The 57151-nt window shown below is 69.5% G+C and carries 52 protein-coding genes and 1 pseudogene (1 of these 53 running past the window's edge); 23 read left to right on the forward strand and 30 right to left on the reverse strand.

What is annotated here, in order from left to right; genetic code table 11:
* Positions 1–488: the 3' portion of a bifunctional acetate--CoA ligase family protein/GNAT family N-acetyltransferase gene (locus FK531_RS17245; protein WP_246098253.1), read on the forward strand. The gene continues 2182 nt to the left of window position 1, outside the view; the window shows 488 of its 2670 coding nt (coding positions 2183–2670); its start codon lies off the left edge, out of view; its stop codon occupies positions 486–488.
* Between the two features lie 135 nt (positions 489–623).
* Here the strand turns inward: FK531_RS17245 and FK531_RS17250 are convergent, their stop codons facing one another.
* The 3 genes from FK531_RS17250 to FK531_RS17260 form a co-directional block, all read right to left on the reverse strand.
* Positions 624–1595 carry a sigma-70 family RNA polymerase sigma factor gene (locus FK531_RS17250; protein ID WP_142101520.1) on the reverse strand — a complete coding sequence of 324 codons (972 nt, stop codon included), beginning with the start codon at positions 1593–1595 and terminating at the stop codon, positions 624–626.
* A 158-nt stretch (positions 1596–1753) separates the two neighbouring features.
* Complete coding sequence (locus FK531_RS17255) at positions 1754–3247, reverse strand: DUF7782 domain-containing protein (protein WP_142101522.1); 1494 nt, start codon at positions 3245–3247, stop codon at positions 1754–1756.
* Between the two features lie 27 nt (positions 3248–3274).
* Positions 3275–3637, reverse strand: coding sequence for a DUF3099 domain-containing protein (locus FK531_RS17260; RefSeq protein ID WP_142101523.1), 363 nt, complete (start codon positions 3635–3637; stop codon positions 3275–3277).
* A gap of 80 nt (positions 3638–3717) precedes the next feature.
* On the opposite strand from FK531_RS17260, the gene FK531_RS17265 reads away from it, so the two are divergent.
* Complete coding sequence (locus FK531_RS17265) at positions 3718–3954, forward strand: DUF3039 domain-containing protein (RefSeq protein WP_142101526.1); 237 nt, start codon at positions 3718–3720, stop codon at positions 3952–3954.
* Here FK531_RS17265 and FK531_RS17270 read toward each other — a convergent pair.
* Positions 3927–5021 carry a YihY/virulence factor BrkB family protein gene (locus tag FK531_RS17270; RefSeq protein ID WP_435531067.1) on the reverse strand — a complete coding sequence of 365 codons (1095 nt, stop codon included), beginning with the start codon at positions 5019–5021 and terminating at the stop codon, positions 3927–3929. The genes FK531_RS17265 and FK531_RS17270 overlap by 28 nt on opposite strands.
* A gap of 404 nt (positions 5022–5425) precedes the next feature.
* Between FK531_RS17270 and FK531_RS17275 the strand changes: the two genes are divergently transcribed.
* Entirely contained in the window at positions 5426–7147 is a 1722-nt protein-coding gene (locus FK531_RS17275) for a DEAD/DEAH box helicase (RefSeq protein ID WP_142101530.1), read from the forward strand.
* A gap of 101 nt (positions 7148–7248) precedes the next feature.
* Here the strand turns inward: FK531_RS17275 and FK531_RS17280 are convergent, their stop codons facing one another.
* Positions 7249–7449, reverse strand: a complete 201-nt coding sequence (locus tag FK531_RS17280) for a DUF7455 domain-containing protein (RefSeq protein ID WP_142101532.1) — start codon at positions 7447–7449, stop codon at positions 7249–7251.
* Between the two features lie 227 nt (positions 7450–7676).
* On the opposite strand from FK531_RS17280, the gene FK531_RS17285 reads away from it, so the two are divergent.
* The 3 genes from FK531_RS17285 to FK531_RS17295 are packed head-to-tail and all read left to right on the forward strand — an operon-like array spanning position 7677 to position 9705.
* A complete protein-coding gene (locus FK531_RS17285; RefSeq protein WP_142101958.1) occupies positions 7677–8027 on the forward strand; it encodes a DUF952 domain-containing protein in 351 nt (116 codons plus the stop codon).
* Positions 8024–8506, forward strand: a complete 483-nt coding sequence (locus tag FK531_RS17290) for a cation:proton antiporter regulatory subunit (RefSeq protein WP_142101534.1) — start codon at positions 8024–8026, stop codon at positions 8504–8506. The genes FK531_RS17285 and FK531_RS17290 overlap by 4 nt, the downstream gene beginning before the upstream one ends.
* Positions 8503–9705 carry a cation:proton antiporter gene (locus tag FK531_RS17295; protein WP_142101536.1) on the forward strand — a complete coding sequence of 401 codons (1203 nt, stop codon included), beginning with the start codon at positions 8503–8505 and terminating at the stop codon, positions 9703–9705. The genes FK531_RS17290 and FK531_RS17295 overlap by 4 nt, the downstream gene beginning before the upstream one ends.
* A gap of 104 nt (positions 9706–9809) precedes the next feature.
* Here FK531_RS17295 and FK531_RS17300 read toward each other — a convergent pair whose 3' ends face one another.
* Entirely contained in the window at positions 9810–11192 is a 1383-nt protein-coding gene (locus FK531_RS17300; RefSeq protein ID WP_142101538.1) for an RNA polymerase sigma factor, read from the reverse strand.
* A 120-nt stretch (positions 11193–11312) separates the two neighbouring features.
* Positions 11313–12122 (reverse strand): polyphosphate--glucose phosphotransferase, encoded by an 810-nt coding sequence (gene ppgK, locus FK531_RS17305; protein WP_142101540.1) that lies wholly within the window; start codon positions 12120–12122, stop codon positions 11313–11315.
* A 60-nt stretch (positions 12123–12182) separates the two neighbouring features.
* On the opposite strand from ppgK, the gene FK531_RS17310 reads away from it, so the two are divergent.
* Positions 12183–13115, forward strand: coding sequence for an inositol monophosphatase family protein (locus FK531_RS17310; RefSeq protein ID WP_435531060.1), 933 nt, complete (start codon positions 12183–12185; stop codon positions 13113–13115).
* 8 nt (positions 13116–13123) lie between these two features.
* On the opposite strand, the gene cei is transcribed toward FK531_RS17310, so the two are convergent.
* Positions 13124–13816, reverse strand: coding sequence for an envelope integrity protein Cei (gene cei, locus FK531_RS17315; protein ID WP_142101542.1), 693 nt, complete (start codon positions 13814–13816; stop codon positions 13124–13126).
* A 452-nt stretch (positions 13817–14268) separates the two neighbouring features.
* On the opposite strand from cei, the gene FK531_RS17320 reads away from it, so the two are divergent.
* On the forward strand, positions 14269–14571 hold the full coding sequence (locus tag FK531_RS17320) for a DUF4193 domain-containing protein (RefSeq protein ID WP_050066107.1): 303 nt from the start codon (positions 14269–14271) through the stop codon (positions 14569–14571).
* A gap of 168 nt (positions 14572–14739) precedes the next feature.
* Here the strand turns inward: FK531_RS17320 and FK531_RS17325 are convergent, their stop codons facing one another.
* A complete protein-coding gene (locus tag FK531_RS17325; protein ID WP_246098232.1) occupies positions 14740–15249 on the reverse strand; it encodes a DUF3093 domain-containing protein in 510 nt (169 codons plus the stop codon).
* Between the two features lie 24 nt (positions 15250–15273).
* Between FK531_RS17325 and dut the strand changes: the two genes are divergently transcribed.
* Positions 15274–15765: a dUTP diphosphatase gene (gene dut / locus FK531_RS17330; RefSeq protein ID WP_142101546.1), complete on the forward strand. Its 492-nt coding sequence runs from the start codon at positions 15274–15276 to the stop codon at positions 15763–15765.
* Positions 15765–16625, forward strand: coding sequence for a DUF3710 domain-containing protein (locus tag FK531_RS17335; protein WP_246098255.1), 861 nt, complete (start codon positions 15765–15767; stop codon positions 16623–16625). Before dut ends, FK531_RS17335 begins: the two co-directional genes overlap by 1 nt.
* Here the strand turns inward: FK531_RS17335 and FK531_RS17340 are convergent.
* Entirely contained in the window at positions 16622–17329 is a 708-nt protein-coding gene (locus FK531_RS17340; protein WP_142101550.1) for an alpha/beta fold hydrolase, read from the reverse strand. The genes FK531_RS17335 and FK531_RS17340 overlap by 4 nt on opposite strands.
* A gap of 137 nt (positions 17330–17466) precedes the next feature.
* Between FK531_RS17340 and FK531_RS17345 the strand changes: the two genes are divergently transcribed.
* Both FK531_RS17345 and FK531_RS17350 read left to right on the forward strand, forming a co-directional pair.
* The gene (locus FK531_RS17345) at positions 17467–17844 is read left to right on the forward strand and encodes an OB-fold nucleic acid binding domain-containing protein (protein ID WP_142101551.1); all 378 of its coding nucleotides are present in this window, start codon (positions 17467–17469) and stop codon (positions 17842–17844) included.
* A 52-nt stretch (positions 17845–17896) separates the two neighbouring features.
* Positions 17897–18616: a DUF3159 domain-containing protein gene (locus tag FK531_RS17350; protein WP_142101553.1), complete on the forward strand. Its 720-nt coding sequence runs from the start codon at positions 17897–17899 to the stop codon at positions 18614–18616.
* A gap of 196 nt (positions 18617–18812) precedes the next feature.
* Here FK531_RS17350 and FK531_RS17355 read toward each other — a convergent pair whose 3' ends face one another.
* Positions 18813–19397 (reverse strand): TetR family transcriptional regulator, encoded by a 585-nt coding sequence (locus tag FK531_RS17355; protein WP_142101554.1) that lies wholly within the window; start codon positions 19395–19397, stop codon positions 18813–18815.
* A complete protein-coding gene (locus FK531_RS17360) occupies positions 19381–20997 on the reverse strand; it encodes an MFS transporter (RefSeq protein ID WP_142101556.1) in 1617 nt (538 codons plus the stop codon). Before FK531_RS17360 ends, FK531_RS17355 begins: the two co-directional genes overlap by 17 nt.
* A 93-nt stretch (positions 20998–21090) precedes the next feature.
* Between FK531_RS17360 and FK531_RS17365 the strand changes: the two genes are divergently transcribed.
* Complete coding sequence (locus FK531_RS17365; RefSeq protein WP_142101558.1) at positions 21091–22053, forward strand: pirin family protein; 963 nt, start codon at positions 21091–21093, stop codon at positions 22051–22053.
* Between the two features lie 11 nt (positions 22054–22064).
* Here the strand turns inward: FK531_RS17365 and FK531_RS17370 are convergent, their stop codons facing one another.
* The gene (locus tag FK531_RS17370) at positions 22065–22727 is read right to left on the reverse strand and encodes a potassium channel family protein (protein ID WP_142101560.1); all 663 of its coding nucleotides are present in this window, start codon (positions 22725–22727) and stop codon (positions 22065–22067) included.
* 46 nt (positions 22728–22773) lie between these two features.
* Positions 22774–23439, reverse strand: coding sequence for a potassium channel family protein (locus FK531_RS17375; RefSeq protein ID WP_142101562.1), 666 nt, complete (start codon positions 23437–23439; stop codon positions 22774–22776).
* A 199-nt stretch (positions 23440–23638) separates the two neighbouring features.
* On the opposite strand from FK531_RS17375, the gene FK531_RS17380 reads away from it, so the two are divergent.
* From FK531_RS17380 to FK531_RS17395, 4 genes are all read left to right on the forward strand, one after another.
* Positions 23639–25651 (forward strand): APC family permease, encoded by a 2013-nt coding sequence (locus FK531_RS17380; RefSeq protein ID WP_142101564.1) that lies wholly within the window; start codon positions 23639–23641, stop codon positions 25649–25651.
* Positions 25648–26931, forward strand: coding sequence for a class I SAM-dependent RNA methyltransferase (locus FK531_RS17385; protein ID WP_142101566.1), 1284 nt, complete (start codon positions 25648–25650; stop codon positions 26929–26931). Before FK531_RS17380 ends, FK531_RS17385 begins: the two co-directional genes overlap by 4 nt.
* 121 nt (positions 26932–27052) lie before the next feature.
* Positions 27053–27544 (forward strand): MarR family winged helix-turn-helix transcriptional regulator, encoded by a 492-nt coding sequence (locus tag FK531_RS17390; RefSeq protein WP_142101568.1) that lies wholly within the window; start codon positions 27053–27055, stop codon positions 27542–27544.
* Positions 27541–29127 carry an MDR family MFS transporter gene (locus tag FK531_RS17395; RefSeq protein WP_435531061.1) on the forward strand — a complete coding sequence of 529 codons (1587 nt, stop codon included), beginning with the start codon at positions 27541–27543 and terminating at the stop codon, positions 29125–29127. The genes FK531_RS17390 and FK531_RS17395 overlap by 4 nt, the downstream gene beginning before the upstream one ends.
* 64 nt (positions 29128–29191) lie before the next feature.
* On the opposite strand, the gene FK531_RS17400 is transcribed toward FK531_RS17395, so the two are convergent.
* The 4 genes from FK531_RS17400 to glsA all read right to left on the reverse strand — a co-directional run bounded on the left by FK531_RS17400 (position 29192) and on the right by glsA (position 33558).
* Positions 29192–29818, reverse strand: coding sequence for an SIMPL domain-containing protein (locus FK531_RS17400; RefSeq protein WP_142101570.1), 627 nt, complete (start codon positions 29816–29818; stop codon positions 29192–29194).
* An 11-nt stretch (positions 29819–29829) separates the two neighbouring features.
* Positions 29830–30666: an ABC transporter permease gene (locus FK531_RS17405; protein ID WP_142101572.1), complete on the reverse strand. Its 837-nt coding sequence runs from the start codon at positions 30664–30666 to the stop codon at positions 29830–29832.
* A complete protein-coding gene (locus FK531_RS17410) occupies positions 30663–31658 on the reverse strand; it encodes an ATP-binding cassette domain-containing protein (protein WP_142101574.1) in 996 nt (331 codons plus the stop codon). The genes FK531_RS17405 and FK531_RS17410 overlap by 4 nt, the downstream gene beginning before the upstream one ends.
* 61 nt (positions 31659–31719) lie before the next feature.
* Positions 31720–33558, reverse strand: coding sequence for a glutaminase A (glsA, locus tag FK531_RS17415; protein WP_142101576.1), 1839 nt, complete (start codon positions 33556–33558; stop codon positions 31720–31722).
* A 195-nt stretch (positions 33559–33753) separates the two neighbouring features.
* Between glsA and dxs the strand changes: the two genes are divergently transcribed.
* Entirely contained in the window at positions 33754–35676 is a 1923-nt protein-coding gene (gene dxs, locus FK531_RS17420) for a 1-deoxy-D-xylulose-5-phosphate synthase (protein WP_142101578.1), read from the forward strand.
* Positions 35677–35727: 51 nt separating this feature from the next.
* Here dxs and FK531_RS17425 read toward each other — a convergent pair whose 3' ends face one another.
* The 4 genes from FK531_RS17425 to FK531_RS17440 form a co-directional block, all read right to left on the reverse strand.
* Positions 35728–37173 carry a sugar porter family MFS transporter gene (locus FK531_RS17425; protein WP_142101580.1) on the reverse strand — a complete coding sequence of 482 codons (1446 nt, stop codon included), beginning with the start codon at positions 37171–37173 and terminating at the stop codon, positions 35728–35730.
* 267 nt (positions 37174–37440) lie between these two features.
* Complete coding sequence (locus FK531_RS17430; protein ID WP_142101582.1) at positions 37441–38508, reverse strand: alpha/beta hydrolase; 1068 nt, start codon at positions 38506–38508, stop codon at positions 37441–37443.
* A 256-nt stretch (positions 38509–38764) separates the two neighbouring features.
* Positions 38765–40870, reverse strand: coding sequence for a 3-hydroxyacyl-CoA dehydrogenase NAD-binding domain-containing protein (locus tag FK531_RS17435; RefSeq protein ID WP_142101584.1), 2106 nt, complete (start codon positions 40868–40870; stop codon positions 38765–38767).
* Entirely contained in the window at positions 40870–42090 is a 1221-nt protein-coding gene (locus FK531_RS17440) for a thiolase family protein (protein WP_142101586.1), read from the reverse strand. Before FK531_RS17440 ends, FK531_RS17435 begins: the two co-directional genes overlap by 1 nt.
* A 228-nt stretch (positions 42091–42318) precedes the next feature.
* On the opposite strand from FK531_RS17440, the gene FK531_RS17445 reads away from it, so the two are divergent.
* Entirely contained in the window at positions 42319–43080 is a 762-nt protein-coding gene (locus tag FK531_RS17445) for an SGNH/GDSL hydrolase family protein (protein ID WP_142101588.1), read from the forward strand.
* An 83-nt stretch (positions 43081–43163) separates the two neighbouring features.
* Here the strand turns inward: FK531_RS17445 and FK531_RS17450 are convergent, their stop codons facing one another.
* From FK531_RS17450 to FK531_RS17460, 3 genes are all read right to left on the reverse strand, one after another.
* Entirely contained in the window at positions 43164–44459 is a 1296-nt protein-coding gene (locus FK531_RS17450; RefSeq protein ID WP_181763004.1) for a DUF1254 domain-containing protein, read from the reverse strand.
* 303 nt (positions 44460–44762) lie between these two features.
* Positions 44763–46661, reverse strand: a complete 1899-nt coding sequence (locus FK531_RS17455) for an HNH endonuclease signature motif containing protein (RefSeq protein ID WP_142101593.1) — start codon at positions 46659–46661, stop codon at positions 44763–44765.
* Between the two features lie 106 nt (positions 46662–46767).
* Positions 46768–47532, reverse strand: coding sequence for an oxygenase MpaB family protein (locus FK531_RS17460; protein ID WP_142101964.1), 765 nt, complete (start codon positions 47530–47532; stop codon positions 46768–46770).
* A gap of 248 nt (positions 47533–47780) precedes the next feature.
* Between FK531_RS17460 and FK531_RS17465 the strand changes: the two genes are divergently transcribed.
* Positions 47781–48419, forward strand: a complete 639-nt coding sequence (locus FK531_RS17465) for a TetR/AcrR family transcriptional regulator (RefSeq protein WP_142101595.1) — start codon at positions 47781–47783, stop codon at positions 48417–48419.
* A 19-nt stretch (positions 48420–48438) separates the two neighbouring features.
* Here the strand turns inward: FK531_RS17465 and FK531_RS17470 are convergent, their stop codons facing one another.
* Positions 48439–49692 (reverse strand): ribonuclease D, encoded by a 1254-nt coding sequence (locus FK531_RS17470; protein WP_142101597.1) that lies wholly within the window; start codon positions 49690–49692, stop codon positions 48439–48441.
* A gap of 172 nt (positions 49693–49864) precedes the next feature.
* Here FK531_RS17470 and FK531_RS17475 point away from each other — a divergent pair, with 172 nt between their 5' ends.
* A complete protein-coding gene (locus tag FK531_RS17475; RefSeq protein WP_246098234.1) occupies positions 49865–50791 on the forward strand; it encodes an alpha/beta fold hydrolase in 927 nt (308 codons plus the stop codon).
* Here FK531_RS17475 and FK531_RS17480 read toward each other — a convergent pair.
* A complete protein-coding gene (locus tag FK531_RS17480; protein ID WP_142101599.1) occupies positions 50736–52160 on the reverse strand; it encodes a WS/DGAT/MGAT family O-acyltransferase in 1425 nt (474 codons plus the stop codon). The genes FK531_RS17475 and FK531_RS17480 overlap by 56 nt on opposite strands.
* A gap of 110 nt (positions 52161–52270) precedes the next feature.
* On the opposite strand from FK531_RS17480, the gene FK531_RS17485 reads away from it, so the two are divergent.
* Positions 52271–53479 (forward strand): alpha/beta hydrolase, encoded by a 1209-nt coding sequence (locus FK531_RS17485; protein ID WP_246098235.1) that lies wholly within the window; start codon positions 52271–52273, stop codon positions 53477–53479.
* Here the strand turns inward: FK531_RS17485 and FK531_RS17490 are convergent.
* On the reverse strand, positions 53460–54035 hold the full coding sequence (locus FK531_RS17490) for a DUF3000 domain-containing protein (RefSeq protein ID WP_181763019.1): 576 nt from the start codon (positions 54033–54035) through the stop codon (positions 53460–53462). The two genes, FK531_RS17485 and FK531_RS17490, sit on opposite strands and share 20 nt — an antisense overlap.
* A 126-nt stretch (positions 54036–54161) precedes the next feature.
* Here FK531_RS17490 and FK531_RS17495 point away from each other — a divergent pair.
* A pseudogene (locus tag FK531_RS17495) lies at positions 54162–54861 on the forward strand (hypothetical protein).
* Positions 54862–54914: 53 nt separating this feature from the next.
* Here the strand turns inward: FK531_RS17495 and FK531_RS17500 are convergent.
* Positions 54915–56561: a chloride channel protein gene (locus FK531_RS17500; protein ID WP_246098236.1), complete on the reverse strand. Its 1647-nt coding sequence runs from the start codon at positions 56559–56561 to the stop codon at positions 54915–54917.
* The gene (locus FK531_RS17505) at positions 56558–57046 is read right to left on the reverse strand and encodes a MarR family winged helix-turn-helix transcriptional regulator (protein ID WP_246098237.1); all 489 of its coding nucleotides are present in this window, start codon (positions 57044–57046) and stop codon (positions 56558–56560) included. Before FK531_RS17505 ends, FK531_RS17500 begins: the two co-directional genes overlap by 4 nt.
* Positions 57047–57151: the final 105 nt, after the last annotated feature.

Below are 57151 nucleotides of genomic sequence, written 5' to 3' on the forward strand. Positions count from 1 at the left end.
GGCTCGACATCTACACCCCGGACGCGGTGCGCGCCGCCTACCGCGACCTCGCCGCCGCGTCCGGTGAGCCGTTGCTGCACGTGCAACGGATGGCGACCAAGGGAATCGGCTGCGTGATCGGTGTGCAGGACGACCCGTCGTTCGGCTCGCTGGTCTCGTTCGGTCTCGCCGGCGTCATCTCGGGTCTGCTCGGCGACCGCGCCTACCGCGTCCTGCCGGTGACCGAGGCCGAGGCCGCCGAGCTGATCGAGGCGCCCAAGGCGGCCCCGCTGCTGTCGGGCTACCGGAGCGCCCCGGTGGTGGACAAGGCCGCGCTGGTGGAGTTGGTGCAGCGGATCTCCGCGCTCGGCGACGATCTGCCGGAGGTCCGGGAACTGGTGTGCGAGCCGGTGCTCGCCAGTGCGGACGGCGCGAGGGTCACCGACTCACGAGTCCGGATCGGCCCCGAGTGGAGCCGAGCGGACTTCGGTCCCCGCCGGTTGCGGTAGCGGCGCACAGGGAACGTAGTCGCGCCGGTCGATCCGGCTCCTGAGGGGGGAGGAGCCTGGTGGATCGACCGGCGCGCTGGGTGGACTGCGGACAGGGGGAGTGACCGTCAGCCCACCGGTTCGGGGGGACGAGGGTCAGCTGGCGTAGGAACGCAGGCGGTCGGCCCGCTCGCCCTGACGCAGCTTGCCCATCACCTCACGCTCGATCTGGCGGACTCGTTCGCGGGAGAGGCCGAAGATCTTGCCGATCTGGTCGAGCGTGCGGGGCTGGCCGTCGTCGAGTCCGTAGCGCAACCGGATGACCTGCTGCTCGCGCTCGTCGAGCGTGGACAGCACGCTGCGGATGTCGCTGTGCAGCAGACCGGCGATGACCGCGCTCTCCGCGGACGTGGCCTCGGAGTCCTCGATGAAGTCGCCGAGCGGTGCCTCCTCGTCACTGCCGACCGGCATGTCCAGGCTCACCGGGTCGCGGCTGTGGTCGAGCAGGTCCGCGATCTTCGCGACCGGAATTCCCGACTCGCTCGAGAGTTCGTCGTCGGTGGCCTCGCGGCCGAGTTGCTGATGCAGCTCGCGCTTGATCCGTGCCAACTTGTTGACCTGCTCGACCAGGTGGACGGGCAGCCGGATGGTGCGCGACTGATCGGCCATGCCGCGGGTGATCGCCTGACGAATCCACCAGGTGGCGTAGGTCGAGAACTTGAAGCCCTTGGCGTAGTCGAACTTCTCCATCGCGCGGATCAGGCCCAGGTTGCCCTCCTGGATCAGGTCCAGCAACGGCATGCCGCGGCCGGTGTAGCGCTTGGCGAGCGACACCACCAGCCGCAGGTTGGCCTCGAGCAGGTGGCTGCGTGCCGACTGGCCCTCGCGCACGATCGTCGCCAGGTCCCGCTTCTTCGCTGCGGTCAGCCGCTTGCCGGTCTCGAGCACGTGCGTCGCATACAGGCCCGCTTCGATCCGCCTCGCGAGCTCGACCTCCTCCGCGGCGGTCAGCAGCGCGGTGCGGCCGATCCCGTTCAGGTAGACGCGAACCAGGTCCGCAGCCGGGCTCTGGGCGTCCAGGTCCTCGGCGGTGGGACGTGCTCGGTGGGTCGTGGTGGGGCTCGTCATGACCTGCCTCCTCATCGGTGGTGTCTCATATGGCTCAACGCCACACCACCGGCCAAAGTTCCCGGGCGACCTGCGTCACAACGCGTCTGACCTGCGTGTTTGCGAAACCGGTCCTGAGAAGTTACTGAGAAGACACCGAGCCGGGAACGGGGCCGTGACTACCCGGCGGGCGCGAGGTCCGCAGGCAGCACCAGCCCGTGCCGAACCAGGGAGTGCACCAGGGGCACGGAAGCCTCGACGAGCTGCTCGGCGCCCTCACCGTGGGCGGCCGCGAGCAGCTCGACCAGCTCGTTCAACACCAGACCGTCGGCGCGCATTCCGCCGAGCAGCGCCGCGGCAAGGTCGTCCACCTCGTGCTGCCAGGCGGGCCCGTCGCCGCGGTGCACCCGCGCGACCACCTGACGCCAGCCCTCGTCGCCCGGTAGGTAGACCCGCTCCAGCGCGGTCGACGGCGCCACGAGGAAACGGCTCTCGAGCACGTCGCGCTCGCGCAGCCACGCGACCCGGTCGAAGTAGCCGAGCGCCTCGTCGCCGAGCGGGTCGCTGTAGCCGTGCCGCAGGTCCTCGGCCAGCACGTCGCTGGCTTCGTCGGTGCGACGCAGGTAGACGAAGCCGAATCCGATGCCCTCGACGTCGTTGTCCGCGAAGTGCGCCAACCACGCCTCGGCCTGCGCGGCGGTCGCCGGATCGCGGGGGTCGAGTCCGGCGTCGCGCATCCAGGTGCCCACGTACAACGCGGGATCGGCGACGTCGCGCTGCACGATCCACGCGTCCACCCCGTGCGCGGGCAGCCACGACGCCACGCGGGAGCGCCAGTCCTCCCCGTCGACGTGCAACCAGGACGCCAGCATCGAGGCGGTGCCGCCCGGCTCGAGGTGGTCGATCGCCCGGGAGATCATCAGCTCGCTGGCGCCGTCGAGATCGAGGCCCGAATCGCGGTAGGTGTGCTCGACCCGTGCCCGGCCGACCACGAACGGGGGATTGGCGACCACCCGGTCGAAGCGGCGACCGGCGACAGGCTCGAACCACGACCCGGCGAGCAGGTCGACGTCCACCTCGTTGAGCGCGAACGTCGCCGCCGACAACTCGAGGGCGCGCAGGTTGATGTCGGTGGCGGTGACGGAGCGTGCGTACCCGGTCGCATGCAGGGCCTGGATTCCGCAGCCGGTACCGATGTCGAGCACCGACCCGGTCGCGGCGGTCGGCGTCCCGCGCAGCAGCGACAGCGAGGCGTGACCCACTCCGAGCACATGGTCGGGGCTCGTGGTCCGCGGTCGCATGCTGGCGTCGAGGTCGGAGAGCACCCAGTGGTTGCCCCCGCCCAGGTCCATCGGCCGCAGGTCCAGCGCGGCCCGCACCAGGGCGCCGTCGCGTTCGAGCAGGCCGGCGGCCACTGCCTGGTCGAGGTTCACCGGTGCGAGGGCGGACGCGACGTCGGTCGCGGCGCAGTCGTCGCCCAGCAGGAACAGTCGGGCCAGCAGTCCCAGTTCGCCCGCGTCGCGGGTGGCGCGACGAACCGGCACCGGCTCGCCACGGCCCAGGGCCGCGTGCGCGTCGTCGCCGAGCGCGTCGAGCAGGGCGTCGGCGGTGTACTCGGTTCGGTGCAGGGCCTCGCGCAGCGGGCCGCAGAGGGAGAGCAGTTCGCGGTTCACGCGGACAGTCTTGCAGGCGGGAAGGATTCAGCCCTCGATCGTGTGCTGCCCGGGTGATTCGATGGCGGGCCGCGGCGGCGGCTTGTGGTCGTAGCGTCGGGGCTCGTCCGGCCGGCGCGGCGGACGGTCGTTCGCGACCAGGACCGCGATCCACGGCAGCGGGATCGACGCACCGATGATCGCGAGGCTGATCAGTGCGTTGTGCCATTCGCCGTAGGCGATGGCGGCGAGCACGAGGGCGGGGATGCGGATCGCCATCAGGATCGTGTACTTGCGGATCCGGACGCGCTGCTGCTCCTCGAAGGACTGCGCCGCGTCGGTGATGAGAATCGGGTTCCGGGACGCGTCGTCAGACTCGTCCGCGTGATGGAATCCGGAACCTGGTGCCATATCTCTACCCTCCCACTTGTGTTCGCCGAATGCACTACCGGGTCTCGCCGGACCGGCCCGGAATGCGTCATCATGGACGGGTGAGCACTCAGACCAAGGAACGTCCCGACACCACCACCGACGAGTCGACCGACGACGACGCCCCGAAGTTCTTCCACTACGTGAAGAAGAACAAGATCGCCGAGAGCGCTGTCATGGGCACGCACGTCGTGGCCCTGTGCGGCGAGGTGTTCCCCGTGACCAAGTCCGCCAAGCCGGGCTCGCCGGTGTGCCCCGACTGCAAGAAGATCTACGAGGGGTTGCGTCCCGGCGAGTGAGCCGGCGCGGGGACCGGCGGTGACGGCACCGCCGCGTCGGCGCCCGTCTCCAGCACGTTCGCCGCAGCCTCGTCGGCTTCCGGTGCCTCGTGCCGACCCCGTTCGGGTCCTGCGATACGGATCGGCGCGGACGCCAGCTTGCGGGTGAGGTTCGTCACCGTGCCGATCGGCGCGGTGACGGGCGCCGCGGTCGCGGCCTGCGCGGCCAGCCATTCCCGCATCTGCTCGATCCGAGTGGCGCGGGCGGGCCAGAACTCCTGGATCGTCGCGTTGAACTGGGCGCCCAGAACCACCGCGAAGCCGAGGAAGAACGTGAACAGCAGGAACGCGATCGGGGTGGCCAACGCCCCGTACGTGTAGCCGGTCCCGGTCACCCAGGTCAGGTACCGGCGCAGGATCGCGCTCGCCGCCATGAAGAAGACGCCCGCGAGGAGCGACCCGCACAGCAGTCGGTGCCACGGCAGCGACTTGGGCAGGGCGACTTTGTAGAGCGTGGTCAACCCGACGATCAGCAGCAGTCCCACCGCCGGGTAGTAGAACGTGTCGACCGCCTGCGAACCCACGGCATGCCAGGACTCCGGCAACACCCGGCCGATGAGGGTCGGTCCCAGCGCGACGAGGGGCAGCACGAACACCGACACGACCAGGAACATCACGTAGAGCAGCAGTGCGAAGATCCGCTGCCAGACGGGATGGCGGGCGTCCTTCTGCCCGTGCGCCTCGACGATCGAGTCGACGAAGGTCGAGATCGCCGACGACCCCGCCCACAGCGACAGCAGGAAGCCCGCCGAGATGATCTCCGGCCTGCCGCGGCCGAGCACGTCGTTGACGGTCGGCTGAATGATCTGGTCGACGACGTTCTCGCTGAACGCGCTGCGACTGAACGTGATGATCTTCGACTCGATGATGTTCACCGTGTCCGGTCCGAACCAGCCGCCGACGTAGCCGATCGACCCGAGAAGTCCGAGCAGCAGTGGGGGAAGCGAGAGTGTCTGCCAGAACGCGGCAGTCGCGGCCTTGCCGAAGATCGAGTCGCCCCACGCCTTGGTCGCGGTGCGCGCGATCACCCGCCACGCCGTGTGCAGGGGACGGAATCCCCGCTCGCTCTCCGGCGCGGCTGGACAGGTGTCGCCGGCCTGCCCCTCGGGCGAAGCCTCGGGTTCACAGACAGACTCCTCGGGCGTTTCGCCCGCGTGCTGCCCCCGGATCGGCTCACTCATGATGGTTCCAGCATTCCTGACTGCCCGCGCGTCGGCACAACCGTGGTGTCCGTGTCGGCGAAATTGTGGCCCGGGCGACGCTGCGACACCGCTCACCGACGGGTCGTCGGATGCGGAGAAGGTCGGTCGGCCGCGTTAGGCTCGTCGACGGAGCGGAGCCAGTGGAGTGACCGGCACTTCGAGTGTCGGACGCCAGCCGGACCGGACATCATCGGGCCACGACTGCGGTCGAGTAAGGAGCGGAAGCGACAGTGCTCACGGGTAATTCCGAACAGACCACCCCCGCACCCGTCGCCACCCTCCGAGCGTGGCAGCGCCGCGCCCTCGCGAAGTACCTGGCCACCAAGCCGCGTGATTTCCTCGCGGTGGCCACCCCGGGTGCAGGTAAGACCACGTTCGCGCTGCGGGTCGCCGCGGAACTGCTCGGCGACCGCACGATCGACCAGGTGACGGTGGTTGCGCCGACCGAGCACCTCAAACACCAGTGGGCCGCGTCCGCCGCCCGCATCGGCATCGCGCTCGACTCGAACTTCTCGAACTCGACCGGCCAGACCTCCGCCGACTATCACGGCGTGGTCGTCACGTACGCCCAGGTGGCGTCGCATCCGGCCCGGCACCGGGTGCGCACCGAGAACCGGCGCACGTTGGTGATCCTCGACGAGATCCACCACGGTGGTGACGCCAAGAGCTGGGGCGACGCGATCCGGGAGGCCTACGACCCGGCGACCCGCAGGCTGGCGCTGACCGGAACCCCGTTCCGCAGCGACGACAGCGCCATCCCGTTCGTGCAGTACGAGCCCGACCGCGAGGGCCTGATGCGGTCGAAGGCCGACCACGCCTACGGCTACTCCGACGCGCTGGCCGACGGCGTGGTGCGGCCGGTGGTGTTCCTGGCGTACTCCGGTGAGGCGCGCTGGCGGACCAGCGCGGGCGAGGAGTTCAGCGCACGCCTCGGCGAACCGCTCAACGCCGAGCAGACCGCGCGGGCCTGGCGCACCGCGCTCGATCCGGGCGGCGACTGGATCCCCGCCGTGTTGGCCGCCGCGAACACCCGGCTCGCCCAGCTGCGCGCCGGCGGGATGCCGGACGCCGGCGGCCTGGTCATCGCGACCGACCAGACAGTGGCCCGGGCCTACGCGAAGATCCTCGAGACCATCACCGGGCGTCCGCCGACGGTCGTGCTGTCCGACGACCCGTCCGCCTCGAAGCGGATCGCCGAGTTCAGTGCGAACACCGACCCGTGGATGGTCGCGGTGCGGATGGTGTCCGAGGGCGTCGACGTCCCGCGCCTGGCGGTCGGGGTGTACGCGACCAGTGCGTCGACCCCGCTGTACTTCGCGCAGGCGATCGGCCGATTCGTGCGGTCGCGCGCGAAGGGCGAGACGGCCAGCGTCTTCGTGCCGTCGGTGCCGGTGCTGCTGGACCTCGCCAGCCAGCTCGAGGTGCAGCGCGACCACGTGCTCGGCAAGCCGCACCGGGAGAAGGACGGCCTCGACGACGAACTGCTCGTCGACGCGAACAAGCAGAAGGACGAGCCCGGCGAGGAGGAGAAGGCGTTCACCTCGCTCGGCGCCGACGCCGAGTTGGACCAGGTCATCTACGACGGTTCCTCGTTCGGCACCGCGACCTTCGCCGGCAGCGACGAGGAGGCCGACTACCTGGGCCTGCCGGGACTGCTCGACGCCGACCAGATGCGGGCGCTGCTGCGCGAGCGGCAGTCCAGCCAGCTCGAGAAGCAGGCCCCGCCGCCGGTGGCCGCGCCGGCCGCCGTCGCGGACCGGGTCGCCTCGGCCACCAAGCTCGCGGAACTGCGTAAGGAACTCAACGGGCTGGTCGCGATGACCCATCACCGCACCGGCAAGCCGCACGGCTGGATCCACGGCGAGCTGAGGCGGGTGTGCGGGGGACCGCCGACCGCCATCGCGACGGTCGACCAGCTCACCGAGCGGATCGCCACGCTGCGGCGGTGGTAGACGCGGACGGTGGTAGACGCGAGAGAGCCCGCACCGGAACGGTGCGGGCTCTCTCGTTGCTGTGGGGACCCGGTGGCCGGGTGCCCGGTACTGCTGACGGCCTAGATCGTCGCCTCGTCGATGGCGCCGGAAACGATGGTGGCGTTCATCGAACGGAGTCGATCCTCATGCTCGTTGGCGTGGTGCTGGCAGAAGAGGAGTTCTCCACCAGAGGTGAGCACCGCGCGCACGCGGGCTCCGGCACCGCACCGGTCGCACCGGTCGGCAGCGGTCAACGGGGGGCTGGTCAGTGTTCCGGGCATGACTCCTCCGTACTGGCTTCCGGTGTGACCCGGAGGCCTGGGGCCTGGTCCGCCGCGTCGGAATGGCGCGGTGGATTCACTCTGTCAGACGTTTGGCGTTCGAAGGTTGTTCCCGTCGGCGTTTCTTTGTGGTTTCACTAACAACGAACACGCGGAATCGAGTGGCGCAGGTCACAGTGGTGGCGTCGGGATAGTCTGCGCGGGTGAGCGATCCGATCCTGGTGCACATGTGCACGGCCGCGCAGTGGGAACGCGCGCAGTCGGCAGGCAGGCGTGTGCCCGAGACCTTCGAGGCCGACGGCTTCGTCCACCTGTCGACCACCGAGCAGGTGCACCTGCCGGCGAATCGACTGTTCGCCGGGCGCACCGACCTGGTCCTGCTGTACCTGGATGCCGACCGGCTGGGCTCGGAGCTGCGCTGGGAACCGGGCGTCCCCGGCGACCCGGACTCGATGCTCTTCCCGCACCTGTACGGCCCGCTGCCCGCGGCGTCGGTCACGGCCGTCCACGACTACCGGCCCGACGGGAACGGCGTGTTCGCCCGGCCGGAGGCGCACGGCGCTACCGTTGAGACATGAACGTGGAAGTGACTCCTCTTCCCGGTATCGGCATCCGCAAGGATTTCGAGCTGACCACCGGGCGACGCGTCGGCGTGGTCACGCATCGTGACGGCGGCACCGACCTCATCGTGTCGAAGAAGGACGACCCCGACGCCTGTATGGCCTCGATCCCGCTGACCGACGAGGAGGCGGCGGTGCTCGGGAACCTGCTCGGCGCACCGCAGCTGGTCGCGCAGTTGCGTGAGGAACACCGGGACCTGCCCGGTATCAACACCCGGCAGCTGCCGATCACCGAGGAGTCGCCGTTCGACGGCCGCACCCTCGGCGAGACGGCGCTGCGCACCCGCACCGGGGTGTCGGTGGTGGCGGTGATGCGCGCGGGCCACGTGTACCCTTCGCCGACACCGGATTTCAACCTCACCGAGGGTGACCTGCTGGTCGCCGTCGGTACCTCGGACGGGCTCGACGGCGCGACGAAAATACTCCATCACGGATGAGTAGTACCGCGCTCGCTCTGATCCAGCTCGGCGCGGTCTTCTTCACGCTCGGGATCCTGGGCCGCCTCGCCGGTCGGGTCGGTATGTCGCCGATCCCGCTGTACCTCATCGGTGGGCTCTGTTTCGGCGAGGGCGGTTTCTTCAAGCTCGGCGACATCGGCGAGTTCGGGCACCTGGCCAGCGAGATCGGCGTGGTGTTGCTGTTGTTGCTACTGGGCCTCGAGTACACCGCCTCCGAGTTGGTCACCGGGATGCGGAAGTCGTGGATGGGCGGTGTCCTCGACATCGTGCTCAACGCGACACCGGGCGCGGTGGTGGCGTTGGTGTTGGGGTGGGGTCCGATCGGGGCCCTCGCCCTCGGGGGCGTGACCTACATTTCCTCGTCCGGAATCGTCGCGAAGGTCCTCGGCGACCTGGGCCGGCTCGGCAACCGGGAAACCCCGGTGGTGCTCTCGATCCTGGTGTTCGAGGACCTCACCATGGCCGTCTACCTGCCCATCCTGACGGCACTGCTCGCCGGGGTCGGGTTCGTCGGCGGGCTGAAGGCCCTCGCGATCTCGCTGTGCGTGGTTGCCGCGGTGTTGGTGGTCGCGCTGCGGTACGGGCATTACGTCTCCGCGATTGTCGACAGCAAGGACCGGGAGGTGTTCCTGCTCAAGCTGCTCGGCGCCGCGCTGCTGGTGGCCGGCATCGCCTCGGCGCTGCAGGTGTCGGCGGCGGTGGGCGCCTTTCTGCTCGGTATCGCGATCTCCGGTTCGACCGCCCGCAACGCGGCCAAGGTGCTCGAGCCGCTGCGTGACCTGTTCGCGGCGATGTTCTTCGTGGTGTTCGGGCTCAACACGGACCCGACCACCATCCCGCCGGTACTGGGCTGGGCGGTGCTGCTGGCGGTCGTGACGACCGTGACGAAGCTGCTGACGGGGGTGTGGGCGGCTCGGCGGCAGGGTGTCGCCCGGATTGGTCAGGCGAGGGCGGGCGCCGCGCTGGTGGCGCGCGGGGAGTTCTCCATCGTCATCGCCGGCCTCGCCGTGTCGGCCGGAGCGGTCGAGGGGGAACTGGCCGCGCTGGCGACGGCCTACGTGCTGTTGATGGCGATACTCGGGCCGGTCGCGGCGCGGGTGGTCGAGCCGGTCGCTCGACTGGCTCTGCGGCTGGTTCCCCCGGCCGGCGGGCAGTCGCCGGTGCGGGCGCAGGAGTAGTCCGACCACGCGACGACGCTCCACACAACGGCGCCCCACTAACGCGACGATGCCCCGCCACCGGTAGCGGTGACGGGGCATCGGGGTCGGGGAGAACCGGGCGATTAGTCCAGGTAGTCCCGCAGCACCTGCGAGCGCGACGGGTGCCGCAGCTTCGACATGGTCTTCGACTCGATCTGGCGGATGCGCTCACGCGTGACGCCGTAGACCTGGCCGATCTCGTCTAAGGTGCGCGGCTGGCCGTCGGTGAGGCCGAAGCGCAGGCGGACCACGCCCGCTTCACGCTCGGAGAGCGTCTCGAGCACCGACTGCAACTGGTCCTGCAGCAGCGTGAAGCTCACCGCGTCGACGGCCACGACCGCCTCGGAGTCCTCGATGAAGTCACCGAGCTGGCTGTCGCCCTCGTCGCCGATGGTCTGGTCCAGCGAGATCGGCTCACGCGCGTACTGCTGGATCTCCAGCACCTTCTCGGGCGTGATGTCCATCTCCTTGGCGAGCTCCTCCGGAGTGGGCTCGCGGCCCAGGTCCTGGAGCAGTTCGCGCTGGATGCGGCCGAGCTTGTTGATGACCTCGACCATGTGCACCGGGATGCGGATGGTGCGGGCCTGGTCGGCCATGGCGCGGGTGATGGCCTGACGGATCCACCAGGTGGCGTACGTGGAGAACTTGTAGCCCTTGGTGTAGTCGAACTTCTCGACCGCGCGGATCAGGCCGAGGTTGCCCTCCTGGATGAGGTCGAGGAAGGCCATACCGCGGCCGGTGTAGCGCTTGGCCAGCGAGACCACCAGGCGCAGGTTGGCTTCGAGGAGGTGGTTCTTCGCCCGGTTGCCGTCGCGGCAGATCCAGTTCATGTCGCGGCGCTGCGCGACCGGGAGCTTCTCGCCCTTCTCGGCGTGCTCGGCCATCAGCTGCGTGGCGTACAGGCCCGCCTCGATGCGCTTGGCGAGTTCGACCTCCTCCTCGGCGTTGAGGAGGGCGACCTTGCCGATCTGCTTGAGGTACGCGCGGACGGAGTCGGCGGAGGCGGTGAGTTCGGCGTCCTTGCGGGCCTGGCGCAGCGCCTCGGACTCCTCCTCGTCCCACACGAAGTCGCCGGAGGCCTTGTCCTTCTCGGACGGCTCCTCGGCCGTGGTCTCCTCTTCGTCTTCACCGACGGCGACGACCTCGACGACCTCGTCGGTGAGATCGCCCTCGGGGACCTCGAGGTCCGCCATGTCGGCTTCGTCGACACCCTCGTCCATCACGTCCGGGTCGCCGGCCTTGCCGGCAGCCTTCTTCGCCGGGGCCTTCTTCACCGCGGCCTTCTTGGCGGGTGCCTTCTTGGCGGCGGCCTTCTTGGCAGGTGCCTTCTTGGCGGCAGCCTTCTTCGCGGGTGCCTTCTTGGCCGCGGCCTTCTTCGCGGGGGCGGTGCCGGTGGTCGCCGCGGCTGCAGCGGACGCCGATTCGGTGCTCGGTTCGGCGGTCTGACTTGTTTCGGTGGCGGCCACGTACGCCCTTTCGTGACGGAATCGTGCGGCGTCACGCCAGAGAAGTTTCCGGCGGAGAGGTCAGTTGAGTTTGGCCGGCTTGGACGTCGGCCTCACCATTGTAACTATCGTCGTGAGTGGTTATGTCCCGATGCTGGTCTCCGCGGCGAGTGCGGCGCCCACGATGCCCGCCGTGTTCAGCAACGATGCCGCCACGACCGGTGTCCGGTTGGTCAGGTGGGGGATCCATTTCTCGGCCTTGCGGCTGATTCCACCGCCGGCGACGAACAGGTCCGGCCACAGCAGGTCCTCGATCCGGGTGAGCACCCGGGACACCTCCTTCGACCACGCCTTGTACGACTGGTCGTGGCGTTCCTTCGCCGCGGACGACGCGCGGTGCTCGGCTTCCTTGCCGTCGACCTCCATGTGCCCGAACTCGGTGTTCGGCAGCAGCACCCCGTGGTTGAGGATCGCGGACCCGATGCCGGTACCGAAGGTCAGCAGCACCACGACGCCGTCGACGTCCTTGCCCGCCCCGTACCGGTCCTCCGCGATGCCCGCGGCGTCCGCGTCGTTGAGAACAGTGACGGGGCGGCCGCCGAGCGCGCCTGCGAACAGGGCGCGGGCGTCCGTGTCGATCCACGACTTGTCGATGTTGGCGGCGGTCCGGGCCACCCCGGCGGTCACCACCGCGGGCAGGGTGACGCCGACGGAGCCCTCCCAGGCCGCCGCGGCCACGATCTCCCGGACGGTCGCTGCGACGGCCTCCGGAGTCGACGGCTGCGGAGTCTCGATCTTGATCCGTTCGCCGATCAGCTGACCGGTCTCGAGGTCGACGACGCCGCCCTTGATGCCGCTGCCGCCGACGTCGACGCCGAAGCCCCGACGCGTCGAGCCGGAAGCCGCCGTGACCGCACTCGCCGATGACTGTTCAATCGTCGATTCCGCCATGCTCGTCACGATAGTGGCTGGGGGCGCTGCAGGCCGCGAACTTGTCAGGCACCATGGGGCGTGCCGCTTTTCGAGAACCATCCCGCCCTCAGCGACCTCGTCGACCCCGGCCCGGGCGTATCGGCGGACGATCCGCGCATCCTGCGGGCGGTGGCCGTCCGCGTCGCCGTCGCAGCGGCCCGGCACGTGGCCGGCCGTCGGCCCGAGGTCTTCGCCGCGGTCGGCGACTCGGTCCCGGACGGCGCGGCGGCCGGCGGGGCGGTCGCGACGAAGTCCACCCCGACCGATCCGGTGACCGTGGTGGACACCGAGACCGAGGACCTGATCCGGGACCTGCTCGGACAGTCGCGTCCCGACGACACCATCCTCGGCGAGGAGGGCGGTGGCGACGCGGGCGCGGCCGCCGGAGTGCGATGGATCGTCGATCCGATCGACGGCACCGTGAACTTTCTCTACGGGGTGCCCGCGTTCGCCGTCTCGGTGGCCGCCCAGGTCGACGGGGTGTCGGTAGCGGGTGCCGTGGTGGACGTCGCCGCGGCAGCGGTGTACTCGGCGGCACGGGGCCATGGCGCAATGCTGCACGAGGCGGGTGGGGAAGCACACCGGCTGCGTTGCAACACGGTCTCCGAGGTCTCGATGTCGTTGTTGGCCACCGGTTTCGGGTACAGCCGTGACCGCAGGTCGCGGCAGGGCGAGCTGATCGCCGGTGTGCTGCCGCGGGTGCGCGACATCCGGCGGATCGGGTCGGCCGCACTGGACCTGTGCATGGTCGCCTCGGGCCGCGTCGACGCGCACTTCGAGCACGGGCTCAGCCCGTGGGACTGGGCCGCCGGTTCGCTGATCGCGGCCGAGGCGGGCGCGGTGCTGCGGCTGCCGAGCCCGGACACGATGAGCGCGGCGGGCGCGGTGGTGGTCGCGGCGGCGCCGGGCATCGCGAAGGAACTCGACGCGATGTTCACCGAGCTGGGCGTGCTCGAGCCGATCCCCGACTGACGCGTTCCTCAGCAGCGAGCGGTCCGGGCCGCCTTGAGCAGGCTGATGTCGACCGGGGCGCCGCTGCCCGCACTGCCGGGTGCGGTGTTCTTGAGGGAGGCCAGCACCTCTTCGGCGTCGGTGTTGGGCCGCAGGTCGCTGAAGTAGGTGCCGAGGGCGAAGTCGACGGTGTCGTCGGTGCGTCCGTCCTGGATCAGTTCGGCGCACGGAGCGATGAGCCACACGGAGCTGGCCGCGGCGAGACCGTTGGCCCCGAACCGGATCTGGCCCTGGCACTGCATGTTCTGGTCGACGTAGACGGGGTCGTTGCCTGCCTGGACGTCGGGCGGCGACGCGAACCCGAAGTCGCGCAGCTGGGAGGCCACGTGCACGGCCTGGCCGCGTTCGCCGTTCGCGTTGAACACCCGGACCTTGGTCGCGGCGAGCGGGGCGGGCTCGACGTCGACCAGTTTGCTCGACGAGACCGGGCTGCCCAGCGGCTGCAGTGCGGGTGCGTTCGGGTCGACCGGCTTGGAGGTGGACGGCGCGTTGCAGTCGACCGGGGCCGACAGCTCGTCGGGCTTGGTCAGGACCTGGAACCAGACGACGGCGCCGAGCACCGCGAGCACACAGATCAACGCGACGACCGGCAGGGTGCGCCGGTGTGGGAACGGCCGACCCTTGTCGTCGGTGGAGCGACCCTCGGTGATCAGTGAAACCACGATTCGTCCTGACCTCTCGGTGTTCGGGATGGTCTGCGGGAGCAGATGCGCCCAGCGTAGAGAAGGACAGCCTAGAGACTGTGTGGTTGGACTCAGTCGGGGGATCGGCGCGTCGCGCGCTCGAACGCGGAAAATGGGGCCGACCGGCCCGGAATGTCTCGGTTGGCGCCGATGTTTGTGACGATTGTCAGACGGTTTTCGGGCCAAGGCGAATTCGACAGCGACATTTGCGCCGAGGTCGGCTATTGTCTGGCGGCCCCATCGTGACAGAACGGGTGAGCCGGAGGAGTCCAGGTTGCGGAGAATGTGGCATGGATCATATTTACCGTCGCTAACTTTCGGGCACTATTTCGCGTTCTGACACGTTGTGAAGCCACACGGCTGATGGGCGGCGCGCCCACTCGGGCGTGGGGACGGGGACAGTTGACGAGAGAGGACGAGGGGAAGACGAGATGGCAACCGACTACGACGCACCGAGGCGTTCGGAATCCGATGAGGTGTCGGAGGATTCGCTGGAGGAGTTGAAGGCGCGCCGCAACGAGGCGCAGTCCGCGGTCGTCGACGTTGACGAGTCGGATACCGCGGAGTCCTTCGAGCTGCCCGGTGCCGACCTGTCCGGCGAGGAACTGTCGGTGCGGGTCGTGCCGAAGCAGGCCGACGAGTTCACGTGCTCGAGCTGCTTCCTGGTGCATCACAGGAGCAGGCTCGCGAGCGACGCCAACGGCGTGATGATCTGTATGGACTGCGCCGCCTGACGGTAGCGACGACGAAACTCGAATCGCGGCTCGAACGGTTCACGGCCGGGTCCACCGGGGTCCGACCCGGCCGAACTGCGGCCGCGGCCCGGTGACCGGCCGTCCGTGATGCCAAGTGCCCGGCCTGTACGCAGGCCGGGCACTTGGCGTCACGCGTGCTCCCGGCGGCTACTTCTTTCCGAGTGCGGCGGCGAGTTCGGTCGGCCGACGGGTGCTGACCAGCCAGTACGGCGTCGGATCGTCAGGGTCGTCGAGCACGATCAGCACCATCGGCTTGATCCAGGTGCGGTGCTCGACGTACGCGGCGGGGTCGAGTTGGCGACCGAGCGCCGCCGACTTCGCGGTCCCGGGGACGATCGCGACCCGCGAGATCGCATCGAGGGGCAGGTGGGCGCGGCCGGCCCGCAGCTCGCCCGGCGCGCCACCGACACCGGCGAAGACCTCCACCCGCACTCGGCTGAGCCACACCAGTGCCCAGACGGGGAAGGGCAGCAGCAGTACGAACGGCAGCCACTTGATCAGGCTGCGTACGCCCATGTTGACCTCGACGGCGATCAGGACCGCGACGACGAAGCCGGCGGCCCACCACCACAGTGGCACCCACAGTCGCTCGGAGTAGCTCGGAGCAGCGGCGACGCGGTCGGTGCGCAGGGATGCAGGTTGGGGGTTCTCGGACACGCATCCAGAGTAGTCTCGGTGCACGTGAGCGATCTTCCTGCCATCGAGCTGCTGCGCCTCGATCCCGAGATACCGGTCCCGCAACGTGCCCACGAATCGGATGCGGGCGTGGACCTGTGTTCCACCGTGGACGTGACCATCGAGCCGGGCGAGCGGGTGCTCGTCGGGACGGGGATCGCCGTTGCGCTCCCGGTCGGCACGGTCGGCCTGATCCACCCGCGGTCCGGGCTCGCGGCCAAGTCGGGACTGTCGGTGGTGAACACCCCGGGCACGATCGACGCCGGATACCGCGGCGAGATCAAGGTCTGCCTGATCAATCACGACCTACGTACCCCGATCGACATCCGGCGCGGGGACCGCATCGCGCAGCTCCTGGTTCAGCGGATCGAACTGGTCTCGTTCGTCGAGGTCGAGTCGCTCGACGACACCAGCAGAGGTACCGGAGGCCACGGTTCCAGCGGTGGTCATGCGATCCTGCACGCAGTGTCGGCACTGCCCGAGGAAGAGGCGCAATGATTTTCGGACGTAAGAACAAGGACGAAGCGGCGGCCGACCACGAGCCGGACCGTTTCGAGGACCTGCGCGGCGACGCACCCGAGCCCGACGCGGACTCCGAGCGTGTCGAGGAGTTCGAGGTCACCGAGGAGCGGGGTCCCTACGACGCGAGCGAGTTCGACCCCGCGGACCTCGAGCAGGAGGCCGCCGCGCGGCTGGACCTCGGATCGGTGCTGGTCCCGCTTCCCGAGGGTGGGCAGATCCAGGTCGAGATGTCGCCGGACGGCAGTCCGCAGGCGGTCCACCTGGTCACCGAGCACGGCCGGATCACGGTGGCCGCGTACGCCGCACCGAAGTCCCCGGGCCAGTGGCGCGAGGTCGCCGGCGACCTCGCCGAGTCGCTGCGCACGGACAACGCCGGGGTCAGCGTCGAGAGCGGACCGTGGGGTCGCGAACTGCACGCGGTCACGCCCAACGCGGACCTGCGCTTCATCGGCATCGACGGCTACCGCTGGATGATTCGGTGCGTCGCCGCCGGTCCGACGGGGACCGCCGGCGTCGACTCGCCGCTCGCCGAGACCGCCCGCGAGGTACTGCGCGAGACCATCGTCAATCGCGGCGACGAGCCGAACCCGGTCCGCACCCCGCTGCCGGTCGTGCTCCCGCAGGTGCTGGCCGAGCAGCTGATCGCGGCCCAGCAGCAGCAGATGCAGGCCCAGCAGCAGCAGATGGAGTCCCAGCAGTTGCAGGCGCAGCAGCAGGCCGTCGCCGAGCAGCAGGCGGTCGTGACCGAGGCCGTGCTCGACCAGAGCGAACCGCCGGCGTCGCCGGAGGAGCGTCCAGGCGGGTCCGGCTCGGCGATGCAGCAGCTCGGTCGCTAGCGCGGCGCGCGCACCAGGGCGGCCAGGCAGCCGCGCCCGAGCGCTGCGGGATCGGCACCCACCTCGTCGAGGGTGACCGTCTCGAGCGCCGCGTGCGGCAGCAGGGCCGCCCACTGCGTGCCCACCGCCAGCGGATGGACCGGATCGTCGGTCGCCGCACAGATTCCCACCGGGACGGTGGTACCCGCCATCTCGTCCTCGTCGAGTCCGCGGTACCCCGCCGCCTCGTCCAGCGCCTGCGGCAGGTGCGGCCACTGAGAGCGCCAGGACCGTTCCAGTTCGCCGCCGAGCCAGGCCGGTGATGTCTCGATCATCGCGCCCGTGACGGCCTCGAGACCGTCGGCTCGCAGCCGGCTCGCCGTCAGCATGGCGCTCTGCGCCGCCGGGGCGTCGACGGGGTCACCGGTCCATGCGGGCAGCGCGGCCAGCACTCCGGCCGCCAGCGACTCGTGCCGCGCGGCCCACTGCAGCGCGACCGCCGCCCCGATCGAGATGCCGCCCGCGAGGATCGGCCCGTTCCGGTCGGCGGCCGCGGTGAGCGCGTCGAGGTAACTGCCGACGACCCTGCGCGGGTCGGGATCGACAGCGATGACATCGACTCCCACCTGCGACAATGCTGCGGTGAACGCCCGTGCGGCGAAGTGTGCGTCGGATCCGGTTCCGGGGAGGACCACGGCGACCCGCGGCAGGTTCAGTTCTGGCATATGTCGATACTGCACGGTGGCTGTGAGGGCCCCCACAGACGGTGTGGTTAGTGGTTCGGGTTGGGGCTACAGTGGCGATCACAGACGAACTACGAGCGGGGCGAGGCTCGCACCGCACATGCTCCAGGAGCGCACAAATGGCACTCGCGGCCAACGGTTACTTTCGCCGACTCACCCGTCGGCTGACCGAGGACATCGATCAGCTCGACGCCGAGGAGATGGCGAACTCGTCGCAGGCCTCGGGCGCGCAGCGCGCGTGCGACTGCTCCCGGGGCGAGGAAGTCACCATGCTGGGTCGGCTACGCAGCGTGGAGGCGTGTCCGAAGTCGTCGAACGCGAGCGTGGAGGCCGAGTTCTTCGACGGCACCGATGCGGTCACGCTGGTCTGGATCGGGAGGCGCCGGATCGCGGGCATTGAACCCGGCAAGAAGCTGAAGGTGCGTGGACGCCTCGGCGACCGCAACGGCCAGAAGGTCATCTACAACCCCTATTACGAGCTCAGCGGCGACGCCTAGCCGGCGCCCGCCTCCCGGCGTTGCCGCCTGGCACGTGTGGCAGTCTCGTGGAGTGAGCGACACGCAGCAGCAGTCCATCCTCGAACAGCTCGGCGGCATCAGCGGGCTGGTGTACTCGACGCTGCCCATCCTGGTGTTCGTGCCGGTCAACAGTCTGTTCGGGCTCACCGCCGCGATCTGGGCCGCGCTCGGGGTCGCTGCGGTCGTGCTGGTGTGGCGCCTCGTGGTGCGTGGCACCATCCAGCCGGCGATCTCCGGCTTCGTCGGAGTCGGCATCTGCGCGTTCATCGCGCACCGCACGGGCGACGCCAAGGGCTACTTCCTGTTCGGCATCTACACCTCGTTGCTGTACGCGGGGGTGTTCGTCGTCTCGATCCTGGTGCGTTGGCCGCTGGTCGGCGTGCTGTGGGGATTCCTGAACGGTCACGGCAACAGTTGGCGGCGGTCACGTCCGGCGCTGCGTGCCTATGACATCGCGACTGTCGCTTGGGCGCTGGTGTTCGCCGCGCGGTACCTGGTGCAGTCGCAGCTCTACGACACCGACCACACCGGCTGGCTCGCGGTCTCGCGAATCGCGATGGGGTGGCCGCTGACGGCGTTGGTGTTGCTGGCGACGGTCTGGGCGGTGAGGCGGGCCGACCGGATCGTGGACGAGACGGTCGTGGACGAGACGGTCGTGGGTGCGACAGAGGCGGAGGCCGAGTCGGAGCAGTCCGTTCTCGGGACGCCGGAGTCCGGCGAGTCCGGTGGGCCCGACCGCGACCGCCCCTGAGTCGAACGAATGAATGTCGTTCGTTCGAATCAATACGGGTGACAATTGTTATCGGAACGCGAGCATATTGTGATCTACCCCACCCCCTTTCGGGCGCGTTTCGATAAACAACCCGGTAGACGATCCGGTAATCGGAAGTGCCGGGAAATCGGCGGTTGACCGCACTCCGGGTCGAATTCGGCGACGGCCGCCCGTGTCACCCGACCGGCAGTCCGGCTTCGAGCAGTTCGAGGGCCCGGATCGGGTACCGGAGGTCCTCCGGCGCGGTGCCCGCCATGGCCAGTACCGCCCCGGTCATAGCGCCGACGAGCACCCGCAGTCCGGGGTCGTCCGGGTCCCGGTCGAGCCGCCTGGCGAGAATCTCGACGGCGAACTCGATGCTCCGGTAGAGCTCGTCGGCGAACGCGGCCCGCAGTGCGGGCACTCGGAACATCAGTCGGGACCTGGCCAGCTCGAGCTCGACCTGTTCCTCGGACATTCCGGCGAGAGTCGTCTCGAACGCCTGCCGGAACGCTGCCAGGGGAGGGACCTCGAGCGGGATCCGCTCGAGCGCGGCGATGGTCGGGTCGTCCAGGTCGTCGGCCATCACGACCCGCTCCTTGCTCGGGAAGTAGCGGAAGAAGGTGCTGGGGGACACCTCGGCGGCCTCGGCGATCTGCTCGATCGTGGTGGCCTCGTAGCCCTGAGTCTCGAACAGTCTCATGGCCTCAGTGCGGATCGCGGCCCTCGTCCTGAGCTTCTTGCGTTCGCGGAGTCCCAGTTGCTCAGGTCGCGGTGCCATGGGGCAAGCCTTCCGTACGTGCGGTCCGAGGTGCGTGAAGCGCGCCGTCGGCATCCTCGGCGGTCCCAGCCCCAGGCCCAGTACCAGCGTCGTCGTCCTGCGGCGGCGGCCGCAGCGGGAGGGCGATCGCGGCTGCGACCGCACACGCGGCCGAGACCGCGACGGTGACCCAGAGCACGGCCGACATGCCCGCGACGAACGACTCGCCGGCGACGCGAGCGAGTGCGGGTGTTCCCGACTGCTGCGCGATCGCAGCCGCGGCGGCGACGCCGTCACGGGCACGGTCGGCCAACGCGGGCGGGAGGGGTCCGGTGTCGAGATGGGCGCGGTACGTCGAGGCCAGTACCGTTCCGAGGACCGCGACGCCGATCGTGCCGCCCGCCTGGCGTAGTGCCTGGATCAGTGCGGATCCCGACCCGGACCGCTCCGCGGAGAGTGCGCCGACGGCGGCGGCCATTGCCACCGGCATCACCAGCCCCAAGCCGATTCCGGCGGCGGTCAGCCAGCACGCCACCACCGGGTAGCCCGTCGCGGCGGTGGTGAACGTGGCGAACAGTGCGGAGCCGCCGATGACCACGAATCCGAGTCCGATCACGGCGCCCGCACCGAGGCGAACGCCGAGCGCGGCACCGAGGCGGGTGCCGATCACCAGTCCGCCGATCAGGGGTAACAGCTTGAGTCCGGTGCCGAAGGCGTCGCTGCCCTGTACGGACTGGAACAGTTGCGGCAGTGAGAAGAACAGGCCGAACATTACGAAGGACACGGCGGTGGAAAGTGTTGCACCCCATGTGAACTCCCGGCTACGGAAGAGCGCGAGGTCGATCAGGGGGTAAGGGGTGCGGCGCTGACGGAGAACGAACGCGACCAGCGCCACGATCCCCGCCGACAGGCTCGCCAGGGTGGTCGGATCGCCCCACCCGCCGTCGCCGGCCGCGATGAAGCCGTACGTCAGCGCGAGCAGTCCGAGCGACGACAGCACGGCTCCCGGCAGGTCGAAGGGCAGGCGGTCGGTGGCGCGCGATTCCGGCACCAGCGCCACGATGGCGAGCAGGCCGACGCACACGAGAGGCACGTTGATCAGGAACACCGAGCCCCACCAGAAGTGCTGCAGCAGCCAACCGCCGACGATCGGTCCGAGCGGCAGCCCGATCGCGGTGGAGGTGACCCAGACGGCCAGTGCGCGAGCCTGGTCGCGCTTGTCGGGGAACATGACCGGCAGGACCGCCATCGACATCGGCATCATGACGGCGGCCGCGAGGCCGAGAACCGCTCGGGCGCCGATCAATTCGCCGGCGGTGCGGGCGTAGGCGCAGGCCACCGACGCGAGACCGAACAGCGTCATCGACACGACGAGCATCCGTTTGCGGCCGATCCGGTCGCCGAGAGTTCCCGCGGGCAGCAGTGCGCCGGCCAGGACCAATGTGTACGCGGTGCTGAACCACTGCAGTTGTGAGGTGTCGGCGTGCAGGTCCACCGCGAGGGTGGGCAGCGCGACGATCAGGACCGTGGTGTCGAGGCCGATCGTCAGCATGGCCACGGCGAGGGCGCCGAGTGCCCACCAGCGGTTCGTGGTGGTCGAGGGGGTGGCGACTGAAGTCATGACATCAACTCCGATATGGAAGTAGATAGAAACTGAATGTTACTCTCAGAATCTCGCCGGGCAAGAGGTTGACCTAGCTCGTACGGTCGACACATGAGCAATCTCGAGACGGCCCCGCGCGAGTCGACGTGCGGCGGGCTGGCAGGCACGTCAGCGACACCCGCACACGAGGTCTACGCCGGACGGGAGGTGATGCTCGGGGAGACGGTCGTGACCCGACTGCTGCCGAACCTGGGCCGCCGCCTGGTCGGGCCGTGGTGCTTCATCGACCACTACGGCCCGGACGACATCGAGAAGGAGCCGGGTATGTCGGTGCCGCCGCACCCGCACACCGGTCTGCAGACGGTCAGCTGGCTGCTCGACGGTGAGATCCGGCACCGGGACAGCATCGGCAGCGACCAGGAGTTCGGTCCGGGGCAGCTCGGACTGATGACCGCCGGTCGCGCCATCGCGCACGCCGAACACAGCCCCGCCCGGCACCCGCGCCTGCTGCACGGCGCCCAATTGTGGGTCGCGCTGCCCGAGGCGCACCGCCACGGCGCCCCCAGCTGGGAGCACCATGCCGACCTGCCGGTGCTGACCGGCCCGGGACATCGGACCACGGTGATCCTGGGGGAGTTGGCCGGTGCGCGCTCACCCGGGACCACCTACAGTCCGCTGGTCGGAGCCGACGTCGAGGTGACCAGCGGGACCACCGTGCTGCTGCCGCTCGAGCGCGACTTCGAGCACGCGGTGCTGGTGATGTCCGGGATCGTGGAGGTCGACGGGACCCGGATCGGGCCGGGGACGATGCTCTACCTCGGCTGTGCGCGAACCGAACTCGCCGTCAGCGCCGAGGTGAACTCGAAGCTGCTGTTACTGGGCGGCGAGCCGTTCGAGGAGCAGATCGTGATGTGGTGGAACTTCGTGGCCCGCAGCCACGAGGAGATCGTCGCGGCGCGGACCGAGTACATGGAGGGCTCCGAGTTCGGCGTGGTGCGCGCGTACGACGGCCCACAGTTGCCTGCGCCCGCGTTGCCGCCGGGACCGCTTCGGCCGGGCGGCGCGACCCGCTGACCGACCCCCCGTCAGCGCTTGACGCCGACCGCCTCGCGCAGTTCGTCCTCCACCTCGACCGAGGCTACGAACAGCAGTTCGTCGCCGCCCTCGATCGGGTCGTCCGGCTGCGGCACGATCACCCGTCCGCCGCGGATGATCGTCACCAGTGCGGCGTCGCGGGGCAGTTGCATCTTGCGCACCGGCTTGCCCGCCAGTGCGGTGTCCGCGGGCAGGGTGATCTCGACCAGGTTGGCCTGCCCCTGCCGAAAGGTCATGAGCCGCACCAGGTCCCCGACCGAGACGGCCTCCTCGACGAGCGAGGCGAGCATCCGGGGCGTCGAGACCGCGACGTCCACGCCCCAGGACTCGTCGAAGAGCCACTCGTTGCGCGGATCGTTGACCCGGGCCACCACCCGCTGGACGCCGAACTCGGTCTTGGCCAGCAGGCTGACCACGATGTTGACCTTGTCGTCGCCGGTCGCCGCGATCACCACGTCGTAGGACTCGAGCTTCGCGGACTCGAGCAGCCCCAGCTCGCAGGCGTCGGCGTGGACCCAGTGCGCGTCCGGGATCGCCTCGGGGTCGACGTGTTCGAGTTTGCGCTCGAGCAGCGTCACGTAGTGCTCGCCGCGAACGAGCTCGCGGGCGATGGAGCGGCCTACGGCGCCTGCTCCGGCGATTGCGACTCTCATCGGTGCCGTCCGATCGGGTTGGGGGGTGGGGCGGGCAGGTGGGCGGTCACGAGTCGCCCGGCGGCGGGGTGGCGGCCAGCGCGACGGCCTCGGCGACCGTCCCGGACACCGCGGCGATGTACACCTGGTCGTCGGCCTGGATCACCGTCTTGAGGTCCGGCAGCAGTCCGGTGCCGAACCTGATCAGGAACGCGACGCGGGACGTGGTGAACTCCTCGAGTTCGGTCACCTTGTGGCCCACCCAGTCCTCGTGCAGGTCCAGTTCGGCGACCGCCACGGTGCCGGACGGGTCGCGCCACTTGGTGGTGTGCGACTCGCGGGTCAGGTGGTGCAGGAACCGGTCCGTCGTCCACGGCACCGTCGCGACGGTCGGGATGCCGAGCCGCTCGTACACCGCCGCGCGCTTGGCGTCGTAGATGCGGGCGACGACGCGCCCGACGCCGAACGTCTCGCGGGCCACCCGTGCCGAGATGATGTTCGAGTTGTCCCCCGAGGAGACCGCCGCGAACGCCTCGGCCCGCTCGATGCCGGCCTTGAGCAGGACGTCGCGGTCGAACCCCATCCCGACGACGCGCTGACCCGTGAACTCGGGGTCGAGGCGTCGGAACGCCTCGGGGTCCCGGTCGATGATCGCGACCTCGTGACCGATCCGGTTCAGTCCGGCCGCGAGGGCCGATCCGACCCGGCCGCACCCCATCACGACTACGTACACCGCTGGCCTCCGCTCATCGGTTCCCCGACGTCGTCTCTCGCTCGCCGCGGCGCGGCGAAGTTGAATGAACACGAAACGGTACCGCTCCACGTTCGCAGGTTCCCGCGCACGTCGCCATTCGGGGTCCGGCGTGGCGGCGGCGCGGCCGCGATCGGCGCCGGATGGCACTGGATCGGTTCCGACGGCTTACGCTTTCCCGGTGTCAAAGCTGTCGACCGCGACCAAGCGGCTGTTGGTGGGTAGACCGTTCCGAAGCGACAAGTTGGGGCACACGCTGTTGCCCAAGCGAATCGCCCTGCCGGTCTTCGCCTCCGACGCAATGTCCTCCGTGGCCTACGCGCCCGAGGAGATCTTCCTCGTGTTGTCGGTCGCCGGGATCTCCGCCTACGCCTACACCCCGTGGATCGGCCTCGCCGTCTGTGTGGTGATGGCGGTCGTCGTCGCGAGCTACCGGCAGAACGTGCACGCCTACCCGTCGGGCGGCGGCGACTACGAGGTCGCGACCACCAACCTCGGGCCCACCGCGGGTCTGACCGTCGGTAGCGCGCTGATGGTCGACTACGTGCTGACCGTTGCCGTCTCGATCTCGTCGGCGGCCTCCAACATCGGCTCGGCGGTGCCGTTCGTGGCCACCCACAAGGTGCTGTTCGCGGTCGCCGCGATCGCCCTGCTGACGGCGATCAACCTGCGCGGTATCCGGGAGTCGGGCACGGCGTTCGCCATCCCGACCTACGCGTTCATCGTCGGCATGTTCCTGATGCTGGCGTGGGGGCTGTTCCGCATCTACGTGCTCGGCGACAACGTGCAGGCCGAGTCCGCGGGTTTCGTGCTCAAGGCTGAGGACCAGCACCTGTACGGCATCGCGTTCGCGTTCCTGATCGCTCGCGCGTTCTCCTCCGGCTGCGCCGCGCTGACCGGTGTCGAGGCGATCAGCAACGGCGTGCCCGCGTTCCGGAAGCCGAAGTCCCGCAACGCCGCGACCACCCTGCTCATGCTCGGCACCATCGCCATCGTGCTGTTGATGGGCATCATCATCCTGGCCCAGAAGATCGGCATCGTGTACGCACACGACCCCGCCACCCAGCTGTCCGGCGCGCCCGACGGATACCAGCAGAAGACGCTGATCGCGCAGCTGGCGGAGGCCGTGTTCAACGGGTTCCCGGTCGGCTTCTACTTCATCGCGATCGTGACGGCGCTGATCCTGGTGCTGGCCGCGAACACCGCGTTCAACGGGTTCCCGGTGCTGGGTTCGATTCTCGCGCAGGACCGCTACCTGCCGCGGCAGCTGCACACCCGCGGCGACCGGCTCGCGTTCAGCAACGGCATCCTGTTCCTCTCCGGTGCCGCGATCGCCTTCGTGGTGTTGTTCGGGGCCGAGGTCACCAAGCTGATCCAGCTCTACATCGTCGGGGTGTTCGTCTCGTTCGTGCTCAGCCAGACCGGCATGATCCGGCACTGGACCCGGCACCTGAGGTCCGAGACGGATCCCGTGCAGCGCCGGCACATGCAGCGCTCGCGGGTGATCAACTCCGTCGGACTGGTGATGACCGGCGCGGTGCTGATCATCGTGTTGATCACCAAGTTCGCCGCGGGTGCGTGGATCGCGATCGTGGCCATGGTGGCGATCTTCGTGGTGATGAAGATGATCCGCAGGCACTACGACAGCGTCGCCGCCGAGCTCGAGGAAGTGGAGTGGGACGGCGTGCTGCCGAGTCGCACGCACTCGATCGTGCTGGTGTCCAAACTGCACATGCCCACCCTGCGGGCGATCAACTACGCCAGGGCCACCCGTCCGGACACGCTCGAGGCGGTGACGGTCAACGTCGACGAACCCGACACCCGCGCCCTGGTGCGGGAGTGGGAACGCAGCGACATCACGGTGCCGCTCAAGGTGGTCGAGTCGCCCTACCGTGAGATCACCAAGCCGGTGCTCGACTATGTGCGGCGGGTCCGCCGGGACTCGCCGCGTGACGTGGTGACCGTGTTCATCCCCGAGTACGTGGTCGGGCACTGGTGGGAACAGATCCTGCACAACCAGAGCGCACTTCGGCTCAAGAGCCGGCTGCTGTTCCAGCCGGGCGTGATGGTCACCAGCGTGCCCTGGCAGCTGACCTCGTCGGAGAAGGCCCGCGATCGCGCGCGGCGGGTCGAGCCGTCGGCGGCGCCCGGCGCGACCCGCCGCGGTTTCGACGCCCCCGAGGGAAAGCAGTGAGCGAGAGCTGGTTCGGTCGGGACCTCGAGCTGCGGCTCGGCAATCCCGGTCACGGCGGGTTCTGCGTCGCGCGGCACGAGGGCCGGGTGGTGTTCGTCCGGCACGGACTGCCCGGCGAGCTGGTGCGGGCCCGTGTCACCGAGGACCGCGGCGGCTCGTTCTGCCGCGCGGACGCGCTCGAGATCGTGGAGGCCTCGGCCGACCGGATTCCGGCGCTGTGCCCGATCTCCGGTCCCGGCGGCGCCGGCTGCTGCGACTTCTCGCACGTCAGCCTGCCCGCGCAGCGCGCGATGAAGGCCTCGGTGGTCGCCGAGCAACTGCGGCGCCTGGCCGGGGTGGAGCGCGAGGTCGAGGTCGAGGACCTGCCCGGCACCGGCAACGGCACCGGCTGGCGCACCCGGCTGCGGCTGGCGGTCGACGAGCACGGACGGGCCGGGTTCCACGGCTACCGCAGCAACCGGGTGGTGACCGAATTGCTGTGTCCCCAGCCGGTTCTCGGGATGTACCAGTCGCTGGACGAGCGGGACTGGCGGCCCGGTGGCGAGATCCAGGTCACCGTCGACGCCGAGGGCACCCGGCACGTGGTGGAGATCGAGCCGGCGCGGGTGTCGCGCACCGGACGTCGCAGTCCCGGCAGGCGGGGAGCGACCGCGCGGCGGGCCGCGTCCGCGGGTCCGCGGCGCGAACACGTGGTGACGGGCAGCGGCCGGGCCGTCGAACGGGTCGGCGGCCGGGAATGGGAGCTGTCCGCGACCGGCTTCTGGCAGGCGCATCGCGGCGCCGCCGCGACCTACTCCGCCGTGGTGCGGCAGTGGTCGGGTCTGACGTCCGGACAGTCCGCCTGGGACCTCTACGGCGGAGTGGGGGTGTTCGCGGCGGAACTGGCCGGGCAGGTCGGCGCCGGCGGCGCGGTGGTGTCGGTGGAGTCCGCGCGCGGCGCGGTGGCCGACGGTCGGGCCGCGCTCGGCGACCTCGGCCAGGTGCGACTGCTCGCCGAACGCGTCGAGGCGGCGCTGGGAGAATCGGGGTCGGGGGAGTTGCCGGTGCCGGTCGACTCGGTCGTCCTCGACCCGCCACGGTCCGGGGCGGGCCGCGAGGTGGTCGAGGCGGTCGCGGCGGCGAACCCCGCGACGGTGATTCACATCGGCTGCGATCCGGCGGCGTTCGGTCGCGATGTCGGGTTGTACCTGGGGCAGGGGTACCGCCTCGAGCAGGTGCGCGCGTTCGACGCGTTCCCGCTGACCCATCACATGGAGTGCATCGCACTGCTCACACGCTAGATCCGGTGTCGTCCGGTCGAGGCGGAGTCTTCTGCGTCACAACAACTTGCTTGGGCAATACAAGCAATATATAGTTGCATACTGCAAGCATCATTGTTGTCTCTTTACTCAGGGGAAGCCGATGGCCATTCGCACCGCGACCGCGGAGGATCTCGTGGAGGAGGTCTTCCTGTTCGGGAGAGTTCTCCGCAACCTTCTCGTCGCAGCCGATGAGACCGGCCTGCCACCCGCGCTCATCGGCGTCATGCACGTCCTCGTCACTGCGGGACCGTGCCGGCAGAACGAACTGGCGAACAACCTGTGCGTCAGCCAGTCGTCGCTGAGCAGGCAGATCGCCGACCTCGTCGACGCGGGCTATGTCGAACGGCACCCCGACCCGGGGGACGGGCGGGCCTCGCTCGTCCAGCTCTCCGAGTCAGGTGCGCAGCTATTGAAGGAAAACAAGGAAGAACGGGCGGGTCGTCTCCACGACCTGCTCGCGGGATGGAGCCAGGACGAGGCCGACGCCGCCCTCGCCTCACTTCGTCTCCTCAAGCACACCTTTTCGACCCCGCCGGCCCGGAAATCCGTGGCCGCACACAATTCCGATCATCTGGGGGGACTTCGCCCATGACCACCACCCAACCCGCCGGGCAGGCCGCGCCGCCCGGCACCACGCAGCTGATGACGCACCGAGAGATCCTCGAGGTGCTCGCGGGCCTGCTCGCCGCACTGTTCACCGCGCTGATCAGCTCGACGATCGTCTCGACGGCGCTGCCCACCATCATCGGCGACCTGAACGGCACCCAGACCCAGTACGCCTGGGTCATCACCACCTCGCTGCTGGCGACCGCCGCCTCGACGCCGATCTGGGGCAAGCTCTCCGACCTCTACAACAAGAAGATCCTGGTCCAGGCCTCGATCGTGATCTTCGTCGTCGGCTCGGTGATCGCCGGAACCGCGCAGAACGTCCCGGTCCTTCTCGGCGCCCGCGTGATCCAGGGCATCGGCATGGGTGGTCTGACCGCCCTGGTCGTCGCGATCATCGGCACCATCATCCCGCCGCGTGAGCGTGGTCGGTACTCCGGTTACATGGGCGCAGTCATGGCCGTGGCGATGGCCGGCGGCCCCGTCCTGGGCGGCGTCGTCGCCGACAGCCTCGGCTGGCGCTGGTGCTTCTTCGTGTGCGTCCCGCTCGCCGTGATCGCGCTCTTCCTGCTGCAGAAGACGTTGCACATCGAGACCGAGCGCAAGGACGGCGTGTCCATCGACTGGCTCGGTGCCACCCTGCTGACCGCGGGTGTCTCCGTGCTGCTGGTGTGGGTCTCGTTCGCGGGCAAGGCCACCTACTACGACTGGATCTCCACGCAGTCCGCCGTCCTGGTCGGCCTCGGCGTGATCCTGCTCGTCGCCACCGTGCTCGTCGAGAGCAAGGTCAAGTCGCCGATCATCCCGCTCCCGATCATCCGTGAGCGGACCACCGCGCTGGCGATCATCTCCTCCGTCGCGGTCGGTGTCGGACTGTTCGGCGCCACGACCTTCCTCGGCCAGTACTTCCAGACCGCCCGCGGGCACACCCCGACCGAGGCCGGCCTGCTGACCATCCCGATGGTCTTCGGCATGCTCGTCGGCACCGTCGGCTCCGGGCAGCTGATCACCCGGTTCGGCAAGTGGAAGGGCTTCGTCGTTGCCGGCGCCGTCCTGCAGGTCGTCGGATTCGCCTTGCTCAGCACCATCGACCACGAGACCGCCATGTGGGTCATCGGCCTGATGATCGCTCTGCTGGGCCTGGGCACCGGCATGCTGATGCAGAACGTCGTGCTCGCGGTCCAGAACACCGTCAGCGTGCACAACATCGGCGCGGCGAGCAGTGTGGTCGCCTTCTTCCGGACCTTCGGCGGCGCCATCGGCGTCTCGGTGCTCGGCTCGGTGCTCGCGACCCGCGTCACCGACCTCACCGCCCAGGGCTTCGCGAAGCTCGGCATCGACACCCACACCCCGGGCGGCGGCGGAAACCTGAACCTCAAGACGCTGCCCGAACCGGTGCAGGAGGTCGTCCGCGCGTCCTACGGCGACGCGACCGGACGGATCTTCCTCATCGCGGCCGCGGTCGCGGTGGTCACGCTGATCGCGGTGGCCTTCCTGCCGAACAAGCCGCTGCGCACCACGATCGACCTGCAGCCGTCCGAGTCGGACAAGGAGTACGCGAAGGTCTGATTCGCAGGCGTCAACCGAACGGCCCGACCCCACCGCGGGGTCGGGCCGTTCGCGTGCGCGGGTGTCAGACCAGGCGCCAGCGGACCCGCACCGACGCGGACAGTTCGGTCTCGCCGCGCTCGATCGGCATCGCGTCGGCGGACATGCTCGCGGCCCGCAGCATCGGCCGCGGCGTCCCGAGCGGTTCGGCGCCCTCGGACACCTCGACCACCTTGCCGAGCTCACGTCCCGACAGCCGGGCGTACTGGGTCGCCTTCGCGAGGGCGTCGGCGAACGCCGCGTCCCGTGCCGCGCTCAGCAGCGCGGTCGGATCCGAGACGGCCAGTTCGAGCCCGCCGAGCCGGACGTCGTCGCCCCCGGCGGCGACGCACTCGCCGATGACCCGCCCGGGAGCGGACAGGTCGCGCAACGTCACCGCCAGCGAGGTGCTCGCGACGTACCCGACGACCTGCTGACCCGAGCCGTCCTTCCACACGGTATCCGCGTGCACGGACAGACCGGTGGTCGCGACGTCGGCGGGCGAGACCCCGGCAGAACGAAGGGCGGCGGACACGGCTCCGGCCGCCTCACCGGCCCGGTCGAACGCGCCGACCACGTCGGGTCGGCGCACCTCCACCGACACCGTGACGCGCATGACGTCGGGCGCAGTGGCGGACACCCCGTGGCCGACCACGGTGACGGACGATTTCATCGCGCTCCTCACTACTTCCGGTTGTACAGGCGCATGGTGATCGGGCTGAAGACCAGCACGAACCCGGCGCACCAGGCGAGCACGATGCCCAGCTGGGCGAAGTCGAGACTGCCGGCCATGAGCCCGCGGATCGAGGTGACCAGTGTGCTGATCGGGTTGACGTCCACGAACGCCCGCAGCCACCCGGGCATCGTCGACGGGTCGACGAAGATGTTGCTCGCGAAGGTGAGCGGGAACAGGATGAACATCGACACGCCCATCACCGCCTGCTCGGTGCGCATCAGCATCGCGAACATCGTCCAGATCCAGGACATGCTGAACGAGAACAGCAGCAGCAGTGCGATCGACGCGACCACGCCCACCACCCCGCCCTGCGGCCGGAAGCCCAGGATCAGGCCGAGGACCATCACGATCACCGATGCGATGGTGTAGCGGACGACATCGCCGAACAGCGCGCCGACCAGGGGAGCCGGTCGCCAGATCGGCAGCGACCGGAACCTGTCGAAGACACCCTTCTCGATGTCCTTGTTCAGCGTCAGCCCGGTGTACATGGTGATCATGACGACCGTCTGGACGAGGATGCCCGGAATCAGGAACTGCACGTACGCCTCGGTGGAGCCCGCGAGGGCGCCGCCGAACAGGTAGGTGAACATCAGCGTGAACATGATCGGGAACATGGTCACGTCGAACAGTTGCTCGGGGACGTGCTTGATCTTCAGCAGCGCACGCCAGCCGAAGGACAGCGCCGCGGTCAGCCCGCTGGGCCGGACGGGCCGGGGGCCGTCCAGCGCGAGGGCCTCGCCCACGGCGGTGGCGGTGGGGTCGGTGCGTTCGGCAGTGGAGGTCATGACGCGTTCTCCCTCGAGGTCTGCGATCCGTCGGTGTCGTCGGAATCGGCGGGGCGGCCCGTCAGCGCCAGGAATACCTCGTCGAGGCTCGGCTGGCCGAGTGCGAAGGTGGTGACGTCGATCCCCGCCTCGTGCAGCGCAGGCAGCGCCAGGGCCACCCGTCGGGGATCGTCGGTACGGGCGGTCAGCGCCGCCGGATCGGATTCCTCGGAGACCTCGACGCCGAGGATGTCGGTCAGCAGCTCGGCGGCCGCCGGACGCTTGGCCGGATCGGCGACCCGCACGTGCAGCGCTCCGGAACCCACGGAGGCCTTCAGTTCGCCGGTGGTGCCCTCCGCGATGACCCGGCCGTGGTCGATGACCGCGACCCGGTCGGCGAGCTGGTCGGCCTCGTCCAGGTACTGGGTGGTGAGGAGCACGGTGGTCCCGCCGGCGACGAGCGCCCGCACGATCTCCCAGACCTGGTTCCGGCTGCGCGGATCGAGGCCGGTGGTCGGCTCGTCGAGGAAGATCAGTTCGGGGGTGACGATGATGCTCGCCGCGATGTCGAGGCGTCGGCGCATGCCGCCCGAGAAGTTCTTCACCTGCCGGGACCCGGCCTCGCTCAGATCGAACGCGGCGAGCAACTGCTCGGCGCGGGACCGGGCTGCGGGACGGGAGAAGCCGTACAGCCGCGCCAGCAGCACCAGGTTCTCGGTTCCGGTCAGGTCCTCGTCGAGCGAGGCGAACTGGCCGGTCAGCGAGACCTTGCCTCGAACGGTGTCCGCCTCGCGGGTCACGTCGTGGCCGAGCACCCGTGCGGAGCCGCCGTCGATGTCGAGCAGGGTCGCGAGCATCCGGATCGTGGTGGTCTTGCCCGCACCGTTGGGGCCGAGAACGCCGTAGACGCCGCCGGTCGGTACGGCCAGGTCCACCCCGTCCACCGCGACGGTGGATCCGAATCTCTTGACCAGGCGTTCGGTGTGGATCGCGAGCTCGGTGTCGACAGGCATGGGGTCCACCCTGTCCGATTTCGGCGGTTCGGGCAACGGATTTACCCGATTCGCCGCGAGGTCAACGCGCGGGCGTCATCGGGGCGCCGTGGAGGCTCATCGAACGGATCGCGGTGTCGAGCTGCTCGTATGCGCCCTTCGCCAGGCGGTCGAGCAGGGCAAGTTTCAGGGCGGGCGCCTCCGCGGTCAGCGCGGCGAATCGCTCCGGCGGCAACACCGCGACGCGTACCTGGCCGTCGGTCCGGATGTCGCCGAGGAACTTTCGATCGACGAGCATCGGCATCTCGCCGAACGTCATGCCCGCGCCCAGCGTGGTGACCCGGTGCGTCGCACCGTCGGATCCGGTCAGCACCGTGCTGACCCGGCCGGCCAGGATCAGGAAGATGCCTGCCGGGTCGTCGCCGCGCCGCACGACCGTCTCGCCGCCCGCGATCTCGCGGATCTCGAGATCCTTCGTGAACCGCTCGAACTGCGGTCGGGTGAGCTCTGCCAGCAGTGGATGCTCGGCGAGCGGAATCTCCGCCGGCGTCCGGTCGGTGCCGCAGTGCAGGTCCAGCAGCACCGTCTCGCACCATTCGAGTGCGCTGTCCAGGTCGACGAACACACGACCACCGGGACCGATCGGCGCGATGGTGGACGTGGTGTAGCCGAGCAGTCCGGCGGGGTCGACGAACGCCGCCCGACAGCCCTGGGCGTCGAGGGTGTCGTGCAGGTCGGCGAGCATTCGGCGCGCCACCTCGCTCACCTCGTCGACCCGGCGCATGTCCACCACCAACGCCTCGAGCTCGTCAGCGCGGTCGCAGATCTCACGGACCGCGGTCTCGGCGCCCGCGAACAGTAGGTCGCCGTGCAGTTCGTAGATGCGGGCGAGGTTGCCGGTGCGCTCGAGGGTGGCCAGTTCCGGGCCGCTGCGGCGCTCACGCGAGGGTGCCTCACCGACGGTGTAGCTGGACCGGATCGCGGAGCGGGCCGCACGGGTGACGTGCAGGAAGTGCAGTTCCAGCCTGCGCGACAGTTCCCGGCAGGCCTGCACGCCGCGCACGCTGTTGCCGTGCGAGTCCAGACGTGGCGAGTGCACGGCGATGCCGATCTGTCCGGGCAGGACCGCGAGCACGCCCCCGCCCACCCCGCTCTTGGCGGGCAGGCCCACCTGGGTGATCCAGTCGCCCGCCGCGTCGTACATGCCGCACGAGGTCATCACGCTCAGCACACGCTCGACGAGCGCCGGGGCCAGGGCCTCCTCGCGGGTGAGCGGGTTGGTCCCGTTGTTGGCCAGCGTCGCGGCCATCAGTGCGAGGTCGCGACACGTCACGTTGACCGAGCACTGCCGGAAGTACAGGTCGACGGCCTCGTCCGGGTCGCCGGTGATGATGTCGAACGAGCGCAGCATGTGCCCGATGGCCCGGTTGCGGTGCCCGGTGCGCGCCTCCGAGGCGTACACGTCCGCGTTCATGGTCAGCTCGCGGCCGGCGTACGTCGAGTAGCAGCGTCGCAACCGTTCGAAGCGGTCCTCCGGGTTCTCGCCTGCGATCAGCGAGGCCGAAGTGATCGCGCCGGCGTTGATCATCGGGTTTCGCGGCCGCTCGGTCACCGGGTCCAGGCTGATCTCGTTGAACGGCTCGCCCGAGGGTTCGACGTCGATCTTCTCTGCGACGGCCTCCAGTCCACGGTCCGCGAGGGCGAGGCCGTAGGTGAGCGGTTTGGAGATCGACTGGATGGTGAACTCGGTGCCGGAACTGCCCGCCTCGTAGACGAATCCGTCGCTGGTGGCCAGGCACAGCGAGAACTCGTCGGCGGGGACCGCGGCGAGTTCGGGAATGTAGTCGGCCAGTGCGCCTGCGCGGTTGTCCCGGCACAGCGTGTACACCTCGCCGATGATCGCGTCCACCACGTTGCGCATGACGACAAGACTGGCACCCTTCGCGGTGGCCCGCGAGCTGTGAACTGACTCACCCCGTTCGGCATAATGGAGCAGGCAGCGCCGCTGCAGTGCGCCGCGTGTCGGCACGCCTGGCGTTCGGTGGGAATGGGCCTCCGTAGACTGGGTCGGTCAACCGGCTGGCGGTTGCTGTGTTCCTCGGAGGGAGCGATCTCGTTGGGTGTTCTTTCTCGAGTTCAGACGCCCGGTGATCTTCGCGGCCTGACCCTTCCCGAGATGCGGGAGCTCGCCGCCGAAGTGCGCGACTTCCTGGTGCACAAGGTCTCCGCGACCGGCGGCCACCTCGGCCCGAACCTCGGTGTCGTCGAGCTGACCCTCGCCGTGCACCGGACCTTCGACTCGCCCAACGACGCGATCATCTTCGACACAGGTCACCAGGCCTACGTCCACAAGATGGTCACCGGACGCATGGACCAGTTCGACACGCTGCGCACCAAGGGCGGCCTGTCCGGCTACCCGTGCCGCGCGGAGAGCGAACACGACTGGGTCGAGTCCTCGCACGCGTCCGCGGCGCTGTCCTACGCGGACGGTCTGGCGAAGGCATTCGAGCTGACCGGTCAGGACCGGCACGTGGTCGCGGTGGTCGGTGACGGTGCCCTGACCGGCGGCATGTGCTGGGAGGCTCTCAACAACATCGCCGCAGGAAGTGACCGGTCGGTGGTCATCGTCGTCAACGACAACGGCCGCTCCTACGCCCCGACCATCGGTGGTCTCGCCGACCATCTCGCGGCGCTGCGACTGCAGCCGGGCTACGAGAAGATCCTCGACAACAGCCGTCGGATCGTGAAGAAGATGCCGTGGGTCGGCCGCGCCGCGTACCAGTTGCTGCACGGTATGAAGGCGGGCATCAAGGACATGGTCAGCCCGCAGGTGATGTTCACCGATCTCGGCATCAAGTACCTCGGCCCGGTGGACGGCCACGACCAGGCCGCGCTCGAGTCGGCTCTGCGCCGCGCGAAGGACTTCGGCGGACCGGTGATCGTGCACGCCGTCACCCGCAAGGGGATGGGCTACGCGCCCGCCGAGAACCACAAGGCCGACCAGATGCACGCCATCAACCCGAAGGCGGGCTCCGCGATCGCCGCCCCCGCCCCCGCGTGGACCTCGGTGTTCTCCGACGAATTGATCGCGCACGCGGAGCAGCGTTCCGACGTCGTCGCGATCACCGCGGCGATGCCGGGACCGACCGGCCTCGCGCCGTTCGCCGACCGGTTCCCGGACAGGATGTTCGACGTCGGGATCGCCGAGCAGCACGCGGTGACCTCGGCGGCGGGCCTGGCACTCGGGGGCCTGCACCCGGTGGTCGCGGTGTACTCGACCTTCCTCAACCGTGCGTTCGACCAGTTGCTGATGGACGTCGCGTTGCTCGGTCAGCCGGTGACGCTGGTACTCGACCGTGCTGGTGTGACGGGTTCGGACGGCGCCAGCCACAATGGCATGTGGGACTTCTCCCTGCTCGGCATCGTGCCCGGCATGCGGGTCGCGGCGCCGCGCGACGCGGCCACCCTGCGGGAGGAACTCGGCGAGGCCCTCGCGGTCGACGACGGCCCGACCGCGCTGCGGTTCCCGAAGGGTTCGGTCGGCGACGACATCCCGGCGCTGGAGCGGATCGACGGGGTCCTCGACGTCCTGGCGATGCCTACCGACCGGCGCGGCGACGTGCTCATCGTGGCTGTCGGACCGTTCGCCGCGGTCGCGCTCGAGACGGCCGAGCGGCTCGCGCAGCAGGGCATCACGGCGGCCGTCGTGGACCCGCGCTGGGTGCTGCCGGTGCCGCAGTCGGTGGTCGACCTCGGCGCCGAGTTCGCCATGGTCGTCACGCTCGAGGACAGCGGCGTCCACGGAGGCATCGGGTCGAGCGTGTCCGCGGCGCTGCGTGCGGCCGGGGTGGACACTCCGGCGCGGGACGTCGGTGTGCCGCAGCGGTTCCTCGACCATGCCTCCCGCGGCGAGATTCTCGCCGAGATCGGCCTCACCGCACAGGATCTGGCCCGCCAGATCACCGGCTGGGTGTCCGGGATGCGCGCCACGGAGCAGGAGGCGTCCGGTCTCGGTACCGGCACGCCGGGCGTCGGATAGCGACGGCGTCCAGCAGCAGCGAGTGGGCTTTCAGCTGTAGCGAGTGGGCTTTCAGCCCGCGGCCTCGAGCGTGCGGCCGCGGGTCTCGCTGACGAACCGCCACACCACCACGAACGAGATCGCGGCCATCACCGCGTAGCCGCCGTAGGTGACCGAGAGGTTCCAATTGGCCAGCGCGGGGAAGGTCGACGAGACCAGGAAGTTCGCCACCCAGTTCGCCGCTGTCGCGATACCCACCGCCGCGGCCCGCACCCGGTTCGGGAACAGCTCGCTGATGAGCACCCACACCACCGGGCCCCAGGAGAACGCGAAGAAGAACACGAAGGCGTTCGCGGCGATCAGCGCGACGGTGCCGTTCGTGCCTTCGAGCGTGGCGACGGACTCGCCGATGTCGTTGGTCGTCACGACCGCCGAGTGGAAGCACACTGCCGCGGTGGCCAGCGAGACCGCCATGCCGACGGAACCGATGAGCAGCAACGGTTTACGGCCGATCCGATCGATCACCGCGATTGCCACGAAGGTGCCGACGATGTTGACGAGCGCGCTGACCACGCTGATGAACAGCGCGCGGTCCTCGCCGTAGCCGACGGCCTGCCACAGCGTGCTCGAGTAGTAGAAGATCACGTTGATCCCGACGAACTGCTGCAGGGCGGCGAGCGCAATGCCCACCCACACCAGCGGCGCGACCCCCAGCGGCTTGGAGAACAGTTCGCGGACTGAGGTTTTCGTTCGGTGCTCGCTGAGCGAGGCGCGGATCTCGTCCATCCGGGAGGTCACCGCGTCGTGGTCGCCGCCCTCGAGGCCGGAGATGATGGTGCGGGCCTCGTCGTCGCGGCCACGGGCGACGAGGAAGCGCGGCGACTCGGGAATCGTGAATGTCATCAGCAGGTAGAGCAGCGCGGGTACGGCCTCGAGTGCGAGCATCCACTGCCATGCCTCGACTCCGGCCAGGGTGCCGCGGGCACCACCCGCGTTGGAGGAGAGGGCGTAGTTCACCAGTTGCGAGATGGCGATGCCGAGCACGATCGCCAGCTGGTACATCGAGCCGAGCCGGCCACGGATCGCGGCGGGGGAGATCTCCGCGATGTAGGCGGGGGCGATCACGGAGGCGAAACCGACCGCGACGCCGCCGAGTACACGCCAGGCGGTCAGGTCGTAGACCGAGAACGGGAACGCGGAGCCGATCGCGCCGACGATGAACAGGACCGCGGCGATCCGCATGACCTTGATCCGGCCGAGCCGGTCCGCGAGGGAGCCCGCGATCCAGGCTCCCAACGCGGCGCCGAGCAGGGTCAGTGAGACGGTGAGACCCGTTCCGCCCGCACCGATGTCGTACTTGTCGCGGATGGCACCCACCGCGCCGTTGATGACGGCGGTGTCGTAGCCGAAGAGGAATCCGCCGAGTGCCGCCGCGGAGGCGAACATCACGGCGTGACCGATGTCCGCTCTCGCCGCACCGGATCCGGGGCCGCCGTAGACGGTGTCGCTGCTTGCCATGTCGACCCCTCGGGCCCCGCGGTCGACGCCCCTTTGCGTCGTGCAACACCCGGAGCTAACTGGACGCTACGCCGGATGCGCCGACAGCGCGCCGCGAAACACGCGAATGAAAGGCTTCGGATCGGTTGGGGGAGTGCGGTGCTGGCGCCAGGCGCCGAACGACGTCCAGGCCACGCCGCACAGGGCCATGAGACCAATCCGCGCCCCGGGCAGGTTGCCCGGGGCGCGGCAGTGGTGCCGTGCGAGTGCGCGGTGTCGAGCGCGGACTCAGCCGATGTGGTCCGACAGGTCGGGAATCATCCGGATGACCTGATCCTCCCAGTTCTTCCAGTTGTGCACACCGGTGGCGGGGTAGTCGTAGTGGACGTTGCCGGCGCCGAGGGTGGCCATCCGGACCTCGAAGGCGCGAGTGTTGATCAGCGCCAACGCCTCCAGCGGCACGGCCTGCACGATTCCGAGCGCATCGGTGACGTCCCCCGGGCCGGGGAGGGCGCTGCCGGACGAGATCCACAGGCGGGTGTTGTGGTCCTTCAGGAGTGGGGCGAACACGAACGGGTCCATCCGCAGCCACTGCGGCCCCCACGGCGGTGCCATCGCGTCGATGTTGAATCCGCCCGCGGATATCATCGCGACGCGCAGGGCCTCACGCATGCCGGGCGCCGAGTTGTTGAGGAAGCCGGAGAACGAGCCCGCGAAGCTGAACTGCTGCGGGTAGTACGCGGCCAGGGTCAGGGCAGCGCTGCCGCCCATCGACAGGCCGAACACGCCGTTTCCGTGCGGGCTGAAGCCGAGCCGGGCGCTCAGGGCATCGGGCAGCTGCCGGGTCAGGAACGTCTCCCACCTGTAGGTGTTCCGCTTTCCGGCCACACCTGTCGGGGCGATGGACGAACCTGCGGCCGACGAACCCGCCGAGCCTGTGCCCCCGTCCGAGCCGGTATCGAGTCCGACGAACGTGCTCGGCGCGTTCCAGTCTGCGTAGAAGCTGGACTGGCCGCCGACCGGCATCACGACGTTGATGTTCGCCCTGGTGAGGGCGCGGGCGACGTCGGTTTCGATTTCCCAGCCGTTCAGGTCGTCCCGGGCGCGCATCCCGTCGAGGGCGTACACCACGCGGTTGGTGTTGCCGTCCGCAGCCCGGAAGATACGGGACTTGATCCCGCCCATGTCGGAGTCGACCCAGAAGTCGAACCCGAAGTTCGGGTTGAAGGCGGCCGACGCGGTACCCACGGGACCTGCTACCGACACCCCGAGCGGTAGCAGCATCGCCAATGACACCAGAATCGACCGTTTGAGTCGCGAGGCGACTCTCCCGCCTCTCGGACGTCGTAATCGCATTTCTGTTTCGGCCTCTCGTCGTGCGGCCATGCGCGGCCGCGGTTCACGGGCTCGTGCACCCTAACGCGGTATCGGCGGTGCCAGCAGCACAAAACGTCGTGCTGGACACATTCGTAATGTCCCCGGAGGGTCCCCAAGTGCCGAGATCCCGCGATCACGGCAGGTCAGAGCCGTAGTCGCGGGGCCGAACACGCGAAACGGGCGCGGCACGGGAAGTCCCGTGTCGCGCCCGTTTCGTGACCTGGTGTGTTCTGGGCTAGACGCTCGCCACGCCCGGTGCCAGGAAACGCTTGCCGTTGACAGCCTCCGACGTGCCGGTCCGGTCCAGGTACGGGGTGATGCCGCCGTTCCAGAAGCCGAAGCCGCCGCCGAGGATCAGGCAGAGGTCGATGTCCTCGGCCGCCGCGACGACACCCTCGTCGAGCATGATCGCGATCTCCTGCGCGAACGCGCGCCGGGTGCGCTCGAGCACCTCCTCGGCGGTGGAGGCCTTGTCGCCCTGGGGCCACAGTGCGGCGACCTCGGGGTCGACGACCTGGCCCTCGGGACCGTAGGTCCAGACGCCGGGCTTGCGTGCCTCGACGAGGGCCTCGAGGCCGGGGGAGGACTTGAACCGCTCCGGGTACGAGGCCTGCAGGGTCTCACCGGTGTGCAGCGCGACCGCCGGGCCGACGAGGGCCAGCAGCGTGAACGGGCTCATCGGCATGCCGAGCTCGGCGATCGCGTTGTCCGCGACGTCGAACGGGGTGCCCTCGTCCACTGCCGACATGACCTCGCCGAGGGTGCGGGTGACGAGCCGGTTGAACACGAAGCCGGCCTTGTCGCCGCAGAGCACCGCGGACTTACGGAGCGACTTCGCGGTGGCGAACGCCGTCGCGAGGGTCGCGTCGTCGGTCTTGCTGCCGCGGATGATCTCGAGCAGCGGGAGCACGGCGACCGGGTTGAAGAAGTGGAACCCGACGACCCGCTCGGGGTGCTCGAGTTCGGACGCCATCTCGGTGATGGACAGCGAGGAGGTGTTGGTCGCGAGGATGGTCTCGGGCGCGATGAACTGCTCGAGCTCCGCGAAGACCTTCTTCTTGACGTCCATGTTCTCGAAGACGGCCTCGATGACGAAGTCGGTCTTGGCGAACGCGGCCTTGTCCAGCGAACCGGAGACCAACGCCTTGAGGCGGTTCGCGGCGTCCGGGGACAGCCGACCCTTGCCCTGCAGCTTGTCGATCTCGGCGTGCACGTAGCCCACGCCCTTGTCGATGCGCTCCTGGTCGATGTCGGTCAGGATCACCGGCACCTTGAGCTGCTTGACGAACAGCAGCGCGAGCTGGCTGGCCATCAGGCCGGCGCCGACGATGCCGACGCCGGAGACCTTGCGCGCCAACGACTTGTCCGGTGCGCCGGCGGGGCGCTTGGCCCGCCGGTTGACGAGGTCGAAGGCGTACAGCCCGGCGCGCAGTTCGTCGGTCATGAGCAGGTCGGCGAGAGCCTCGTCCTCGGCGGCGAAGCCGGCGTCCAGCGTCGCCGGGTCGGTGAGGTCGATGTTCCGGGCGGCCTCGAGCAGCGCGACGGTGCGCACTGCGCCGGGGGCGTTGTTCTTGGTCTTGCCGTCGACGATCGCCTTGGCTCGGGCGATGGCCTCGTCCCAGCCGGCGCCGCGGTCGATCTCCGGGCGGGCCGGGGTGACGGTGCCCGCGAGGACCTGTGCGGCCCAGGCGAGGGACTGCTCGATGAAGTCCGCGGAGCCGAGGACGACGTCGGCGATGCCGAGCGCGGCGGCCTGCTTGGCGCCGATGACCTTGCCGTTGTTGAGGGGGTTCTCGATCGCCACGGTGACAGCGTTCGACGGTCCGATCAGGTTCGGCAGCAACTGCGTTCCGCCCCAACCGGGGACGAGACCGAGCATCGCCTCGGGCAGGCCGAGGGCGCCGGCGTTGTCCGCGACGGTGCGGTAGTGGCAGTGCAGCCCGACCTCGAGGCCGCCGCCGAGCGCGACGCCGTTCACGAACGCGAACGTCGGGACCGACGACTCACGCAGGCGACGGAACACCTTGTGGCCCAGGCGACCGAGCTCGAGGCCCTGCTCGCGGCTGGTGATGGACGGCACGCCCTTGAGGTCCGCGCCTGCGGCGAAGATGAACGGCTTGCCGGTCACCGCGATCGCGGACGGGTTCGCGGCGAACGCCTCGTCGATGGCCGTGTCGAAGGCGAGCAGACCACGCGGGCCGAAGGAGTTCGGCTTGGTGTGGTCGAAGCCGTTGTCGAGGGTGATCAGAGCGACCGGGCCCTCGATACCGGGGACCGAGATGATCTTGGTGTATGCGTTCGTCACGACCTCGTCGGCGAAAGCACTTGCGATGTCAGTCATTACGCGACTCCGGCTTCGTAATCGGCGTGGAGGGGGTTCTCCCAGATGACGGTTCCGCCCATGCCGAGACCGATGCACATGGTGGTCAGGCCGTAGCGGACGTCGGGACGCTGGGCGAACTGGCGGGCGAGCTGGGTCATCAGGCGCACCCCGGAGGACGCGAGCGGGTGGCCGCACGCGATGGCGCCGCCCCACTGGTTCACGCGCGGGTCGTCGTCGGCGATGCCGAAGTGCTCGAGGAAGGCGAGCACCTGCACGGCGAACGCCTCGTTGATCTCGAACAGGCCGATGTCCTCGATCTTCAGACCGGTGCGGGCGAGCAGCTTCTCGGTCGCGGGCACCGGGCCGATGCCCATGACGGCGGGGTCGACGCCCTGGTAGGCGAAGCCGACCATGCGCATGGCGACCGGCAGACCGAGCTCCTTCGCGGTGTCCTCACCGGCGAGGATCGCGGCGGTGGCGCCGTCGTTGAGGCCCGCGGCGTTACCGGCGGTGATCCGGCCGGCCGGGCGGAACGGGGTCTTGAGTGCGGCGAGATCCTCGACGGTGGTGCCGGGGCGCGGCGGCTCGTCCTCGGTGGCCAGGCCCCAGCCCGCGGCGGAGCGGGTGGCGACCGGCACGAGGGTGTCGGCGATGAAGCCGGCCTTCTTGGCGGCCTCGTACTTGTTCTGCGACGCGACGGCGTAGGCGTCGGTGCGCTCCTTGGTGATGGTCGGGAACCGGTCGTGCAGGTTCTCGGCGGTGTTTCCCATCACCAGTGCGCTCGGGTCGACGAGCTTGTCGGCCAGGAACCGCGGGTTGGGGTCGGCGCCCTCGCCCATCGGGTGGCGGCCCATGTGCTCGACGCCGCCGGCGACGACGACGTCGTACTGGCCGAAGCCGATGCCGGACGCGGTCGTCGTGACTGCGGTCATCGCGCCGGCACACATGCGGTCGATGGCGAAGCCGGGGACGGTCTCGGGCAGGCCCGCGAGGATCGCGGAGGTGCGGCCGATGGTCAGGCCCTGGTCGCCGGTCTGGGTGGTGGCGGCGACGGCCACCTCGTCGATGCGCTCGGGCGGCAGCTGCGGGTTGCGGCGCAGCAGTTCGCGGATGGCCTTGACGACGAGGTCGTCGGCGCGGGTCTCGGCGTAGATGCCCTTGGCCCCGGCTTTGCCGAACGGGGTGCGGATGCCGTCGACGAAGACGACTCCGCGGCCCTGCTGAGTGGATGGAGACACGCTGTTCCTCCTGGTGGAGATGCTCACCGCCAACGTCCGGGGTGAGGCTCGGGTTGCCCTCGTAGCGCGCGGCCCGCGCTCGCTACCGGTCGGTAACTTACTCTACGTCAATACCGGCGGTACCGGCACTGGGGCGTCCTGCGGCAACCGGCATCCGGATGCGATGCGGCCGACCATCCGTACAGTCACGGTGTTCACGTCGTTCACGGTTTCGAGGAGGATGCTCGGGTGTTCACCAGGTACGTCGCGATCGGCGACAGTCAGAGCGAGGGACTGAACGACGGCGACGACCTCCGTGGTTATCGCGGTTGGGCGGATCGGCTGGCCGATCGGATCGCCGAGGTCAACCCCGACCTGCAGTACGCCAACCTCGCGATCCGGGGTCGGCTCGCCCGGCAGGTGCGCGAGGAGCAGTTGGCTCCCGCGCTGGCTATGGAACCGGACCTCGCGTCCGTCGTGGCCGGGGTGAACGACCTCCTGCGCCCGAAGTTCGATCCCGCGGTTGTCGCGGGGGAGCTCGAGACGATGTTCGCGGCGTTGACCGCATCGGGTGCCCGGGTGATCACGATGGCATTCCCGACTCTCGGGGCCGGGATGCCGGGCGGCGGTGCGATCATGGCGCGGATCTCGGCGCTGAACACGGAGATCCGCGCTGCCGCGGCCCGCCATGGAGTTGCGGTGATCGATCTCGAGGCGTACCCGGTGTCCACCGATCCGCGGCTGTGGAGCTGGGATCGGTTGCACCTCAACGCCGACGGACACGACCGGCTCTCCGCCGCGGCCGCCAGCGTGCTCGGGCTCCCGGACGCGGACCTGAGCTGGCAGGAGAGCTTGGGTCCGCTCCCCCCGACGACGCTGTCGGCGCGGGTGCGCGCGGATGTCGAATGGGTCGCGCGTTTCCTCGGGCCCTGGCTCGGGCGGCGGCTGCGGGGCACCTCGTCGGGAGCCGGCCGGACGGCGAAGCGGCCCGAACTGACCCCCGTGCGGTGACGGTGACGCCCGGACGGCACCGCGGTCCGTCCACTCGCCGGTCGGCATAGCCGGGACGGGCGCAGATTCTCGGCGGACACGAGTCATGGGGCCGCGAGCACGGCGGGCGGAATCCAGCGGCCGTCGAGCAGGGACTGTTCGGGCCAGTACATCCGCAGCAGCAGCGCGAAGTTGCCCGGTGGTGCGGGCAGCCAGTTGCAGAACTGTCCAGGCTGGGTGCTCGGATCCGGTTGGGCCGCTTGAATGTAGAACGTCAGTGATCCGTCCGGAGCGAAGCACGGGTCGTGGTTCTCGACCGTCGGAACCCCGAGCGCACCTCGGCCGACCGGATTCGCGAACAGCGTTCCGCCGGGCACGTTGTACAGGGTCACCGACCAGAACGCGCGGGGGTCGGCGGGCGGCATCGCACCTTTCGCGAAGTGCAGGGTGTAGTTGCGTGCTCCGCTCAGAGTCTGGCCCGTCACGTCGCTGAGGGCGCCGGCGTACACGGCGTCCGCGAAGTAGTTGGCTCCGTAGCCTCCGCGAGCGGTGGCCGCGCGGAGCAGGTACCGAGTGCCGTAGGAGCCCAGGTCGAGGGTCATGTTCCAGTTGGTGATCGTCGGGGACGTCCGCTTGGCCGCGGTGTCGACGAGTTGGTTGCCGGCCCGTGCGGCGTCCGTGAGTGCCTGGCGGGTGACGGGGTCGAGGCGGGTGATGTCGAACGGACTACCCGGGACGAGCCCGATCCGGGCGAACTCGGCAACCGCCGCGGCGTCGGCCGGCACCGGTGGATTCGACTGCCACTGCTGAGCGAACGTCGAGAAGAAAGTCCCGGCATCCATGGTGTCGATCTGCACGTAGGGCGCGGTCGTGTCCAGCCCCGGGTCGAATGCGACGTCGCTCGGCGGTCGGTAGGACGTGCCGTACTGGTGCAGCGGCGTCAATGTGTACCGGGACTGGATGTCCGCCACTGCGGCGAGGTCGGCCGGGGACCCGGTCGAGTAGGTGCGGCCGGCGATGAAGACCGTGTTGGTGGGGAAGCGGAAGACCTGGGTGAGCCCGGCCGGGAGCGGACCGGTCCAGTCCGGCCCGACGTAGGCGTAGTCGCCGGGTCCGGCGGCGGTGCGGGTGCCCGGCGAGTTCGCGATGACGTTCGTCCACGCGTCCATGGACTCCATCAGGAAGAAGCGTGAGCCCAGGTCGGGGAGGTGCAGGATGACCGGTTCTCGGCGCAGGTCGAGCCACGCGACCGAGTACGGCGTGTTCACGTTCGGCAGGACGATGTCGGTGGGGCCGGGGACCGGTACGCCGTTGTTCGAGAACTGATTGACCGGCGCACGGCCCTGCGTCGTCGTCGAGTTCGGCACGTTGGTCGCGACCCGTTCGGTCACACCCGTCATGACGAGGGGGTAGGCGTAGGTGTACGCCCGGATCCCGATCGCAAAGCAGGTGGCGTAGTCGCCGCACGGGGCTGCTGGTTGCGCTGTGGCGGGTGAGGCAGCCATGAGGAGTGCCACGACGCCGGATATCACCCAGGCGCCGTGCTGGAAGATTCGGTGGAGACCGTGCCTGTGATCCTGTGTGCCCATGTCGCCTCCAGGTCAACGGCACCCATTCTAGAACCAGGCACCACGCGACGGGTCGGCATTGTGAGGTGGAGAGCTCGTGAGCGCGAGGCGCGGTGACTCGGAACGGCCGTCGGCTCAGAACGGTGGCGGATCGTCGGCGTCTACAGGGGTGCCGGCGTCAGTGTTCGGCGCAGCGCGGGGTGGTCTGCGGTGGCTGGTGAGGGTCGGTGCGGGGGAGGCCGGGTCGGGGTGGCCGTGCGCGGTGGCGGGGAGAGTGACGGCGCGGGTGCCCGTAGTGGTGGAGGTCCAGAGCAGCGCGTGGCCGGTGGTCGCGGGGTTGCCGAGCGCGGTGGCGGTCCAGAAACCGAGGGTCTTGAGTTGGTGATGGAACGCGCAGAGGCATTGGAGGTTGGTGACGACGGTCCAGCCGCCGCGGATCGGGTCCCACTGGCGGAATTCGACGATGTGGTCGAGTTGGCATCCGGTCGCGGGTCGCTGGCAGCCCGGGAACCTGCAGTGGCCGTCGCGGGCGCGGACGAGTGCGGCGGTGGCGGCGTCGGGTCGGTAGGTCAGCGCGCCGGGGGGTGGTGTGAGAAGCCCGCCGTGTCCTTCGCGGATTCCGGTGACGAGCCCAGGGTCGGCATCGACGGCGGCGAGGATGGCGTCGGCGATGGTGCCGACGCTGGCCGGTACCGCGGATGTGACTGCGGCCGGCGGCGCCACGATGGGTGGGAGGTATCCGGCGCGGCGGCGACTGCCTCGGGTGAGGAACGCGCGCACGCTGAATTGCGGTCTCGAACTGGTCGCGGCGGCTGCCAACGCCGGGGTGTCCACGCGCGTGCTGTCGTTGTCGTGGTTGTCGTGGTTGTCATGGCGGTCGTTGGGGTCGACGGCCACGGTCGGTTCGGTGTCGCCTGCGTTGCCTCCTGCAGAGGCGTCGCTGTTGTTGATGAGGCCGAGGTGTTCTGCGAGCTCGAGGGTTTCGGTGAGCAGCATCTGCCAGGTGCCGTCGGCGGCGAGTCTGTGTGCGAGATCTGGGGTTATGGGCCCGTGGCCGTGGAGGTAAGCGGGTTCGGAGAGCAGGCCGAGCAGGGTTTCGACGGTGATGGTGATCTGGGTGAGGGGTGTGCGTCGACCGGGGATGCCGTCGGGCCCGGTGGCGGTGCAGTCGTCGCGGCCGCATCCGCAGGTGAGGTGGCGTTCGCCGTGGACGAGGGCGAGGACGGTGTCGACGAGGGCGGTCTGGCGGCCGCGGTGGTCATGGGGGCAGAGGGTGGCGGCAATTTCGGTCAGCACCTGCATGATCTGTTCGGCTTCGTCGGGAGAGAGGCCGACCTCGATGCTGGACCACGTGCCGCGGGAGCGTTTGACGACCTTGCGGGCTTGGCGGAGGTCTTCGTCGCGGGCGGCGGCGGCCTCGTCGGGGGCGCGGAGCGTGATCAGTCGGGTGATGTCGGCGGCGAGGGGCCCCGGGGTCAGGTGGCGGGCGGCGGCAACGACCTCGGGTTCGAGTTCGGCGAGGGTGCCTGGTGTCAGCGAAGTGGTTTCGCGGCAGATGACCCGGACCCGGGCGAGGTCGAGGTCGCCGGCCTCGAACCGGTGCCGTGTTTCGGGTAGGCGGAGCCTGAGGTCCATGCCGATCTCGGCGTAGGTCTGGGCCATCGTCCGGGAGCAGCCGAGGCGGACGGAAATCTCTGCGATGGCGCCGTTGCCGCAGTCGACGATGTCGCCGGAGCCGAGCCGGACGTCGCGTTCGATCCAGTTCTCCCAGAGACGCGCGGCCCAGATGATCTTGCGGGCGGCGGCGCGGTTCTCGTCGCGGGCGTACTCGCTGATCGCGGTGAGAGTGGTGGTGTCAGAGAGAATTTCGGCGACGGCGCCTTCGATCCGTGAGTCCATTTCGGCGATCGCGTGGTCGCTGTGGACAGTCGTACGGAGGGGGTCGGGGTCGATGGTCACGTCGGTGAACACACGCCAGGACGACCCCTGCCCGGCGCGGGCAGTGGTGGCGCCTCGACCACGTGACTCGAACATGTGTACGAGTTTAGGTGGTACCTCTGACAGATTTGGCGTTACGGGTGAAATCGGATCTGTCGGGCAGCAGGGACCGGCGTCGCGGTCCCGCTGCCCGACCGCCCTGTCAGACCAGCGCGCGACCGGTGCGGATGCGCCACCGCAGGTCGGCCATCAGGAAGTTGTACGGGAACTCGCGGAGAACGCTCGGCAAGCGCCGGTTGACGGTGGCGATCACCTTCGTCATCCGATCGAATCGGCGCTGATCCCGACTCGTCCAGGTGTAGTGCATCTGGTCCCGGAACTCCTGTGGCAGAAAGCCTTTCGTGATGAACAGGTTGAGTGGTCCGAGTAGCTTCGCGAGGACCGGGTGGGCGAAGCCGGCGCGGGCGATGATGTCGAGGTGCTCGCGAACGGCGTCGTCGATGGACACCTTCTTCATCGCGTCGGTCCAGTACTCCTCGAACGCGTCCCGGTTCTCGGGCCACATCTCCTGCTTGACCTGAAGGGTGGTGCCGAACACTGCGCCACGCTGGTAGTAGTACTCGCGCTCGGCGGGGCCGTACTCTCCGCGCAGAACGCGGTGGGTGTCCTCGAAGCCGCGGTAGATGCAGGCCGCGACCCACAGTTGGAGTTCCGGGTCGAACGCGTTGTACTGCACCGGGCTCTCGTCGGTGGAGCGGACCTGGGCGTGTGCGCGATTGACGCCGCGACGGAAGAGTCGCTTCTCCTCGTCGGTGCCCATCGCCGCGACCGCGAGGTAGGCGAGTGTGGTCCGGCTGCGTTTGATCGGGTGGTCGAACAGGCGACCGGACTCCACCTTGCTCTCCATGACTCCGTACCCGACGCCGGGCCACGAGAGCTGCATGATGACGTTCGCCGCGCCGGCCATCAGGGACACGCCGTCGACCTGGGCGAGCACGGGTCCGCCGTCGATTGCCCGCACTGTGCGGCTCCCGTTGGACGCGTCGCGATCGGATGTGGACTCGGTCGAATTGCTGTTCGTCGCGTCGCCGTCAGTCTGCGGTACCACCGACATCTGCCCCTCCGGATTCCTCGTTCTGCACTCCCCGGCTTATCTGAACACGACCGTACTCACATATATGTGCGCCGTCCAGGGGTCGGTGCGAGGATGTTTCCATGTCGTCGGAGCGGGTCTACGCGGGGATGGAGGGTGATCAGCGGCGCGCCGAGCGCCGGGCGCAGTTGATCGAGGCGGGCCTGGATCTGCTCGGTGACGGCTCCTCGGGCGCAGCCTCGGGTCATGGGCGCAGCGAGGTGAGCCTGTCGGTCCGCGGAGTCTGCAAGCACGCCGGACTGGCGACGCGCTACTTCTACGAGAACTTCGACGACCGCGATGCGTTGGTGGTCGCCGTGTACGACCATGCGGTCGAGCGGATCGCCGAGGGCACGCTCCGGGCGGTCGCGCAGGCGCCGCGGAGTGAACGTGAGGTGGTCCGCGCCGGCGTCGCCCACATCGTCCGCGCCGTCACCGAGGATCCGCGCCTCGGCCGGCTCGTCTTCTCCGGACCGGTGAATTCGGTACTGGCGCAGCGTCGTCTGGAGTCGGCCCGGATGTTCGCGGGGCTGACTACCGCCCAGGCGGCTGACTTCTACGAGCTGCCCGCGGGTCCGCACGTCGACGTGGTCGCGCACTTCGTCGTCGGCGGACTGGCCCAGGTGCTGACGGCCTGGCTGGACGGAACGGTCGACACCGAGGAGAGCGACCTCGTGGAGCGGTGCACCGAGCTGATGATCGCGGCCGCGGGCGTCCGCTAGGAATCGCCGGGCCGCCCGGTCACTTCGCGGCCAGGGCTCCCGCCAGGACCGTTCCGGTGAGCTGACGCTGCCACGGCCGGGCCCCGCCGTCGGCGAGGATGCGCTCGATCGCGGCGGCCAGCTCGGCCTCGCTCTCGCCGGCATGGTCGGCCGGGACGAAGTCCCAGCACAACCGGCGCACAAGGTCGGGGGTGAGCAGATTCTCCACCGGCACGTGCACCTCCTCGCTGAGTGTCGTCATCGCCGCCCGTGCGGCGGCCAGACGGTCGGCGGCCTCGGGGTGCCTGCGCGACCACCGGTTGATCGGCGGCGGGCCGGTGAACGGCTGGGTCAGCGGCGGCAGCTCCGAATCGGGCAGTGCGCGGGCGCGTTCGAGGGCGTCGAGCCATTGCCGGGAACTGCGACGCTGCCGCGGGCCGCCGAAGACGGGCAGCGCACGCAGGGCGTCGATCGACTTCGGGTCGGCGCTCGCTGCCGCGACGATCGCGGAGTCGGGCAGCACCCGGCCGGGCGCGATGTCGCGCTTGCGCGCCACGGCGTCGCGGGCCTGCCAGAGCTCGCGGACCGCGGCCAGGGCGCGGGGTGTCTTGAGTGAATGGATCTGAGAGGTGCGCCGCCAGCGGTCGGGCTTCGGCTTGGGCGGACCGGCAAGTCGAATGTGCTCGAATTCCTGTGCGGCCCAGTCGGTCTTGCCCTGCGACTCGAGTACATCCGCCATCGCGGCACGCAACTCCAGCAGCACCTCGACGTCGAGTGCCGCGTAGTTCAGCCAGGACTCGGGCAGCGGACGGCTCGACCAGTCGGCGGCGCCGTGGCCCTTCTTCAGCTCCAGGCCGAGCATCCGTTCGACGATCGCGGCCAGCCCGACCCGGTCGAAGCCGGCAAGTCGACCCGCGAGCTCGGTGTCGTAGAGCGCGGCCGGGCGCAGCCCGAGCTCGTCGAGCCCCGGCAGGTCCTGGTCGGCGGAGTGCAGTACCCACTCGAGCGGATTGATCACCTCGGCGAGCGGCGCGAGGTCGCCGGCGACCGGGATCGGGTCGATCAGGACGGTGCCCGCCCCGGCGCGGCGGAACTGCAGCAGGTACGCGCGGTTCGAGTACCGAAAGCCCGACGCGCGTTCGGCGTCGACGGCGAGGGGACCGGTGCCCCCGGCAAGTCGTTCGACCGCGTCGCCGAGCAGACGGCTGTTGTCGACGACCTCGGGCAGTCCGTCGGCCGGGGTGAGGAGCGGTTCGGCCGTGTGCGCGGGCACCTGGTCGCTGACGTCAGACATGAACAGTGACTTTACGGCTCGTGGCCGTCAGCGCGTCGCACCTCACGTCCGGCAGGCGCGCCGACGGCGGCCGGCGGCGGGTGGCGCGCACGTTCATGCACGCCGAAGGCCCGATTAGGGTAGAACGGGTTTCAGTTTTTTCGCTGTCGCTGCAGAGAGGAGGGTGTCCGTCGTGAAGCTTGCGACCGTGGCCCCAGTGGGGTCGGTGCCGCCCGGCTCGATGGTGGAGCTGCCCGGCCGCGGCAGCACCTACGTCATCGACACCGGACCCGTCCCGGCAGGGGTTCGGGGACAGCGGCCGACGCTTCTGCTCCTGCACGCGTTGGCCTGCACCGGCGCCCTGACCTGGTATCCGGCCATCGAGCAGCTCGCCGCCAAGGCCCGCGTCGTGGTCCTCGACCAGCGCTGGCACGGTCGCGGCATCCGCTCCGACCGGTTCACGCTGGAGGACTGCGCCGACGACGCGACGGCGCTCGCCGACGTGCTCGGCATCGACCGGTTCGTGGTGGTCGGCTACTCGATGGGCTCGCTGGTCGCCCAGCTCACCGCCCGCGCCCACCCGGACCGGGTCGCGGGGATGGTGCTGTGCGCGGGGACCACCAGCTTCCGCCGCGGGGCACGCGAGCGGATCGCGCTCGATGCGCTCAACGCGTCGATGGGCGCCCTCAAGCCCGGCGCCGGCCCGATGCCCGCCGACGCCGAGACCCGACCCGCACGCGACCGAACCGGGCCGGATGCGCGCAGCCGCACTGAGTCGGATGCGCGCAGCCGCGCTGAGTCGGATGCGCGCAGCCGCGCGTGGGCCCTCGGGCAGTTCCGCTCGACCGCTCCCGGCGCCGTCGGCCGGGCGGTCGCCGAGATCGGCAAGTTCGACTCGTCGTCGTGGATTGCCGATCTCGACGTGCCCACCTCGGTGGTGGTCACCACGAAGGACCTGATCATCCCGCCGCGGCGGCAGCGCTGGATGGCCCGGCAGATCGCCGGGGCCTCGACCTACGAGGTGGCGTCCGGGCACGCCTCCTGCGTGCTCGAGGCCGACACGTTCATTTCGGGTCTGCTGCCCGCGTGCGCTTCCGTGTCTTCGCGCGCGCTGCCTTGACCAGTTCGTCGAGCGCCGGGCCGAACGCGTCGGCGAGGTCCCACAATTCGGGCGCGAGCTCGCGGCAGGACACCAGACCGACGTTGAGCGTGCCGTCGAGCGACATCACTGTCACGTTGAGGCCGGCGCCGTGGAAGATCGGTCCCAGCGGGTACATGGCCTTGATCTGCGCGCCCAGGAAGTACAGCCGCACCGGCGGACCGGGCACGTTGGAGACCACCAGGTTGTGCACGACGGGGTGACGCTCGGCGAGCTTGAGCGACGAGTACAGCCGCATCGCGCCGCCGAACGCGGTGGGTGCGGCGAACTGCGACCAGTCCTGCAGCATGCTCGCGCCGAGGTCGGCGTTGTGCGACTTGACCATCGTGTTGTGTACGTTGGCCGCCATCAGCCGCTCGACCGGGTCCGCGATCTGGGTGCCGAGCTGGGTGAACATCCCCGAGATCTGGTTGGTGCCCGGGCGGTCGGAGGTCTCGTGCACGGACACCGGCACCATCGCCACCAGAGACGACTCCGGCAGTTCGTCGCGGTCGGCGAGGTAGCGGCGCAGCGCGCCGGCGACGGTCGCGAGGACCACGTCGTTGACCTTGACGTCGAAGGCGTTCTTGACCACCTTCACCTTCTCGAGGTCGAGTTGCGAGTAGGCGATGTTGCGGTGGCCGGTGATGGCGCCGTTGAGTGAGGTGCGCGGTGCCGTGAACGGGGCGGGCATCGCCTCACCGCGCCGGGCGCGGCGAATCCACTTGGGCAGCAACGCGACTCCGCTGGGGAGAATCTTGGCGACCTTGAGCGGTCGGGTGGCGAACCCGACCAGTCCGCCGAGAGCGAGGTCGAGGGTGTTGCCGCGGCCGACCTCGCGCTGGTCCGGGTCGGGATCCGGGCGCGGGGCGTCCGGGGTCAAGCTGCACAGCTGCGCCATCATGCTCGCGCCGGTGACGCCGTCGACATTGGCGTGGTGCATCTTCGACATGATCGCGACCGAGCCGTCGTCGAGGCCCTCGATCACCCACATCTCCCACAGCGGGATGGTGCGGTCCATCCGCTGGCTCGCGATGTGACCGCACAGCTCGGCGAGCTCCTTGCGTCCACCGGGGGCGGGCACCGCAATCCGGTGCAGGTGACGGTCGATGTCGAAGTCGGAGTCGTCCACCCAGACCGGATGGTCGAGGTTGAGTTTCGAGTCGAAGAGTTTGCGTCGGAAGCCCGGCATGCCGCGCACGCGGGCGGACAGTTCGGCCTCCAGGGCGGCGAAGTCGTACCCCCCGGGGATGGTGGAGACGTCCAGAACGATCAGCCCGCACACATGCAGCAACTGCGTCGGAGTCTCGAGGTAGAGGAACGTGGAATCCAGACCGCTTAGTCTCTCCATGGCAACAATGTTAGAACGTGTTCTAAATTGGAGGCAGCGGATTCGGGCCGCCGAATCCCGTTTCCCGTAGTGAGAGGCACCACATGTCGCAAGGATTCCTGGTCAGACAGGTGCTGAACGCCGCCCTCACCGCCAACGCGCTGCGCCCCGTGCCGGGTATGCCCGCTTCGGTCGCGGCCTTCTTCGCGGGCTGGCTCACCTCGGAGCTGGCGCCCCAGCAACTCGGGGCAACTGTCGTCGACGCCGCCGTCCACGTGGCCCGCCGCGGCGCCCGCACCCCGGCCGACCGGGTCGGGCTGGCGCTGGCCGCGGCCTCCGCCGCCGGTCTGACGGCAAACATCGTGGCGTCGCGGCGGGCGGGCAGCGAGGTGTCGGCCGCGCTCGCGGAGATCGGCGTGGACGATCCCGGCGCGGGCCGTCCGCTCGACTGGCGCTCGGCGGCGCGTCCCTTCCAGATGCGGCGGTCCGGGGTACGTCGTGTGCGCAACCTCGAGTACGCGCCCGGCGGCAAGCGGTTCTGGGTGGACGTCTACCACCACCGGGACACCCCGCCGAACGCGCCGATGCTGCTGCAGATCCACGGCGGGGGCTGGGTGGTCGGCAGCAAGGACCACCAGGGGCTGCCGCTGATGGTGGAGATGGCGGCCCGCGGTTGGGTGTGCGCGGCGGTCAACTACCCGCTCTCCCCGCGCGCGAAGTGGCCGGCGCACCTGGTCGCGATCAAGCGGGCTGTCGGCTGGATGCGGGAGAACGCGACGCGGTTCGGCGGCGATCCTGGCTTCCTCACGGTGACCGGCGGTTCGGCGGGCGGGCACCTCGCCGCGATGGTCGCGTTGACCGCGAACGACCCGGCACTGCAGCCGGGCTTCGAGGAGGTCGACACGGCGGTACAGGCCTGCGTCCCGTTCTACGGCGCTTACGACTTCACCGGCGAGTCCGAGATCAAGGCGGTGCGCCAGCGCATCGAGTCCGGACTGACGGAGATGATCTTCGGGAAGGACGCCACGGTCCCCGACGACTACCTGGCCGCGTCGCCGTTGGCGAAGCTGCGGGCGGACGCGCCGCCGTTCCTGGTGATCCACGGCACCAACGACACCCTCATTCCGGTCGCCGAGGCACGGGTGTTCGTCGAGCGGCTGCGGGCGGTGTCCGCGAATCCGGTCGCGTACGCGGAGCTGCGCGGCGCCCAGCACGCCTTCGACATCTTCCACTCGATCCGCAGCGACCAGGTGACCCGCGGCGTCGCCGCGTTCCTCGAGGCGGTGCGGGCCGGGACGGTCGGCGCGGCGGTGCGTCCGGTCAGCGACCCAGCGGAGTGATCCCGGCCGGCGGCAGGCCCGCCGCGTAGGCGAGTACCTCGCAGAACGCCTCCACGTGGCCCGCGAGGGCGGTGGTCTTGGCGGTCCACGACGCGCGCATCTCGAGCTGGTGGGCGCGCGGGGGACCGGCGATGTCGCCGTAGCGCACCGAGCTGGTCGCGGTGACGGTCCCGCCGAGCGCGGTCAGCGGTTCGTGATGCGCTTCGAGCGCGTCGACCAACCAGCTCCAGGCAACCTCCGGCAGCAGCGGGTCCGCGGCCAGGTCCTCGTCGAGGTCGGCCTGGATGTAGGCGACCAGTCGCATGGTGCCGTTCCAGGCCTCGTCGCCCGCCGGGTCGTAGAGCAGGATCAGCCGGCCGAACGCGTCGCCCTCGGACTCCTCGGAGACGACGTCGGTGTCGGCGTGACGGACTTCGGCACCGATCGCGTAGCTGTACGGCGCGAGGCGCTGCGGCGGACGGATCGGACCGATCTCGATCTGCGGGTGAACCGAGGCCGTGTGCATCGAATCGATGGCGCTGCGGAACGGCGCAGGTTCGGCGGAGGATCCCGACATGGTCACACCGCGGACGGTAGACCGGCGCCGATGGTCGTCGGTGGAGGCGCGCCGGTTCTAGCGGCACGTCCCGCCGACATCCGCGGTGACCGGGCCTTCTCGTGCATCGCTCTCGTCTTGGGCATCATGAACAGTGTGGACCAGCTGCTGCAGTTCCTGTCGCACTCGTGGTGGCTGATCTTTGTCTTCGGGGGCAGTATCGGCGGCGCGGTGAAGGCGATCAGCTCGGCCAACCAGCGGCGTGTCGAGCGGCGCCAGGAGCGCTACCGGCTCAAGCAGCAGACCAAGATCGCGGTGGCGCAAGCCAAGGCGCAACACCACACCGATGAACAGACGCAGCGCCGCGACATCGCCAAGACTGTCGACGAGCACGACCAGACCGATGCGCGGTGGTTCGGCTACGAGATGAGTCTCGTGGCTGCTCGACTTCCCGATGATGACCGATCTGCGCGAACCTCTGACGGTCGAGTTCCACCGGGCGAAGCGGCGTGCGGACCTGCTTCGGCCGGCGGATGCGGAATCGTTGGTGGGCGACCACGAGGCGCAGGTCGAGTACCGCGACGCGGTGCACGCCTACGCCATCGCCTTCGACGTCGCCGAAGCAGAAGCGAAGCGACGGCGCCGAAGCGGATTCACCGCCGTCGAGCAGGAGCGGCTGGTCCGTGCCCAGAGCTTGCTGCGGCTGGCGATGGACGCCGCGGCCACCCCGCAGGAGCGCCAGAGTGCCTATGCGAAGGCGCGCAAGGCCCTCGACGGTCTGATCGTGCTCCCGGCCGGCGCACGAGCGCAGCTCGAGCATCAGATCGCCGGTCAGATCGGTGCCTGAGGCACCGTGCGGCCGGTGCGCAGGCACCAGCCCCGCGGCGTTCCGTGGCCCGGCTACCGGACCGCCACGGCGGGCCGAGGCGGTGCGAGCCGGAATCGTCGCTGCCGAAGCCGCTCCTCGTTGAGGTCGTGCAGGCGCGCCTGGAGCAGCGACGCCGCGGTGACGAGGCCGACCGGCTCGCCGCCGTCGATCACCGGCGCCTCCGTCACCCCATGTTCGGCGAACACGTACGCCACGTGGCGCAGGGTGTCCCGCGGGTGCACGTACAGACCCGATTCTTGGGCCGAGTCGGCCAGCTCCCGTGCCGCGCGGGTGGCATCGGTGTCGGTGCACATCACCTCCTCGGCGAAGAAGGTCTCCAACGGGTCGGTCGAGTACTCGCGGGTCAGGTGCAGGCCCCGTCGTGCGATCTTCTCGGTGAGCAGCGATCGCTTGAGGGCCAGCACGGACAGCGCATACGCGGCCGTCGACGCAATCAGTAGCGGCAGCATCGCACCCCACACATGGGTGAGTTCGAGGGTGAAGACGACCCCGGTGAGCGGTGATCGCATCACTCCGCCGACGACCGCCGCCAGACCCAGCATGGCCCAGAAGCCCGGAATGACATCGGGGAAGATCATGCCTTCCAGGGCGCCGAGCGCGCCGCCGATCATGAAGATCGGCGCCAGCACGCCTCCGGAAGTGCCCGAGCCCAGGGACAGTGACCAGATCAGTGTCTTCACCACCAGGATGCCCAGAATCAGTCCGAGTGTTGCTTTGCCGGTGAGCAATTCGTCGATCACGTCGTAGCCGACGCCAAGGACACGTGGTTCGATCAGCCCTCCGATACCGATGATCGCGCCGCCGATCGCAGGCCACCACATCCAGTGGAACGGGAGTCGGGCGAATCCGTCCTCGGACTTGTAGACCAGCCAGGTCGCGACCAGGGCGAGGATTCCGCCGCTGACGCCGATGACGACGGCGAGCGCGGACACCGTGGGTGTGATGTGCAGACCGGTCGCGTCGACGGGGAAGACGGGGCCGGTCCCCAGGATGAATCCACGCACCACGGTGGCGACGGCCACCGCGGCCACCACCGGCACGAAACTGCGTGGACGGTATTCGAAGAGCAGCAGCTCGACGGCGAGAAGCACGGCGGCCATCGGCGAATTGAACGTCGCGGCCATGCCCGCCGCGGCACCGGAGACCAGCAGCGTCTTACGTTCGTCGGCCGTGACGTGGAGCGCCTGGCCCAGGATCGAGCCGATCGCTCCGCCGGTCATGATGATCGGTCCCTCGGCCCCGAACGGACCGCCGGTTCCGATGCTCACCGCGGCCGAAACGGGTTTGAGCACAGCAATTTTCGGTTGCACGATGCTGCCGCCGGTGAGGATGGACTCGATGGCCTCGGGCATGCCGTGGCCGCGGATCTTCTCCGACCCGAAGCGGGCCATCAGTCCGATGATCAGGCCGCCCGCGATCGGCGCGAACAGGATCAGCCACCACGGATCGTGGCCGCCGCTCGGGGTGACCAGCTGGGTGTCCCAGCGCTGGTAGAACACCAGGTTCGTCACGAGGCCGATCAGCATCAGCAGCAGCCAGGCGGCGAGGGCGCCGAGTCCACCGACCAGTGTCGCCCAACCGGCGATGACCAGCATCCGCGGTTCCACCGAGAAGTCCCCGAGCTCACGGCGACGGAGGGCGCCCTTCGTCGCGCTCACAGCGGCACCGGACCGTGCAGTTCGGCGGTGTACTGCTCACCGACGACGCGGTGGAACTGGGCCAGCCCGTCCACGGTGGCGGCTCGCTGGTCCGCGCCGAGACCGGCGAGGATCCGGGCCAGTTCGTGATGCCGCCACTCGAGGACCTTGTCCACGACACGGTGGCCGCGAGCGGTGAGCTCGAGGGTGACGACGCTGCGGCTACGTGGGTCGGTGCCGCGTTCGACGTGGCCGGAGCCGTGCAGTCGGTCCGCCAACCGGGTCACGGACGAATTGCTCGCGCCGAGGGCGTGCGCGACCTGCGACGAGGGGCTGCGGCCGAGGTCGTGCAACGAAAGCATCAGCCGGAACTGGGGGAGTGACACCTCGCCCTGGAGGATCTCGAGACTGTGCAGGGCAACTCCAATCAGGTCGCGGGTCGCGCGCTGGAACGCGTCGATTTCGCCCTGGGTGGGTGCCGTTGCTCCACGATCGGAAGTGTTCACGCCAGAAAGTATTGCAGTCGACAACTGTTGTCTACAACAATCTGAGGGGCGACGTGACCCGCGCCACGGCGGGTCGGGCTGTCCCGCGGCGGGGCGGTGGCGGGT

This window comes from Rhodococcus spelaei, assembly GCF_006704125.1.
In the GTDB taxonomy this organism is placed as follows: Bacteria; Actinomycetota; Actinomycetes; order Mycobacteriales; family Mycobacteriaceae; genus Rhodococcus_G; species Rhodococcus_G spelaei.

Excerpts from the sequence above, each read along its gene's own strand:
- FK531_RS17455 (WP_142101593.1), bottom strand. The coding sequence starts at position 46,661 with ATGTTCGAGTCACGTGGTCGAGGCGCCACCACTGCCCGCGCCGGGCAG.
- FK531_RS17470 (WP_142101597.1), bottom strand. The coding sequence starts at position 49,692 with ATGTCTGACGTCAGCGACCAGGTGCCCGCGCACACGGCCGAACCGCTC.
- FK531_RS17395 (WP_435531061.1), top strand. The coding sequence starts at position 27,541 with ATGACCACCACCCAACCCGCCGGGCAGGCCGCGCCGCCCGGCACCACG.
- FK531_RS17405 (WP_142101572.1), bottom strand. The coding sequence starts at position 30,666 with ATGACCTCCACTGCCGAACGCACCGACCCCACCGCCACCGCCGTGGGC.
- FK531_RS17280 (WP_142101532.1), bottom strand. The coding sequence starts at position 7,449 with ATGCCCGGAACACTGACCAGCCCCCCGTTGACCGCTGCCGACCGGTGC.
- FK531_RS17490 (WP_181763019.1), bottom strand. The coding sequence starts at position 54,035 with ATGTCGGGATCCTCCGCCGAACCTGCGCCGTTCCGCAGCGCCATCGAT.
- FK531_RS17430 (WP_142101582.1), bottom strand. The coding sequence starts at position 38,508 with ATGCGATTACGACGTCCGAGAGGCGGGAGAGTCGCCTCGCGACTCAAA.
- FK531_RS17360 (WP_142101556.1), bottom strand. The coding sequence starts at position 20,997 with ATGACTTCAGTCGCCACCCCCTCGACCACCACGAACCGCTGGTGGGCA.
- FK531_RS17365 (WP_142101558.1), top strand. The coding sequence starts at position 21,091 with ATGAGCAATCTCGAGACGGCCCCGCGCGAGTCGACGTGCGGCGGGCTG.
- FK531_RS17290 (WP_142101534.1), top strand. The coding sequence starts at position 8,024 with ATGAACGTGGAAGTGACTCCTCTTCCCGGTATCGGCATCCGCAAGGAT.
- FK531_RS17465 (WP_142101595.1), top strand. The coding sequence starts at position 47,781 with ATGTCGTCGGAGCGGGTCTACGCGGGGATGGAGGGTGATCAGCGGCGC.
- FK531_RS17425 (WP_142101580.1), bottom strand. The coding sequence starts at position 37,173 with ATGGCAAGCAGCGACACCGTCTACGGCGGCCCCGGATCCGGTGCGGCG.
- FK531_RS17320 (WP_050066107.1), top strand. The coding sequence starts at position 14,269 with ATGGCAACCGACTACGACGCACCGAGGCGTTCGGAATCCGATGAGGTG.
- FK531_RS17295 (WP_142101536.1), top strand. The coding sequence starts at position 8,503 with ATGAGTAGTACCGCGCTCGCTCTGATCCAGCTCGGCGCGGTCTTCTTC.
- FK531_RS17390 (WP_142101568.1), top strand. The coding sequence starts at position 27,053 with ATGGCCATTCGCACCGCGACCGCGGAGGATCTCGTGGAGGAGGTCTTC.
- FK531_RS17435 (WP_142101584.1), bottom strand. The coding sequence starts at position 40,870 with ATGACTGACATCGCAAGTGCTTTCGCCGACGAGGTCGTGACGAACGCA.
- FK531_RS17355 (WP_142101554.1), bottom strand. The coding sequence starts at position 19,397 with ATGGCACCGCGACCTGAGCAACTGGGACTCCGCGAACGCAAGAAGCTC.
- FK531_RS17370 (WP_142101560.1), bottom strand. The coding sequence starts at position 22,727 with ATGAGAGTCGCAATCGCCGGAGCAGGCGCCGTAGGCCGCTCCATCGCC.
- ppgK (WP_142101540.1), bottom strand. The coding sequence starts at position 12,122 with ATGGCGGAATCGACGATTGAACAGTCATCGGCGAGTGCGGTCACGGCG.
- FK531_RS17250 (WP_142101520.1), bottom strand. The coding sequence starts at position 1,595 with ATGACGAGCCCCACCACGACCCACCGAGCACGTCCCACCGCCGAGGAC.
- FK531_RS17400 (WP_142101570.1), bottom strand. The coding sequence starts at position 29,818 with ATGAAATCGTCCGTCACCGTGGTCGGCCACGGGGTGTCCGCCACTGCG.
- FK531_RS17340 (WP_142101550.1), bottom strand. The coding sequence starts at position 17,329 with ATGCCAGAACTGAACCTGCCGCGGGTCGCCGTGGTCCTCCCCGGAACC.
- FK531_RS17345 (WP_142101551.1), top strand. The coding sequence starts at position 17,467 with ATGGCACTCGCGGCCAACGGTTACTTTCGCCGACTCACCCGTCGGCTG.
- FK531_RS17285 (WP_142101958.1), top strand. The coding sequence starts at position 7,677 with ATGTGCACGGCCGCGCAGTGGGAACGCGCGCAGTCGGCAGGCAGGCGT.
- FK531_RS17480 (WP_142101599.1), bottom strand. The coding sequence starts at position 52,160 with ATGGAGAGACTAAGCGGTCTGGATTCCACGTTCCTCTACCTCGAGACT.
- FK531_RS17260 (WP_142101523.1), bottom strand. The coding sequence starts at position 3,637 with ATGGCACCAGGTTCCGGATTCCATCACGCGGACGAGTCTGACGACGCG.
- FK531_RS17410 (WP_142101574.1), bottom strand. The coding sequence starts at position 31,658 with ATGCCTGTCGACACCGAGCTCGCGATCCACACCGAACGCCTGGTCAAG.
- FK531_RS17460 (WP_142101964.1), bottom strand. The coding sequence starts at position 47,532 with ATGGCCGGCGCGGCGAACGTCATCATGCAGCTCTCGTGGCCCGGCGTC.
- FK531_RS17450 (WP_181763004.1), bottom strand. The coding sequence starts at position 44,459 with ATGACGGGTGTGACCGAACGGGTCGCGACCAACGTGCCGAACTCGACG.
- glsA (WP_142101576.1), bottom strand. The coding sequence starts at position 33,558 with ATGCGCAACGTGGTGGACGCGATCATCGGCGAGGTGTACACGCTGTGC.